Source organism: Streptomyces sp. NPDC052721 (genome assembly GCF_040678315.1).
Lineage (GTDB): Bacteria > Actinomycetota > Actinomycetes > Streptomycetales > Streptomycetaceae > Streptomyces.
Window position 1 is genome coordinate 1 of the sequence record NZ_JBFATL010000019.1, and the last position, 55,607, is coordinate 55,607.

At 72.2% G+C, this 55,607-nt stretch carries 50 protein-coding genes and 1 pseudogene (1 of these 51 running past the window's edge); 24 read left to right on the forward strand and 27 right to left on the reverse strand.

Translation table 11 applies throughout. The features are described 5' to 3' along the window. The 3 genes from AB0L21_RS19425 to AB0L21_RS19435 all read right to left on the reverse strand — a co-directional run. Positions 1–899 (reverse strand): ribonucleotide reductase N-terminal alpha domain-containing protein (locus AB0L21_RS19425; protein WP_365785418.1); only part of this gene is annotated, 899 nt, incomplete at its 3' end. Between the two features lie 421 nt (positions 900–1,320). Next, positions 1,321–1,473 carry a hypothetical protein gene (locus AB0L21_RS19430; protein ID WP_365785289.1) on the reverse strand — a complete coding sequence of 51 codons (153 nt, stop codon included), beginning with the start codon at positions 1,471–1,473 and terminating at the stop codon, positions 1,321–1,323. A 206-nt stretch (positions 1,474–1,679) separates the two neighbouring features. Beyond that, positions 1,680–2,225 (reverse strand): DoxX family protein, encoded by a 546-nt coding sequence (locus tag AB0L21_RS19435; protein WP_365698474.1) that lies wholly within the window; start codon positions 2,223–2,225, stop codon positions 1,680–1,682. 119 nt (positions 2,226–2,344) lie between these two features. Here AB0L21_RS19435 and AB0L21_RS19440 point away from each other — a divergent pair. The 3 genes and pseudogenes from AB0L21_RS19440 to AB0L21_RS19450 form a co-directional block, all read left to right on the forward strand. Further along, positions 2,345–2,566, forward strand: a pseudogene (locus AB0L21_RS19440) (nuclear transport factor 2 family protein); the annotation flags it as partial. A gap of 104 nt (positions 2,567–2,670) precedes the next feature. Next, on the forward strand, positions 2,671–3,651 hold the full coding sequence (locus tag AB0L21_RS19445; protein ID WP_365785291.1) for an aldo/keto reductase: 981 nt from the start codon (positions 2,671–2,673) through the stop codon (positions 3,649–3,651). A 135-nt stretch (positions 3,652–3,786) separates the two neighbouring features. Continuing rightward, entirely contained in the window at positions 3,787–4,974 is a 1,188-nt protein-coding gene (locus AB0L21_RS19450; protein WP_365698476.1) for a serine hydrolase, read from the forward strand. A 274-nt stretch (positions 4,975–5,248) separates the two neighbouring features. Here the strand turns inward: AB0L21_RS19450 and AB0L21_RS19455 are convergent, their stop codons facing one another. After that, positions 5,249–6,007 (reverse strand): SDR family oxidoreductase, encoded by a 759-nt coding sequence (locus AB0L21_RS19455; protein WP_365785293.1) that lies wholly within the window; start codon positions 6,005–6,007, stop codon positions 5,249–5,251. A 56-nt stretch (positions 6,008–6,063) separates the two neighbouring features. Beyond that, positions 6,064–7,095, reverse strand: a complete 1,032-nt coding sequence (locus AB0L21_RS19460) for a Gfo/Idh/MocA family oxidoreductase (RefSeq protein WP_365698478.1) — start codon at positions 7,093–7,095, stop codon at positions 6,064–6,066. 104 nt (positions 7,096–7,199) lie between these two features. Here AB0L21_RS19460 and AB0L21_RS19465 point away from each other — a divergent pair, with 104 nt between their 5' ends. From AB0L21_RS19465 to AB0L21_RS19485, 5 genes are all read left to right on the forward strand, one after another. Then, positions 7,200–8,507: a multidrug effflux MFS transporter gene (locus AB0L21_RS19465; RefSeq protein ID WP_365785295.1), complete on the forward strand. Its 1,308-nt coding sequence runs from the start codon at positions 7,200–7,202 to the stop codon at positions 8,505–8,507. Beyond that, positions 8,447–9,628 (forward strand): serine hydrolase domain-containing protein, encoded by a 1,182-nt coding sequence (locus AB0L21_RS19470; protein WP_365698480.1) that lies wholly within the window; start codon positions 8,447–8,449, stop codon positions 9,626–9,628. Before AB0L21_RS19465 ends, AB0L21_RS19470 begins: the two co-directional genes overlap by 61 nt. A 57-nt stretch (positions 9,629–9,685) precedes the next feature. After that, positions 9,686–10,663: a small ribosomal subunit Rsm22 family protein gene (locus AB0L21_RS19475; protein WP_365698481.1), complete on the forward strand. Its 978-nt coding sequence runs from the start codon at positions 9,686–9,688 to the stop codon at positions 10,661–10,663. Between the two features lie 43 nt (positions 10,664–10,706). Next, the gene (locus AB0L21_RS19480; RefSeq protein ID WP_365698482.1) at positions 10,707–11,321 is read left to right on the forward strand and encodes a TetR/AcrR family transcriptional regulator; all 615 of its coding nucleotides are present in this window, start codon (positions 10,707–10,709) and stop codon (positions 11,319–11,321) included. 128 nt (positions 11,322–11,449) lie between these two features. Continuing rightward, positions 11,450–12,190 (forward strand): bifunctional DNA primase/polymerase, encoded by a 741-nt coding sequence (locus AB0L21_RS19485; RefSeq protein ID WP_365785297.1) that lies wholly within the window; start codon positions 11,450–11,452, stop codon positions 12,188–12,190. A 22-nt stretch (positions 12,191–12,212) separates the two neighbouring features. On the opposite strand, the gene AB0L21_RS19490 is transcribed toward AB0L21_RS19485, so the two are convergent. Genes AB0L21_RS19490 through efeO form a run of 4 tightly spaced genes read right to left on the reverse strand, consistent with a single transcriptional unit; the run spans position 12,213 to position 16,446 of the window. Then, positions 12,213–13,205, reverse strand: coding sequence for a hypothetical protein (locus AB0L21_RS19490; RefSeq protein ID WP_365698484.1), 993 nt, complete (start codon positions 13,203–13,205; stop codon positions 12,213–12,215). Continuing rightward, positions 13,165–14,037: an iron uptake transporter permease EfeU gene (gene efeU / locus AB0L21_RS19495; protein WP_365698485.1), complete on the reverse strand. Its 873-nt coding sequence runs from the start codon at positions 14,035–14,037 to the stop codon at positions 13,165–13,167. The genes AB0L21_RS19490 and efeU overlap by 41 nt, the downstream gene beginning before the upstream one ends. A gap of 3 nt (positions 14,038–14,040) precedes the next feature. After that, the gene (gene efeB / locus AB0L21_RS19500) at positions 14,041–15,291 is read right to left on the reverse strand and encodes an iron uptake transporter deferrochelatase/peroxidase subunit (RefSeq protein WP_365698486.1); all 1,251 of its coding nucleotides are present in this window, start codon (positions 15,289–15,291) and stop codon (positions 14,041–14,043) included. A gap of 18 nt (positions 15,292–15,309) precedes the next feature. Beyond that, positions 15,310–16,446, reverse strand: coding sequence for an iron uptake system protein EfeO (efeO, locus tag AB0L21_RS19505; protein ID WP_365785299.1), 1,137 nt, complete (start codon positions 16,444–16,446; stop codon positions 15,310–15,312). 141 nt (positions 16,447–16,587) lie between these two features. Here efeO and AB0L21_RS19510 point away from each other — a divergent pair, with 141 nt between their 5' ends. Further along, on the forward strand, positions 16,588–17,277 hold the full coding sequence (locus tag AB0L21_RS19510) for a PhzF family phenazine biosynthesis protein (RefSeq protein ID WP_365785301.1): 690 nt from the start codon (positions 16,588–16,590) through the stop codon (positions 17,275–17,277). A gap of 84 nt (positions 17,278–17,361) precedes the next feature. Here AB0L21_RS19510 and AB0L21_RS19515 read toward each other — a convergent pair whose 3' ends face one another. Next, complete coding sequence (locus AB0L21_RS19515; RefSeq protein WP_365785303.1) at positions 17,362–18,009, reverse strand: biliverdin-producing heme oxygenase; 648 nt, start codon at positions 18,007–18,009, stop codon at positions 17,362–17,364. A gap of 95 nt (positions 18,010–18,104) precedes the next feature. Next, positions 18,105–18,962: a type I methionyl aminopeptidase gene (gene map / locus AB0L21_RS19520; RefSeq protein ID WP_365785305.1), complete on the reverse strand. Its 858-nt coding sequence runs from the start codon at positions 18,960–18,962 to the stop codon at positions 18,105–18,107. A 58-nt stretch (positions 18,963–19,020) separates the two neighbouring features. On the opposite strand from map, the gene AB0L21_RS19525 reads away from it, so the two are divergent. Further along, positions 19,021–19,254, forward strand: a complete 234-nt coding sequence (locus AB0L21_RS19525) for a hypothetical protein (RefSeq protein WP_365785307.1) — start codon at positions 19,021–19,023, stop codon at positions 19,252–19,254. Here AB0L21_RS19525 and AB0L21_RS19530 read toward each other — a convergent pair whose 3' ends face one another. The 3 genes from AB0L21_RS19530 to AB0L21_RS19540 form a co-directional block, all read right to left on the reverse strand. Further along, positions 19,255–20,523: an MFS transporter gene (locus tag AB0L21_RS19530; protein WP_365785308.1), complete on the reverse strand. Its 1,269-nt coding sequence runs from the start codon at positions 20,521–20,523 to the stop codon at positions 19,255–19,257. It abuts the gene before it with no gap. Positions 20,524–20,625: 102 nt separating this feature from the next. Beyond that, positions 20,626–21,228: a hypothetical protein gene (locus AB0L21_RS19535; RefSeq protein ID WP_365785310.1), complete on the reverse strand. Its 603-nt coding sequence runs from the start codon at positions 21,226–21,228 to the stop codon at positions 20,626–20,628. A gap of 101 nt (positions 21,229–21,329) precedes the next feature. Then, positions 21,330–21,650 carry a hypothetical protein gene (locus tag AB0L21_RS19540; protein ID WP_365698969.1) on the reverse strand — a complete coding sequence of 107 codons (321 nt, stop codon included), beginning with the start codon at positions 21,648–21,650 and terminating at the stop codon, positions 21,330–21,332. On the opposite strand from AB0L21_RS19540, the gene npdG reads away from it, so the two are divergent. Both npdG and AB0L21_RS19550 read left to right on the forward strand, forming a co-directional pair. Further along, positions 21,649–22,362 (forward strand): NADPH-dependent F420 reductase, encoded by a 714-nt coding sequence (gene npdG / locus AB0L21_RS19545; protein WP_365785312.1) that lies wholly within the window; start codon positions 21,649–21,651, stop codon positions 22,360–22,362. The two genes, AB0L21_RS19540 and npdG, sit on opposite strands and share 2 nt — an antisense overlap. A gap of 72 nt (positions 22,363–22,434) precedes the next feature. Then, complete coding sequence (locus tag AB0L21_RS19550; protein WP_365698495.1) at positions 22,435–22,620, forward strand: hypothetical protein; 186 nt, start codon at positions 22,435–22,437, stop codon at positions 22,618–22,620. Here AB0L21_RS19550 and AB0L21_RS19555 read toward each other — a convergent pair. Further along, positions 22,610–23,413, reverse strand: coding sequence for a site-2 protease family protein (locus tag AB0L21_RS19555; RefSeq protein ID WP_365698496.1), 804 nt, complete (start codon positions 23,411–23,413; stop codon positions 22,610–22,612). The two genes, AB0L21_RS19550 and AB0L21_RS19555, sit on opposite strands and share 11 nt — an antisense overlap. 215 nt (positions 23,414–23,628) lie before the next feature. Between AB0L21_RS19555 and AB0L21_RS19560 the strand changes: the two genes are divergently transcribed. Further along, on the forward strand, positions 23,629–26,886 hold the full coding sequence (locus tag AB0L21_RS19560) for a BTAD domain-containing putative transcriptional regulator (protein ID WP_365785314.1): 3,258 nt from the start codon (positions 23,629–23,631) through the stop codon (positions 26,884–26,886). A gap of 13 nt (positions 26,887–26,899) precedes the next feature. Here the strand turns inward: AB0L21_RS19560 and AB0L21_RS19565 are convergent, their stop codons facing one another. The 3 genes from AB0L21_RS19565 to panB form a co-directional block, all read right to left on the reverse strand. Continuing rightward, positions 26,900–27,721 carry an ABC transporter permease gene (locus AB0L21_RS19565; RefSeq protein ID WP_365698498.1) on the reverse strand — a complete coding sequence of 274 codons (822 nt, stop codon included), beginning with the start codon at positions 27,719–27,721 and terminating at the stop codon, positions 26,900–26,902. Further along, positions 27,718–28,743 carry an ATP-binding cassette domain-containing protein gene (locus AB0L21_RS19570; RefSeq protein ID WP_365698499.1) on the reverse strand — a complete coding sequence of 342 codons (1,026 nt, stop codon included), beginning with the start codon at positions 28,741–28,743 and terminating at the stop codon, positions 27,718–27,720. The genes AB0L21_RS19565 and AB0L21_RS19570 overlap by 4 nt, the downstream gene beginning before the upstream one ends. Positions 28,744–28,969: 226 nt before the next feature. Next, on the reverse strand, positions 28,970–29,836 hold the full coding sequence (gene panB, locus AB0L21_RS19575; RefSeq protein WP_365785316.1) for a 3-methyl-2-oxobutanoate hydroxymethyltransferase: 867 nt from the start codon (positions 29,834–29,836) through the stop codon (positions 28,970–28,972). A 180-nt stretch (positions 29,837–30,016) separates the two neighbouring features. On the opposite strand from panB, the gene AB0L21_RS19580 reads away from it, so the two are divergent. The 4 genes from AB0L21_RS19580 (at position 30,017) to AB0L21_RS19595 (ending at position 34,865) form a co-directional block, all read left to right on the forward strand. Next, positions 30,017–31,603, forward strand: coding sequence for an MFS transporter (locus AB0L21_RS19580; RefSeq protein ID WP_365785318.1), 1,587 nt, complete (start codon positions 30,017–30,019; stop codon positions 31,601–31,603). A 76-nt stretch (positions 31,604–31,679) separates the two neighbouring features. After that, positions 31,680–32,309 (forward strand): TetR/AcrR family transcriptional regulator, encoded by a 630-nt coding sequence (locus AB0L21_RS19585; protein ID WP_365698502.1) that lies wholly within the window; start codon positions 31,680–31,682, stop codon positions 32,307–32,309. 186 nt (positions 32,310–32,495) lie between these two features. Continuing rightward, positions 32,496–33,545, forward strand: a complete 1,050-nt coding sequence (locus AB0L21_RS19590; RefSeq protein WP_365785319.1) for an endonuclease/exonuclease/phosphatase family protein — start codon at positions 32,496–32,498, stop codon at positions 33,543–33,545. A gap of 96 nt (positions 33,546–33,641) precedes the next feature. Continuing rightward, positions 33,642–34,865: an MFS transporter gene (locus AB0L21_RS19595; RefSeq protein WP_365785321.1), complete on the forward strand. Its 1,224-nt coding sequence runs from the start codon at positions 33,642–33,644 to the stop codon at positions 34,863–34,865. Positions 34,866–35,912: 1,047 nt separating this feature from the next. Here AB0L21_RS19595 and AB0L21_RS19600 read toward each other — a convergent pair. Further along, the gene (locus tag AB0L21_RS19600; protein WP_365785323.1) at positions 35,913–36,272 is read right to left on the reverse strand and encodes an ATP-binding protein; all 360 of its coding nucleotides are present in this window, start codon (positions 36,270–36,272) and stop codon (positions 35,913–35,915) included. Continuing rightward, entirely contained in the window at positions 36,269–36,490 is a 222-nt protein-coding gene (locus AB0L21_RS19605; RefSeq protein ID WP_189894229.1) for a hypothetical protein, read from the reverse strand. Before AB0L21_RS19605 ends, AB0L21_RS19600 begins: the two co-directional genes overlap by 4 nt. A gap of 115 nt (positions 36,491–36,605) precedes the next feature. On the opposite strand from AB0L21_RS19605, the gene AB0L21_RS19610 reads away from it, so the two are divergent. Next, positions 36,606–37,469, forward strand: coding sequence for a helix-turn-helix transcriptional regulator (locus tag AB0L21_RS19610; protein ID WP_365785325.1), 864 nt, complete (start codon positions 36,606–36,608; stop codon positions 37,467–37,469). Next, positions 37,441–37,644: a DUF397 domain-containing protein gene (locus AB0L21_RS19615; RefSeq protein WP_365785327.1), complete on the forward strand. Its 204-nt coding sequence runs from the start codon at positions 37,441–37,443 to the stop codon at positions 37,642–37,644. The genes AB0L21_RS19610 and AB0L21_RS19615 overlap by 29 nt, the downstream gene beginning before the upstream one ends. Before the next feature lie 71 nt (positions 37,645–37,715). Here the strand turns inward: AB0L21_RS19615 and AB0L21_RS19620 are convergent, their stop codons facing one another. The 3 genes from AB0L21_RS19620 to AB0L21_RS19630 all read right to left on the reverse strand — a co-directional run bounded on the left by AB0L21_RS19620 (position 37,716) and on the right by AB0L21_RS19630 (position 41,182). Continuing rightward, positions 37,716–39,659 carry a S53 family peptidase gene (locus tag AB0L21_RS19620; protein WP_365785329.1) on the reverse strand — a complete coding sequence of 648 codons (1,944 nt, stop codon included), beginning with the start codon at positions 39,657–39,659 and terminating at the stop codon, positions 37,716–37,718. 210 nt (positions 39,660–39,869) lie between these two features. Continuing rightward, positions 39,870–40,502, reverse strand: coding sequence for a DUF305 domain-containing protein (locus AB0L21_RS19625; protein WP_365698510.1), 633 nt, complete (start codon positions 40,500–40,502; stop codon positions 39,870–39,872). After that, positions 40,499–41,182 carry a DUF3105 domain-containing protein gene (locus tag AB0L21_RS19630; RefSeq protein ID WP_365785331.1) on the reverse strand — a complete coding sequence of 228 codons (684 nt, stop codon included), beginning with the start codon at positions 41,180–41,182 and terminating at the stop codon, positions 40,499–40,501. Before AB0L21_RS19630 ends, AB0L21_RS19625 begins: the two co-directional genes overlap by 4 nt. A gap of 136 nt (positions 41,183–41,318) precedes the next feature. Here AB0L21_RS19630 and AB0L21_RS19635 point away from each other — a divergent pair, with 136 nt between their 5' ends. Next, entirely contained in the window at positions 41,319–41,771 is a 453-nt protein-coding gene (locus AB0L21_RS19635; RefSeq protein WP_365785333.1) for an Rrf2 family transcriptional regulator, read from the forward strand. A 95-nt stretch (positions 41,772–41,866) separates the two neighbouring features. Here the strand turns inward: AB0L21_RS19635 and AB0L21_RS19640 are convergent, their stop codons facing one another. Then, positions 41,867–43,051 carry a globin domain-containing protein gene (locus AB0L21_RS19640; protein ID WP_365785335.1) on the reverse strand — a complete coding sequence of 395 codons (1,185 nt, stop codon included), beginning with the start codon at positions 43,049–43,051 and terminating at the stop codon, positions 41,867–41,869. Between the two features lie 308 nt (positions 43,052–43,359). Between AB0L21_RS19640 and glnA the strand changes: the two genes are divergently transcribed. Next, a complete protein-coding gene (gene glnA / locus AB0L21_RS19645; protein WP_356343105.1) occupies positions 43,360–44,721 on the forward strand; it encodes a type I glutamate--ammonia ligase in 1,362 nt (453 codons plus the stop codon). Positions 44,722–44,907: 186 nt separating this feature from the next. On the opposite strand, the gene AB0L21_RS19650 is transcribed toward glnA, so the two are convergent. Beyond that, on the reverse strand, positions 44,908–47,271 hold the full coding sequence (locus AB0L21_RS19650) for an Orn/Lys/Arg decarboxylase N-terminal domain-containing protein (protein ID WP_365785337.1): 2,364 nt from the start codon (positions 47,269–47,271) through the stop codon (positions 44,908–44,910). A gap of 275 nt (positions 47,272–47,546) precedes the next feature. On the opposite strand from AB0L21_RS19650, the gene AB0L21_RS19655 reads away from it, so the two are divergent. Both AB0L21_RS19655 and AB0L21_RS19660 read left to right on the forward strand, forming a co-directional pair. Continuing rightward, entirely contained in the window at positions 47,547–48,500 is a 954-nt protein-coding gene (locus AB0L21_RS19655) for a DUF72 domain-containing protein (RefSeq protein WP_365785339.1), read from the forward strand. Between the two features lie 596 nt (positions 48,501–49,096). Continuing rightward, positions 49,097–52,117: a bifunctional [glutamine synthetase] adenylyltransferase/[glutamine synthetase]-adenylyl-L-tyrosine phosphorylase gene (locus AB0L21_RS19660; protein ID WP_365785341.1), complete on the forward strand. Its 3,021-nt coding sequence runs from the start codon at positions 49,097–49,099 to the stop codon at positions 52,115–52,117. Here AB0L21_RS19660 and AB0L21_RS19665 read toward each other — a convergent pair. Both AB0L21_RS19665 and AB0L21_RS19670 read right to left on the reverse strand, forming a co-directional pair. Further along, complete coding sequence (locus tag AB0L21_RS19665; RefSeq protein ID WP_365698535.1) at positions 52,099–52,959, reverse strand: phosphatase PAP2 family protein; 861 nt, start codon at positions 52,957–52,959, stop codon at positions 52,099–52,101. The genes AB0L21_RS19660 and AB0L21_RS19665 overlap by 19 nt on opposite strands. A gap of 68 nt (positions 52,960–53,027) precedes the next feature. Beyond that, on the reverse strand, positions 53,028–54,062 hold the full coding sequence (locus tag AB0L21_RS19670; protein ID WP_365785343.1) for a LacI family DNA-binding transcriptional regulator: 1,035 nt from the start codon (positions 54,060–54,062) through the stop codon (positions 53,028–53,030). A gap of 377 nt (positions 54,063–54,439) precedes the next feature. Between AB0L21_RS19670 and AB0L21_RS19675 the strand changes: the two genes are divergently transcribed. Next, positions 54,440–55,607 carry the 5' portion of an extracellular solute-binding protein gene (locus AB0L21_RS19675; RefSeq protein WP_365785345.1) on the forward strand. The gene runs 101 nt beyond the window's last position, so 1,168 of the gene's 1,269 nt are visible here — the first part of the coding sequence; the start codon lies at positions 54,440–54,442; the stop codon falls past the right edge of the window.

Sequence of the window (55,607 nt, forward strand, 5' to 3'; positions counted from 1 at the left end):
TTGCGCCGGCCGCCCTGGTTGACCGCCGCCACCGAGGCGTCCAGGGTCTTCAGGAACGGCACGATCCCGTTGGAGTGCCCGTTCGTCCCCCGGATGAAGGAGCCCCGGGAGCGGATGCGCGAGTAGGACAGGCCGATGCCGCCGGCGTGCTTGGAGAGGCGGGCGACCTGGTGGTAACGGTCGTAGAGGGAGTCCAGCTCGTCCAGCGGGGAGTCCAGCAGGTAGCACGCGGACATCTGCGGATGCGGGGTGCCGGAGTTGAAGAGCGTGGGCGAGGACGGGAGGTAGTCCAGGCGGCTCATCAGGCGGTAGAGCACGGCCACTTGGTCGACCGACCGCTCGGTGTCGTCCTCCGCCAGGCCGCTCGCGACCCGCAGCATGAACTGCTGGGGCGTCTCGATCACCTTGCGGGTGACCGGGTGGCGCAGCAGGTAGCGGCTGTGCAGGGTGCGCAGGCCGAAGTAGCCGAAGCGGTCGTCGGCGCCCTCCGCCACGGCGGACTCGACCAGGGCGTCGAGCCGTTCGGCGTGGGTATGGACGAACTCCGCCGTGCCGGCGGCGACAAGGCCCTCGCGCCGGCCGAGCGCGACCGACTCGGTGAAGGACGACACGCCCTGCGCGGCGACCTCACGGCGGATGCCGATCGTCAGCAGCCGGGCGGCCAGCTTCGAGTAGGCGGGGTCCTCGGAGATCAGGCCGGCGGCGGCCTCCGTGGCCAGCTCCCGCAGCTCCGCCTCGTCGGCCCGAGCGGACCGGCCGCGCAGCGCGGCGGCGGCGACCCGGCCCGGGTCGGCGTCGGGCAGGTCGGCGGTCAGCTCGGACAGCGTCCGCAGCAGCGCGGGCTCCAGGTCCCGCTGCAAGTGCTCCTCGGTGCGCGAGGCCGGAAGGCTCGGAGCCATGGTCACGTGGTGCTCCCTCGTTGGGTGGAGGACGGGGCCCGGGACACAGGGGTGGCAAGGCGTGGAAAGGCAGACGCCAGCGCCCGAGGGGCCCGCTGTGCCGTGGGCGTCTCAGGTGTCGCCGAAATCAGGTGGGAGCATACATCTTGTGTCTCGCGCCGCAACGGACCCCAGATGTAGTGTCCCGTGGCGTGTTCGCTGTTCGGACAGCAAGCGAAAACGGGGCTCTGTGCCCAGGCCTGACAAGGGCTCCGCGGACTCTCCCGCGGCGCGCGTGGAGGGTGCGCGGCCGGGTCGTGGCCGGACGGGAAGCGGGCTGTGCCGCACGGGGTGAAAGTGGCGGAAGCTCAAAGATGGCTGAAAGCCATCAGTGCGTTCGGCGTCCTCGCGAAGCCCCTTCACGCATCGAGGGGGCCGCGCGTCAGGTCAGTACGGGGCAGCCGCGCAGGTCCAGGTGGCGCAGCCGGCGCAGCTCGCCGATGCTCAGTGGCAGTGCCGTCACCTCGTTGTCCATCAGCCGCACATCCCGCAGGCCGCCGAGCGTGTCCGGCAGTGAGCGCAGCCGGTTGCCCATCAGGTGGGCCTCCCGTGGTGAGCGCAACTGGCCGAAACCGGCAGGAAGTTCGATGAACTCGTTGTGCCTGGCACAGCCACACGCAGCCGCACCCACCTCAAGCGCCGCCCGCCGCCCGCCACCGCCCGTGCCCGGCGCCGCCGCCCGCCGCCCTCACCCGCCCACAGCCCACGCGCCGACCGCCGCCCCCCAGCACAACCGTCGGCTCACTCCTCGAACAGTGGCTCCTGTTCGCCCTCCGCCTGTTGCCGTACCCGGCGGTTGCGGGCGCCCACCATCACGGCCGTCGCCGCCGCGGTCACCCCGAGGGCGACCGGGACCATCCAGCCGCGGTCGAAGACGTGGCCGAGGGCGTGGTCGAGGGAGAGCCGGCCCGGGCCGGTGACGGCGAGGCCGGCCGCGGCCAGGCCGAGGGTCGCCGCGTACTCGTAGCCGCCCTCCTGCGCGAAGAAGCCGTGGGGCAGGTGCACGGCCGCCGCCCCGGCCATGCCGCCGGCCGCCGCCGCGCCGGCCGCCGGGGTCGCGAGGCCCAGCGCCAGCAGTGTGCCGCCGCCCGCCTCCGCCAGGCCCGACGCCGTCGCGCTCAGCTTGCCGGGCGCGTAGCCGATGGACTCCATGTACTGGCCGGTGCCCTCCAGCCCGTGCCCGCCGAACCAGCCGAACAGCTTCTGCGCGCCGTGGGCCGCCAGCACCCCGCCGGTGCTCAGCCGGAGCAGCAGCAGGCCCAGATCACGTCGGTCGTAACAGGTCACGGTGACTCCCCAGCAGACAGGCGGACAGGTCCCCTCCCGCGTTCCCACCCTCGCACCGCCGACGCCGCCCGGCCCGTCCTGGCTGCCGTTCGGGTGGCGGGACCGCCGGCGCGGTGTGAGCGACCATGGCCGACGACGGCTCCGACCGGGACCTCGCCGACTGGATCGACCGGGAGGTCTTCTCCTCCCACGGCCACATGGAGGTCGACAACGAGTCCGACGGCGGGCGGACCCTGCTCGCCCGCTACCGCAACGACACCTGGGGCGAGATGCGCACCCGGTGGAGCTTCACCGTCGAGGACGACGGGCGGATCTCGCGGTTCGAGACCGGGCAGGCGTAAGAGAGGCCCAGCCCCAAGAGAGGCCCAGGCGTCAGAAGGCCCAGGTGGAAGAACGCCTCCAGGGGCTTGTGTTCGCGTGCACTCCAGCTCCTAGCGTCCCACCCATGACGACACGGACGCTGGGACGCAGTGGCATCGAGGTGAGCGCGCTCGGTTTCGGGTGCTGGGCCATCGGGGGTGAGCACCAGACCGCCGACGGGCAGCCCGTCGGCTGGGGGAAGGTGGACGACGACGAGTCGGTACGGGCCGTCCGCCGGGCGCTCGACCTGGGCGTCACCTTCTTCGACACCGCCGACTCCTACGGCACCGGGCACAGCGAGGAGATCCTCGGCAAGGCCCTCGGCAAGCGGCGGGACGACGTCGTCGTCGCCACCAAGTGGGGCAACGTCTTCGACGCGGACACCCGCACCCTCACCGGCACCGACGCGACTCCGGAGTACGCCCGCCGGGCCCTCACCGCCTCCCTGCGCCGTCTCGGCACCGACCGCGTCGAGCTGTACCAGCTCCACATCTCCGACGCCGACCCGGCACGGGCCGCCGAACTGCGCGACGCCTGTGAGGAGTTCGTCGCCGAGGGGCTCGTCCGTGCCTACGGCTGGAGCACCGACGACCCCGCGCGGGCCGCCGTCTTCGCCGAGGGCCCGCACTGCACGGCCGTACAGCACAGGCTCAACGTCCTGCAGGACGCACCGGAACTCGTGGCGTTGTGCGAGCGGCTGGAGCTGGCGAGCGTCGACCGCAGCCCGCTCGCCATGGGACTGCTCGCCGGGCGGCGCGGCGGGTCGTTGGAGGCCGGGGACATCCGGAGCCGGCCGCCCGCCTGGCTCCCGGGGTACGCGGACGACGGCTCCGGCGCCGATCCCGCGTGGCTGGCCCGGATCGACGCGGTCCGCGACATCCTCAACGCCGACGGCCGCAGCCTCGCCCAGGGCGCCCTCGCCTGGCTGTGGGCCCGTAGCCCGCGCACCGTGCCCGTCCCCGGCTTCCGGACCGTCGCGCAGGCCGAGGAGAACGCCGGGGCGCTCGCGAAGGGACCGCTCACCGCGGCACAGCTTGCCGAGATCGACCGCTTGCTCGGCAGGTGAGCGGCCCTGGGTGAAAGGTGTGCAAGGGGCTGAGAAACTGGGGTAGCTCATCGGATTTTCATAACGCGGCAAATTCCGTGCCGTCTCGGCCCTCGGGGCGGGAAGTCCCTGCTCGACGCGGTGTACGGTCCCCGGGTGCGTGAATGTTCCCGGCTCAGCCGGCGTGCCGTCCTCGGGCTGACGGCCGCCGCCCTTCCCCTGTCCACGGCCACCTCCGCCGCCGCGACGACCGTCATCGGCGGCGAGCGGCTGGCCCGCCCCGGTGTCCAGGTGCGCGGCGCCACCGGACTGCCCAGGAAGCTCACCGCCCGCTCCTGGCTGGTCGCCGACTGCGAGAGCGGGGAGGTGCTCGCCGCGTTCCACGCGCACCGGCGGCTCGCGCCCGCGTCCACGCTGAAGATGCTGTTCGCGGACACCGTGCTGAAGAAGTTCGACCGCACCGAGCGGTACAAGGTCACCGACGCCGACCTCGCCGACGTCCCGGCCGGCTCCAGCCTCGTCGGCATCAGGCCCGGCATCACCTACACCGTCGAGCAGCTGTGGCAGGGGGTGTTCCTGCGCTCGGGCAACGACGCCGTGCACGTGCTGTCCCACATGAACGGCGGCATCGCCAGGACGGTCGCCGAGATGCAGGCCAAGGCGGCGGACCTGCAGGCCCTGGACACCCATGTGGTCAGCCCCGACGGCTTCGACCACAAGGGGCAGCTCTCCTCGGCGTACGACCTCACGCTCTTCGCCCGCCACGGCCTGAAGGACCCCGACTTCCGTGCCTACTGCGGCACGCGGACCGCGGACTTCCCGGCGGGTGGGAAGAAGACCTTCCAGATCCAGAACACCGACCGTCTGCTGACCGGCGCATGGGGTCTGAAGACCTACGACGGCCTGATCGGTGTCAAGAACGGCTACACCAGCCATGCCGGCAACACCTTCACCGGTGCGGCCACCCGGGGCGGACGTACCCTGCTGGTCACCGTGATGCACCCCGACGCGGGCGGCAACGCCGTCTACGAGCACACCGCCGCGCTGCTCGACTGGGGCTTCACCCACGGGCGTTCGGCCCAGCCGGTGGGCACGCTGGTCGAACCGCTCAGCGCGGGCGGGGCGAGCGCGACCCCGGCACCCGCGCGGAAGACGGTGCAGGCGGCGGCCGGCGCACCCGGCCCGGCGTCCGGGGACGGCTCGGCGTGGCGGATCGCGGAGGGTGCCGCCGGGGCGCTCGCGCTGCTGGGAGCGGGTGCCTGGACCCTGCGCAGGCGCCGGGCACGGACGACGGGGACACCGGCGGGCGGGGAAGCGGAGACGGGGAGCGGGCACCGGCGCTGAGCGGTCGTACCGTCCGCCCCGCCGCCGGGCCGGCCGTACGGCGGTATGTGGCGGCGGCCGTTCCAGCGGCCGGCGTGTACCCCGCGGTGCGCCGCGAGGTCCACCCCCAACTCCGGTCCGGTGGAACGGCCGCCGCCTCCCCCCTCGCAGTGGCCGCGGAACCTGTGTGCTCCATGTGTGAAGCTCTGGTGGAGAAAAGTTGAGCACATGTCACCGACTGGCCGCAATGGCACGGATGTTCAAATTCCGCTTGCGGCGGCGGGGAAAGCGCGCCTCAGCCCCGCCCGATGTACGGCATCGCCGTCGCCAGCACCGTCGCGAACTGCACGTTCGCCTCCAGCGGCAGCTCCGCCATGTGCCGCACCGTACGCGCCGCATCGGCCACGTCCATCACCGGTTCCGGGGTCACCTCCCCGTTGGCCTGGAGCGCGCCCGTCCGCATCCGGGCCGTCATGTCCGTCGCCGCGTTGCCGATGTCGATCTGCCCGACCGCGATGCGGTACGGCCGCCCGTCCAGGGACAGCGACTTGGTCAGGCCGGTCAGCGCGTGCTTGGTCGCGGTGTAGGCGACCGAGTGCGGGCGGGGCGTGTGGGCCGAGACGGAGCCGTTGTTGATGATCCGGCCGCCCTGCGGGTGCTGCTCCTTCATCCGCCGGTAGGCCGCCTGGGCGCACAGGAACGCGCCGTTGAGGTTGGTGTCCACCACGTGCCGCCAGGCGTCGTACGGCAGTTCCTCGACCGGGACCCCGCCGGGCCCGAAGGTCCCCGCGTTGTTGAACAGCAGGTCCACCCGGCCGAAACGGTCCACGGTCGCCGTGAACAGCGCCTCGACGTCGTCGGGCCGTGACACGTCGGTGGGTACGGTGAGCGAGGCCGCCCCCGGCGCCAGCGCCGCCGTCCCGGCCAGCGGCTCCGCGCGCCGGCCGGCCAGCGTCACCGACCAGCCGGCGCGCAGCAGTTCCACGGCGACGGCCCGCCCGATGCCGGAGCCGGCCCCGGTCACCACCGCGATGTTCGATTGCCTGTCAGTCATGGTTCCGCAGCGTAGGCGGGAAGTCCGCCATGCGGAATCCACTGTCCGCCATACGGTTATCCGGCGAGGACGGCCACCTCGTCACCCGCCGTCTCCTCCCCGGGGTAGCGCACCCCGATCCGCTCCCGCACCGCGTCCAGCGTCCGCATCACCGCGAGCGTGCCCTCCAGCGGCACCAGCGGCGACTCCTTCTCGCCCGCCCGCAGCGCCCGCATGACCTCCGCCGCCTCGTGCCGCAGGCTGGTGCGCGGACCATCGGCCGGATCGGCGGCGAACTCCTCGGGGTCACGGCCGTCCCGGTGCAGAACGAACCGATCGGGATGGAAGAAACCGGACGGGATGTCGATCCGGCCGCGCGAACCGGTGACCGACGCGGTGACCGCCGTACCCCCGACGATCGAGCAGTGCAGCGAGGCCAGCGCGCCGCTCTCCCAGGACAGCACCGCGCCCGTCTGGAGATCGACGCCCTCGGGCGACAGCACCGCGCTCGCCGCGACCCCGTCCGGCTCGCCCAGCAGCAGCTGCGCGAACGACACCGGGTACACGCCCAGGTCCAGCAGCGCCCCGCCGCCCAGCGCCGGATCCCGCAGCCGGTGCGCCGCCGGGAAGGGACCGGCCAGGCCGAAGTCGGCGTGCACGGTCCGCACCTCGCCGATCGCCCCGTCCTCCACCAGCGCCTTCAGCCGCCGGACCAGCGGGTTGCAGTACATCCACATCGCCTCCATCAGGAAGCGGTCGTGCTCCCGCGCCAGCGCGACGAGTTCCTCCGCCTCCCGCAGGTTCAGCGTGAACGGCTTCTCGCACAGCACGTTCCGGCCCGCCTCCAGGCACAGCCCGGCCGCCGCCCGGTGCGCCGCGTGCGGAGTGGCGACGTACACGACGTCGACGTCCGGGTCCGCCGCCAGCGACTCCCAGTCGCCGTACGCCCGCTCCACCCCGAACCGCTCGGCGAACGCCTCCGCCGACTCCCGCCGGCGCGACGCCACCGCCACGATCTCCGCCCCTCGCAGATCGACCAGATCCGCCGCGAACGCCGCCGCGATCCCGCCCGTCGCCAGGATCCCCCACCGCACGCTCTCTCCCGCCATCCCCGCCGCCCTCGCTCATCCGTTCCCCGGCATGGTGTACGAGCTGAGAGCATAGGTGCCGGTCGTGTCAGCGACACCGATGTCAGAGAAGCAGGGAGGGACACATGCCGGACCACGCCGCGGCACCGACACCGGAACAGGACCAGCAGTCCATCTCCGCACCGTCACCGGCCCGCGCGCCGCGCGGCACCGGCCCGCTCGTCACCTTCCTCCTCGGCGGCCTCACCGCGACCACCCCGCTCGCGATGGACATGTACCTGCCGTCGCTGCCGGAGGTCACCCGCTCCCTGCGTGCCCCCGCCGTCACCGTCCAGCTCACCCTCACCGCCTGCATGGCCGGACTCGCCCTCGGCCAGCTGGTCGTCGGCCCCCTCAGCGACCGCTGGGGCAGGCGCCGCCCGCTGCTCGTCGGACTCGCCGTCTACCTGGCCGCCACCGCCCTGTGCGCCCTCGCGCCCACCGTCGAGACGCTGATCGCCTTCCGGCTGGTGCAGGGCCTCGCCGGCGCTGCCGGGGTGGTCATCGCCCGGGCCGTCGTACGCGACCTGTACGACGGCGTCGCCATGGCCCGCTTCTTCTCCACCCTCATGCTGATCTCCGGGGCCGCCCCCATCGTCGCGCCGCTCGTCGGCGGACAGATCCTCCGGGTGACGGACTGGCGGGGCGTCTTCGTGGTGCTCACGGTGGTCGGCGCCGCGCTCACCGCGCTGGTCTGGGTGCGGCTGCCGGAGACCCTGCCGCCGGGGCAACGGCACAGCGGCGGAACGGGCGAGGCCCTGCGGGCGATGCGCGGCCTCCTCGCCGACCTGCCCTTCACCGGCTACATGCTCGCCGGCGGCTTCGCCTTCGCCGCGCTGTTCGCCTACGTGAGCGCGTCCCCCTTCGTCGTCCAGGAGATCTACGGCGCCTCCCCGCAGACCTTCAGCCTGCTGTTCGGCCTCAACTCCGTCGGCCTGGTGGCCGCCGGCCAGTTCAACGGCAAGGTGCTGGTCGGCCGGGTCAGCCTGGACAAGGTGCTCGCCGGCGGCCTGGCGGTCATCGTGCTCGCCGCCACCGCCCTGCTGCTGATGGCCACCGGCGTCTTCGGCGACACCGGCCTCGTCCCCGTCGCCGCCGCCCTCTTCGTCCTGATGTCCGCGATGGGCGTCACCCTGCCCAACGCCCAGACCCTCGCCCTGCTGCGCACCCGGCACGCCGCCGGCTCCGCCTCCGCGCTGCTCGGCACCTCCTCCTTCCTCGTCGGCGCGGTCGCCTCCCCCCTCGTCGGCGTCGCCGGGGAGCACACCGCCGTCCCGATGGCCGTCGTCCAGCTGGCCGGAGCACTGGTCGCCGTGGCCTGCTTCGTGGGAATGTGCCGTCCCTGGGCGACACGGGGGACCACCCGTGCCGGGTCGGAGGGAGACGAGAGCTGAGCGCACCGAGACTGCGCGCCGGCACAGCGGAACGGGCCGGGCTCGACCCCGTCGAACTCGGGCACCTGGTCGACGAGGTGCACGCCCTCACCGCCGGCGAGCGCCCCTGGGCGTCCGGCGCCGTCGTGCTGGCCGGCCGCGGACCCGTGATCGCCGTGGCCGAGGCCGCGGGCTGGGCCGTGCGGTACGCCGCCCACGACCCCGAGACCGGCACCGCAGTGGAACTGCCGCCGGCCGCCCGGGTCCCGGCCACCGTCGGCACGCCCTTCGACCTGGCGTCCCTCACCAAACTGTTCACGTCCGTCGCCGCCGTGCAGCAGATCGAGCGCGGCACCCTCGGCATGGACGCCCGCGTCGGCGACTACCTGCCCGACTTCCACGGCGCCGCCGCGCACGGCATCACGGTGCGGCAGCTGCTCACCCACACCTCCGGCCTGCGCCCCGAACTGCCCCTGTACGACTGCCCCGACGACGCCACCCGTCTCGACCTGCTGCGCGCCGAGGCCCCGTCCGGCGAGCCGGACCGGTACCTGTACTCGGACCTGAACATGCTCCTGCTCCAGTTCCTGCTGGAGCGCGTCACCGGGCGCACCCTCGACGTCCTCGTGCGGGACTGCATCACCCGGCCGCTCGGCATGACCGCCACCGCGTTCGGGCCCTGCCCCGGCGCCGCGGCCACCGAGGACCAGCGACGGCCGTGGGCCAAGGCCGACCGGGGGATGCTGCGGGGCGTGGTCCACGACGAGAACGCCTGGGCGCTCGGCGGGGTCGCCGGCCACGCGGGCCTCTTCTCCACCGCACCGGACCTGGCCGTCTTCTGCCGCGCCCTGCTCGCGGGCGGCTCCTACGGCCCCGCGCGCATCCTCGGCCCCGATTTCGTGGAGCTGCTGTTCACCCCGCCCGGCCTGGGCTTCCACCTGGACCAGCCGTGGTTCATGGGCGAACTGGCGGGCCGCGGCGCGGCGGGCCACACGGGCTTCACCGGCACGGCCCTGATCCTGGACCGGGCGACCGACACCTTCCTGGTCATCCTGGCCAACACGGTCCACCCGAAACGCCGCACACCGGACAGCGGCCCCCGGGCGAGGCTGGCGACCCACTTGGCGAGAGCGGTGATCTGAAGCCCACCGCGCCGGGCGGTGGGTGGGCGCCGGCGCCCGGCGCCGTAGAATCGCCAGGTGAACGACCCCCTCCGCACAGCCCTGGCCGAGCTGCTCGACGGCCTGCCCCCCACGGAGGTCACCGCCGCCGTGGACCGGCTGATCGCCAACTACCGCGGCGACACCCCGACCCACGCGCCGATCCTCCGCGACCGAGCCGACGTGGCCGCGTACGCCGCCTACCGGATGCCCGCCACCTTCGAGGCCGTCCACTCCGCGCTGGAGGCGTTCGCGGCGACCGTCCCCGACTGGACCCCCGGCAGCCATGTCGACGTCGGCGGCGGCACCGGCGCCGCCACCTGGGCCGTCACCGCCACCTGGCCCGGCGAGCGCAGCGTCACCGTGCTGGACTGGGCCGAACCCGCCCTCGCCCTCGGCCGGCGGATCGCCGCCGCCAACCCGGCCCTGAAGGACGCCCGCTGGCAGCGCGCCCGGATCGGCGAGGACCTCACCCTGGACGCCACCGACCTGGTCACGGTGTCGTACGTCCTCAACGAACTCGCCGAGGCCGACCGCGCCGCCCTCGTCGACGCCGCCGCCGGCGCCGCGCGGACCGTCGTGATCGTCGAGGCCGGCACCCCGGCCGGCTACGCGCGCGTCATCGAGGCCCGCGACCGGCTGATCCGGGCCGGCTTCCGCGTCGCCGCCCCCTGCCCGCACAGCGCCGCCTGCCCCATCGCGCCCGGCACGGACTGGTGCCACTTCTCCGCCCGCGTCGGCCGTTCCTCCCTGCACCGCCAGGTCAAGGGCGGCTCACTGGCGTACGAGGACGAGAAGTTCTCCTACGTCGCCGCCACCCGGCTGCCCGCCGAGCCGGCCCCCGCCCGGGTGGTCCGGCGCCCGCAGATCCGCAAGGGCCAGGTGCTGCTCGACCTGTGCGAGGCCGAGGAGCGGCTGCGCCGGACGACGGTCACCAAGCGCCACGGCGACCTGTACAAGGCGGCCCGGGACGCGGACTGGGGCGACGCCTGGCCGCCGTACGACTCCGCGCCCTGACGCGTGTGGTAGCCCGCCCTCGCCGCTTGTTACTTTCGACCCCATGGTCAGCAAGCCCGCCCCCGACGCCACCCGCCGCAGCGAGAAGTCCCGCCGGGCCATCTACGCCGCCGCGCTCTCCCTGGTCGGGGAGGTCGGGTACCCGAAGACCACCGTCGAGGCCATCGCCGCGCGGGCCGGGGTCGGCAAGCAGACCATCTACCGCTGGTGGTCGTCCAAGGCGGACGTCCTGCTGGAGGCCTTCCTGGACCTCGCCGAGCAGGCGGCCCGGGCGGCGGGGCAGGAGGTCGACGCCGTCCCGGACACCGGTGACCTGGCCGCCGACCTCAAGGCGGTGCTGCGGGCCACGGTGGACGAGCTGCTCGACCCGCGCTTCGAGGCGCCGGCGCGGGCGCTGGCCGCGGAGGGGGTGGTCAACGAGCAGCTCGGCCGCGAGGTCGTGACCAAGCTGCTGGAACCGCAGCTCCAGCTGTACGTCGCCCGGTTGCGCTCGGCCCAGGACGCGGGGGCCGTACGAGCCGGCGTCGACCCCCGGATCGCGCTGGAGCTGTTCGTCTCCCCGCTCGCGCAGCGCTGGCTGCAACGCAGCGGGCCGATCTCGTACGCGTACACGGACACCCTCGTCGAGTACGCCCTGCACGGAATCGCCCCGCACTGAATTCGCCCACCCGCCCACCGGTGACGGTCGGCCACTCGCCCGCGGCGACCCCCCGAAGCACGCGAAGATGGGACGATGAGGCATGCTGTCCGCACACCAGCGAGGCGACCACCAGACCGAGGGGATAGATGAGCGCGACGTTCGGCGGCCGGAACGGCCGGCAGGGCAAACTCTCCCAGTGGCTGCTCGGACGCCGCCCGAAGGAGGCCGCCGCCGACGACAGCGGCCGTGAGACCCTGCTGCTCGCCGCCGCCGCCGCGGGCCTGCCCCTCGCCCCCGCCGCGCACCCCGCCGACGGCTTCCGCTGCTCCTGCGACCGCGTGGGCTGTCCCACCCCCGCCCGGCACCCGGTGTCGTTCGCCTGGCAGACCCAGTCCACCACCGACCGCGCCCAGATCGAGCGCTGGGCCCGGCACCAGCCGGCGGCGAACTTCATCACCGCCACCGGCATGGTGCACGACGTGCTCGACGTGCCCCTGGAGGCCGGCCGCGAGGCGCTGGACCGGCTGCTCGGCTCCGGCGTCGAGGTCGGCCCGGTCGCCGAGAGCGACGACGGCCGCATGCTGTTCTTCACCCTCACCCGCGGCACCCCCGAGGACGAGGACGAGTGGTGGCCCTGTGAGCTGGACTGCCACCCCGAGACGATGGACGAGCACCCCGGGCTGCGCTGGCACTGCCGGGGCTCCTACGTCCTCGTACCGCCCGCCCGGCTGCCCGGCGACGCCGACCAGCGGGTGCGCTGGGTGCGCGGCCCGGAACATCCGCTGCCGGACCCGCTGAGCCTGCTGGAGGCGCTCACCGACGCCTGTGCCCGGCACGCGGGTACCGAGACCGGCCACCAGGGCGCGGCCTGGCCCCTGCGCCACTGACCGCCCGGCGGGACTCGTCGCCTCACGCGCCCTGCGCGGACGTCAGCCCCTGCACCCGCCCCAGCATCCGCACCGGGCCGCTGCCCGCCGGGTCCAGCACGGCCTGGTTGGCGATCGACTCCAGCGTCAGGGACTGCTTCACCTCGCCCTTGATCAGGGCCTGCACGTCCTTGTTCGGGACCGGCACGGTGGCGCCCGTGTAGGCGGTCTGCTTCTCGTAGTGGTGCGTGGTGAAGAACACCAGCGCCCCGCCGTCCGCCGTGCGCAGCGCGAGTGGCGCGTAGTCGCCGTGGGTGAGCGGTTCGTCGATGAACTGCCGGACCAGGCCGGGCTTCTTGGCCTCCTGCGCGCGGTCCGCGCGCAGCCCGCTGGTGTCGCGGCCGTCCGCGAAGGCCGTCCCGCCGTTCTTCAGGTAGTCCGCGTACGTCTTGCTCAACTCGTCCGGGCGGACGGCCAGTTGCGTGGTGTCGGCCGGGACGGCCTCGGCCCAGCCGTCCTTGTCCGTCTTGAACGCGGGGACGGTGCCGGGGGCCATGAGCGTCAGATAGCTCACCTGCCAGCGCTCGCCGAGGTCACCCCGGGTGAAGACCAGCACCCAGCGGAAGTTCCCGCCCTTGTTGCCGTGGGCGTCGGCGACGAACCAGCGGGGCCAGCCGGCCTTCTCCGGGATGGTGATCTTCACGTCCGTCAGGGTCAGCGGGGTGTGGTTCGCGTTCCCCGACGGGCTGTTGACGTGCCCCGCCCTCAGCCGCGCGGAGTCGATGTCGGAGAGGGGACCGGTGACGTAGGGCGCGTCCAGGGAGCTGTCGTAGGCCTTGTCGGCCTTGTTGTACGCGTCCGTGAACGCGGTGAGCGCCTTGGCGGCCTCGGCGCGGGTGGCCGCGGGCAGCACCACCCGCTCTCCGTGCACCACCACGCATCCGCTCGCGGTCACCGACAAAGCGGTCAGCGAGGCCGCTATGAGTGCGTTCCGGTCACGCCTGCGAAGCCGTCGACGGCTGCGTTCCCTGGTCATCGGGCTCCTTCACCTTCCCCTTCCCGGAGGCGAACCCTACCGGGGAGAGGAACAGCGCGAGCACCGGGACCAGGTACAGCGCCCACACCGTGACCTGAAGGACCGTCGGGTCCGGCTGGAAGTTGAACACGCCCTTCAGCAGGGTGCCGTACCAGCTGTCCGGCGGGATGACGCCGCTGATGTCGAAGGCCAGGTCGCCCAGGCCCGGGACCCAGTCGGCCTCCTGCAGGTCGTGGAAGCCGTACGCCAGCACGCCCGCCGCGACCACGACCAGCATCCCGCCGGTCCAGGTGAAGAACTTGGCCAGGTTGATCTTCAGGGCGCCCCGGTAGAAGAGCCAGCCGAGGAGGACGGCCGTGGCGAGGCCGAGGGCGACGCCGATCAGCGGGCGCGGGGTGCCGTCGCTCGCCGCGTGCACCGACGCCCACACGAACAGCGCGGTCTCCAGGCCCTCCCGGCCGACCGCGAGGAACGCGGTGGCGACCAGCGCGCCCGTGCCGAGGGCGAGGGCGGCGTCCAGCTTGCCGTGCAGCTCCGACTTCAGGTGCCGGGCGGTGCGCCGCATCCAGAACACCATCCAGGTCACCAGGCCCACGGCGACGATCGACAGGGAGCCGCCGAGCGCCTCCTGCGCCTGGAACGTCAGCTCCTGCGAGCCGAACTCCAGGGCGCAGCCGAAGCCCATGGCGATGACGATCGCGATGCCGATGCCGATCCAGATCGGCCGCAGGGCGTCCCGGCGGCCGGTCTTGACCAGGTAGGCGATCAGGATGCAGACGACGAGCGACGCCTCAAGGCCCTCGCGCAGGCCGATCAGGTAGTTGGAGAACACGGGCTACGCCCCCTTCGAGAACAGCGTGCGGCCCCACCAGTCGCCGGCGTCCCGGACGCCGGGCGGGACCGCGAAGACCGCCGAACCCACGTGCTGGATGTACTCGTTGAGCGCGTCGTGCGCGGCGAGGTTGCGCTGGAGCGGGATGAAGCCCTTGCGCACGTCCCGCTGGTAGGCGAGGAAGAACAGGCCCGCGTCGAGCCGGCCGAGGCCGTCGGTGCCGTCGGTGAAGGAGTAGCCCCGGCGCAGGATGGTGATCCCGTTGTTGGAGTCGGGGTGCGCGAGCCGCACGTGCGCGTCGGGCTTCATCGCCTTCAGGAACGGCTCGTCGTGCTCCTTGGCCTTGCCGACCGGGGCGCCCTCGCGCTTGTCCCGGCCGAACACGTCCTCCTGCTCCTGGAGCGAGGTGCGGTCCCAGGTCTCGATGTTCATGCGGATGCGCCGGGCGACCAGGTACGACCCGCCGGTCATCCAGTCCGGCCCGTCCTCCTCGCCGACCCACACGAACTTCTTCAGCCGGTCGGTCTCGGTGCCCGCGATGTTGCGGGTGCCGTCCTTGAAGCCCATCAGATTGCGCGGGGTCTGCGCGTCCGGGGTGGTCGAGGAGGTCTTGCCGAAGCCGAGCTGGGACCAGCGGATGGCGACCTTGCCGAAGCCGATGCGGGCGAGGTTGCGGATGGCGTGCACGGCGACCTGCGGGTCGTCGGAGCAGGCCTGGACGCACAGGTCGCCGCCGGTGCGGGACTTGTCCAGGTTGTCGCCGGGGAACTTGGGCAGGTCGACCAGGGCCTCGGGCCGCTGGTCCTTCAGACCGAACTTGTCGAACAGGGAGGGCCCGAACCCGATGGTCAGCGTCAGCCGGGACGGCTTGAGCCCGAGCGCCTCACCGGTGTCGTCCGGCGGGGCCTCGGCGAGCCCGCCGTAGGCGCCCTCGCCGACGGCCTTCCCGGCGGTCATCCGGCGGGCCGCCGCCGTCCAGTCCTTGAGCATCTGGACGAACTCTTCGCGGTCCTCGGTCTTCACGTCGAAGGCGGCGAAGTGCAGCCGGTCCTGCACCGGCGTGGCGATGCCGGCCTGGTGGGCGCCGTGGAACTCCACCGCGCCGCCGGTCTCGGCGGCGGCCGGGTCCATGTCGTTGCCCGTCCTGGCCATCGCCACGGCGCCGCCGGCCGCGGCGGCCCCGAGCGCGAGCCCGGCACCGCCCCAGCCGATCAGCGCGCGGCGCGACGGATTGGTCCCCTGGGTCTCGGTCATCGCCCTTGCCCCCCTTGCTTACTTCACGACCGCGGCGGCGAGCTTGGACAGCGGCTCGGCGAGCGCGTTGACCGCGTCCGACAGCTCCTTGCGCTGGTCCTTGGTGACCTTGTCGTAGGAGACGAAGTCGTAGGACGTCTTGTCCGTCCGGTACTTGTCGAGCAGCGTGTTCAGCGCGGCGAACTGCTTGTCGAGTTCCTTGGTGAGCGCCGGGTCGTTCTTCGCGGCGACCGGCTTCAGCAGCTCGTACGCCTTCTGGGCGCCCTCGACGTTGCCCTTGAAGTCGACCAGGTCGGTGTGGGCGTAGCGGTCCTCCTCGCCGGTGACCTTGCCGGTGGCGACCTCGTCCAGCAGCTCCTTGGCGCCGTTGGCCATGGAGGTCGGGGTGATCTCGGCCTTGCCGACCCGGCCCTGCCAGTCCTTGAGGTCCGTCAGCAGCTGGTCGGCGAGGGTCTTCTCCTCGGCGCCGATCTTCTTGTCCTGCCAGAGGGCCTTCTCCAGCCGGTGCCAGCCGGTCCACTTCTGGCCGGCCTCCAGGCCGTCCTCGCGGACGTCGACCTTCGGGTCGATGTCGCCGAAGGACTCGGCGACCGGCTCGGTGCGCTCCCAGCCGAGGCGGGAGAGACCGTAGGCCTTCTTCGCGGCCTCCAGGTCGCCGTCCTTGACCGCCTTCACGAAGGTCTCGGCCTTCGGCAGCGTCTCGTCGGCCTGGTCCTGGGCGTACTGACGGTAGTCGGCGACGGCCGTGTCCAGCTTCGGGTCGCGCTTGGCGGTGCTGCCGCCGCCGGTCACGGTCAGCTTCTGCCGGACGCCGTGGCCCTTCATGCCGGGCCGGCAGGCGATCTCGTACGAGCCGGCCTTCACCTCGGCGGTGAGGGTGTACTTGGTGCCCGGACCGATGTTCTCCTTCTCGGAGACGATCCGGTCGTCCGGGAACAGGATCTCGACCTCGGTCGCCTTCGAGCCCTTGTTCTCGATCTTCAGCGTGACCTGGCCGGCCGGCACGGACGTGCTGGAGGTCTCGCACTTCGAGTCGGCGGCCGTGACCTGGATGGCGTCACCGTCCTTGGCATCGCTTTTCGCGGTGCAGGCCGAGAGGGCGGTCAGAGCCGCCGCGGTGGCGGCGGCGGTGACGGTCAGTCGGACGGCGCGCATGCAGGCTCCAAGCGATCTGGTCTGGTGAGGCTGCCCTAACTTACATGAGGCTATCCTCACCCATACCCCTCCCTCCCGTGATTCAGCTCTCACAGAAAGATCACAAAGCGGTCGCCGGGGTCGCGGTGTTTCAATTCCCCGGTGACTGACTACGACGTACTCCGCGTCTTCTGCGGGCCGAACGGCGGCTACGGCAACGAGCTGGGTGTCGTCCGTGACGGCTCGGTGCTGCCCGAGCGGAGCGACCGGCAGGCGCTGGCGGCCAAACTCGGCTTCAGCGAGACCGTGTTCGTGGACGACCCCGAGCGCGGAGTGATCGACATCTACACCCCCACCCTGCGCCTGCCCTTCGCCGGTCACCCCTGCGTGGGCACGGCCTGGCTGCTCGACGTGCCCGAACTGGTCACCCCCGCCGGGGTCGTCGGGACCCGCCTGGACGGCGAGTTCACCTGGATCGAGGCCCGCCCGGAGTGGGTGCCCCCGCGCACCCTGCGCCAGTACGCGAGCGCCGCCGAGGTCGACGCGCTGGAGGTCCCGCCGCCCGGGGAGTGGCTGTACGCCTGGGCCTGGGAGGACGAGGCGGCCGGGCGCGTCCGGGCCCGCGCCTTCCCCGGCCGCATCGATGAGCGCGGCGACAGCCGCTTTGGTGGAGCCGGTGCTCGCACCGGGGGCATCGAGGAGGACGAGGCCACCGGCGCGGCGGCGCTGCTGCTGACCGACCGGCTGGGCCGGGCGCTGAACATCACCCAGGGCAAGGGCTCGCAGCTCCTGACCGCCCCCCAGCCGCACGGATGGATCGAGGTCGGCGGACGGGTCCACCTGGAGCGCTGACGCGTGTGCGCGCAGGGCGACCACCTGCGCCGATCCGGCCCCGGTCCCCTCCCGCGCGCGGCGGGGGACCCGGGCGTGCAGGGCTCAGGCGGACCGCCGGAACTCCTCGCCCAGGGCCCGGAAGACGGCCGTGTTGAGCGTGAACGCCCGCTCGCACTCGGCCACGACCCGCTGCCTCTCCAGGTCGTCCACCGCGATGCCGTCCAGCAGTTCGCGGTAGCCCCGCTTGAACGCGGCCGGGTTGGCGATCCGCTCGAAGACGTAGAAGCGGACTCCGTCGCCCATCCTCGCGAAGCCCCACGTCCGCTCCGCCGTGTCCCGGATGATCTGCCCGCCGGAGAGATCGCCCAGGTACCGGGTGTAGTGGTGGGCGACGTAACCGCCCGGCCAGCGCTCGGCGCACTCCCGCACCCGGTCCGCGTACGCCCTGGTCGCGGGCAGCGCGCTCAGGCCCGCCCGCCAGCTGGGGCCGCGCAGATGGGCCAGGTCCCGCTCCAGCGCGGGCAGCCGGAAGAGTTCGGGCCGGATGAAGGGGCCCGCCACCGGATCCGCCGTCAGCCGCCCGGCCGTGGTCTCCAACGCCTCGTAGACGAACCAGAGTTGTTCGGTGTACCGCGCGTAGGCCGCCACGCCGAGCCGGCCGCCCAGGAGGTCGCTCATGAACGGCGAGGTCCTCACCGCCGCGTGCTGTTCGTGCGAGGCGGTGCGGATGAGGGACGAGAAGGAGTCCATGAGCACGTCCTCTTTTTCCGACATCCTGTCGGTAAAAGCGTACAAGAGAAAGCCCGCCCCGGCAGGGAGCGGGCTCGCCGCAGGTCGGGCGGCGCTCAGGGGAGGGTCAGGATCTCCGCGCCGGTCTCCGTCACCACCAGCGTGTGCTCGAACTGCGCGGTCCGCTTGCGGTCCTTCGTCACGACCGTCCAGCCGTCGTCCCACATGTCGTACTCATGCGTGCCCAGCGTCAGCATCGGCTCGATCGTGAACGTCATCCCCGGCTGCATCACGGTCGTCGCGTGCGGGCTGTCGTAGTGCGGGATGATCAGCCCGGAGTGGAACGACGTGTTGATGCCGTGCCCGGTGAAGTCCCGCACCACGCCGTAGCCGAACCGCTTGGCGTACGACTCGATGACCCGGCCGATGACATTGATCTGCCGGCCGGGCTTCACGGCCTTGATCGCCCGGTTCAGCGCCTCGCGGGTGCGCTCCACCAGCAGCCGCGACTCCTCGTCCACGTCACCGACCAGGTAGGTGGCGTTGTTGTCGCCGTGCACCCCGCCGACGTACGCCGTCACGTCCAGGTTGACGATGTCGCCGTCCCTGAGGACCGTCGAGTCCGGGATGCCGTGGCAGATGACCTCGTTGACCGAGGTGCACAGCGACTTCGGGAAACCCCGGTAGCCGAGCGTCGACGGGTAGGCGCCGTGGTCGCACATGTAGTCGTGGGCGACCTTGTCCAGCTGGTCCGTGGTGACCCCCGGCGCGATGAGCTTCGCGGCCTCCGCCATCGCCCGCGCGGCGATACGGCCGGCGATCCGCATCGCCTCGATGGTCTCGGGGGTCTGCACCTCCGGCCCGGTGTACGGCGCCGGCGCGGGCTTGCCGACGTACTCGGGGCGGCGGATGTTTCCGGGAACCGGACGGGTGGGGGACAGCTCCCCTGGTACGAGCAGCGACTGGCCAGACATGCAAGCGAGTCTAACCAGCGGGCATGGGGGAACATGTCGGTGGCGAGAGGAGCTGTTCATGGCCCTGTTCAAGAAGCGCACCGTCGGCAAGCCGGGCGAGTGGTACTACTGCCTGGAGCACAAGAAGGTCGAGGAGGGCCCGGACTGCCCGGGCAAGGACCGCTTCGGACCGTACGCCTCCCGGGAGGAGGCCCAGCGCGCGATGGAGACCGCCGCCGAGCGCAACCTCCAGTGGGAGAACGACCCGCGCTGGCACGATGCGCCCGCGGGGGGCGGCACCGACGAGGACTGATCACACCGATGCGGTTGCGCGCCGCTCGCGCATCCGTACCGCGTGCTCGTTCGTCCGGGCGTCGTACGTCATCAGCCCCGGCAGGCACAGCGCCAGCAGCCCCACCGCGCCCGCGCACGCCAGGCCACCGGACCAGACCGAGGCCCGTACGCCCGCCCACGCGGCCATGCCGCCCGCCCGGACCTGACCGAGCTGCGGGCCGACCGAGTACGACAGCAGTTCGATCCCGGCGAGCCGGCCGCGCAGCTCGTCCGGGATCGTCTGGTTCCACAGGGCCGCCCGGAAGATCCCGCTGACCATGTCGAAGCCGCCGCCGACGGCGAGGAACAGCAGCACCAGCCAGACGTTCCCGCAGACCCCGGCCGCCGCCACCGCCAGGCCCCACCCGGCGGCCGACAGCACCACCAGCAGCCCGTGCCGGTGCACCCGCGAGGTCCAGCCGCTGGTCAGGCTCACCAGCAGCGCCCCCGCCGGGATCGTCGCGTACATCAGTCCGAGCGCCCACGGCGCGTGCAGGTCGTCGGCGAGGAACGGCAGCACGGCCAGTGGCATGGCCAGGAACATCGCCGCGAGGTCGACGGCGTAGGTGCCGAGGAGCTCCTTACGGCTCCACGCGTACCGGGCGCCCTCCGCGACGGCCTTCAGATCCGGCTTCGCGGCCTCCTCGGCGGCGGGGGAGGGGGCGATCCGCGTGATGTACGCCACCGAGACCGCGAAGGTCAGCAGATCGGCCGCGTAGGCCCAGCCGAGGCCCGCGTAGGCGACGACCACGCCCGCCACCGCCGGGCCCGCGACTCCGCCGACGGTCCAGCGCAGCGAGTTCAGCGAGGCCGCCGCCGGCATGTCGTCGTGGGCGACGATCCGGGGCCACAGGGAGTCCAGGGCCGGGCGCTGCACGGAGACCAGGGCGGAGGAGAGCGCGGCGACGACGTACAGCGGCCAGACCGCGGGGCGCGGGAGCAGGGCGTTCAGCAGCAGGGCCGCGCTGAGCAGGCCCTGGCCGGCCTCCGTCCACACGATGAGTTTCCGCTTGTCCAGGGCGTCGGCGAGGGCGCCGCCGTAGAGGCCGCACACGATGAGCGGCAGCAGCTCCACGGCGCCGATCGCGCCGACCGCCGCGGCGGACTCCGTCAGGTCCTTGAGCTGGACCGGCAGCGCGACGAAGGTCAGGAAGCTGCCGAAGTTGCTGATCAGACCGGACTTCCACAGGCGCCGGAAGTCGGCGGAGGCTTTCCAGGGGGCGAGGTCGGGGAGGAGGGCTCGGCTCACTGAGGCATGCTCGACGCCCCGGCGACCCCGGGCAACCGTATTTCTCCTCAACAGGCCTGCCGCAGGCGGTGAGCCGAGCGAGCCGGGTGGGTGGTGGGCGAGTCACCAAGGGGCCGGGGGCGGAGCCGTCAACGCTTCCGTCAGCCGTGAGAGGCGGTCCCGGAAGCCCCGTCGCCTCCTCGGAGGGCCCCCGTTCTCGCCCGCCGCCGCGCTGACCAGGTGCTGCACGCTGTCCAGGTCCAGCTCCGCCCCCTGGGGCACGGCCAGCGTGTCATGTGCCAGCGCGGCCAGCTCGCCCTCGCCCTCGCCCGCGCCGAGCGCCAGCACCGTCACCCCGGCCCGCCGGGCGTCGTGCACCCGCTCCAGCAGCGGCGCCGGCTCCTCCGGAGCCACCACCAGCAGGGTCTCCCCGCGCCGCGCCGCCGCGATCCGCCCCGGCCCCACCGCCAGATGCGCGGGATCGGAGGGGCGCGCGTGATGCCGTACCAGCGTCGGCGCCAGCTCGGGCGTGCCCGACCACGCGGCCTCGTCCACCAGGTGCGCGGCCAGGTGCCACGGCTCGTACTCCGGCGTGCCCACCAGCAGCAGCCCGCCCCCGTGCGCCACCACCGATCCGCGCAGCACCCCCGCGAACCTCCGGGTGGCTCCCAGCCACTCGGTCCCGGCGAGCACTTCCCGCAGCAACGCGACCCGTACGGCGTCCATGCGACCGCATCCTGCCGCACCACGGCACTCGTCACGCGCAGTTCACCGCGAATTCGCCCGACCCGGGGATGGCGGCGAGCCACCGACGAGAACACCGACGGCTACGTCGGTGTCAGCGAGACCACCGCCGCCGGACTCGGCTCGGCGAGGGTCTTCCCGCCGTCGTCGGAGCAGGCGTCGGCGCGGTTGCCGGGCGACGGCGAGTCGTCGCGGGTGTTGAGGCGGACGCGGCCGTCGGGTTCGCCGTCGACGGACTGCCCGCCGCCTGCTCCGATCCGGTCCGCGCCGGCCCGCACACCGTCGGGCTCCTGGGCGAGACGGGCGGCTTCAGTGCCTACCGGACGATCACCTTCCGCCGGGTGTCCGTACACCGGCTGACCCGAGCCGGTACGGACCCGGCGGCGGACGTAGAGTCGGCCCATGACCTCTACCGACAGCGCACAGACCCCTGCCAAGGCCCCGGCCAAGGACCCCTGGGACCTGCCCGACGTCTCCGGCTACGTCGTCGGCGTGCTCGGCGGCACCGGACCGCAGGGCAAGGGCCTCGCCTACCGGCTCGCCCGGGCCGGCCAGAAGGTGATCATCGGCTCCCGCGCCGCCGAGCGGGCCCGGGCCGCCGCCGGGGAACTCGGCCACGGCGTCGAGGGCGCCGACAACACCGAGACCGCGCGCCGCAGCGACATCGTGATCGTCGCCGTACCGTGGGAGGGCCACGGCGACACCCTGAAGTCGCTGCGCGATGAGCTGGCCGGAAAGCTCGTCGTCGACTGCGTCAACCCGCTCGGCTTCGACAAGAAGGGCGCCTACGCGCTCAAGCCGGAGGAGGGCAGCGCCGCCGAACAGGCCGCCGCCCTGCTGCCGGACTCCCGGGTCGCCGCCGCCTTCCACCACCTGTCGGCCGTCCTGCTCCAGGACCCGGAGATCGAGCAGATCGACACCGACGTCATGGTGCTCGGCGAGGAGCGCGCCGACGTGGAGATCGTGCAGGCGCTGGCCGGACGCATCCCCGGCATGCGCGGCATCTTCGCGGGCCGGCTGCGCAACGCCCACCAGGTCGAGTCGCTGGTCGCGAACCTGATCTCCGTCAACCGCCGGTACAAGGCACACGCCGGGCTCCGCGTCACCGACGTGTGAGCCGGGTCCGGCCATGGGGGACACTGGTGACCTCAAGCAGTGTCCCCCCGACAGGATCCGGAGCCGACCCCCATGCCCCGCATCGCCCTCTACACCCTCGTCGTCTGCGTCCTCGCCGTGGCCGCCGCCGTCGTCTCCTTCGTCCAGGGCAGCTGGCTGGGGATCGTCTGGGTGCTGCTGGCGGGCCTGTCCTCCAACATGACCTGGTACTACGCGAAGCGCGGGAAGACGGCCCGCAACGGGTCCGTCACGAGCTGACCGCAGAGCAGTACTCGTTGGTGTCCTGCCAGAACCGGTACAGGTCCTGGCCGCAGTAGCGGGAGAAGTCGTCGACGTTCATCGCCCGCATGACCGAGTCGATCACGTCGAAGAACGCGCTGTTGACCGACGGCAGCCACAGCAGCGCGAACACGAACAGCAGGCCGAACGGCGCGAACGGCTCCACCTGCCGCTTCACGGTGTACGACAGCCACGGCTCGATCACGCCGTAGCCGTCCAGGCCCGGCACCGGCAGGAAGTTCAGCAGCGCCGCCGTCACCTGGAGCAGCGCCAGGAACGCCAGCGCGAACCGGAAGTCCGCGGGCACGCCGTCCAGGGCGTGCAGCCAGAACGGGGCCGTGCACACCGCCGCGAACAGCACGTTCGTCAGCGGGCCCGCCGCCGAGATCAGGCTGTGCCGCCAGCGACCCCGGATGCGGCCCCGCTCGATGAACACCGCGCCGCCGGGCAGACCGATCCCGCCCATGATCACGAACAGCACCGGCAGCACGATGCTCAGCAGCGCGTGCGTGTACTTCAGCGGGTTCAGCGTGAGATAGCCCTTCGCGCCGACCGTGATGTCCCCGCTGTGCAGGGCGGTGCGGGCGTGCGCGTACTCGTGCAGGCACAGGGAGACGACCCAGGCCGCCGTCACGAACAGGAACACCGCGATGCCCGGCTGCGCGGCGAACCCGCTCCAGGTGGCCCAGCCGGTCACCGCCGTCACGGCCAGGATGCCGACGAACACGGGACTGACCTGCCGGTCGCCGTGCCGGGTGGTGGCGGTGGTCATAGGGAAGAACTCCTCGGGTCGCGTCGGGCGGGCCGGGGTCGACCGTACCGGTGATGCGGGGGAAACGTCCCGCGGGCGGCCTGTGGTTCCTGCCAAGCCGAGCGAGGAGCGGCTGCCGGGCCGGACGCCCGTGGCCGCGCTCCCTGCGCGGCATCCCCGCCCATGTTCATCCGCATCTGAAACCCGCGAGCGGCGCCCGGTGGTCCCCGGGGACAATGGACCCCGTGCGTTATCGGCTGCTCGGCCCCACCCAGGCGATCCGTCCCGACGGTACGGCCGTTCCGGTCGGCGGGGCGCGGTTGCGTGCCCTGCTGTGCGTGCTCGCGCTCAGGGCAGGGCGGACCGTGCCCGCCGGCGTGCTGGTGGACGAGGTGTGGGGCGCCGGCCCGCCCGCCGACGCCACCGGCGCCCTCCAGGCGCTCGTCGGCCGGCTGCGCCGGGCCCTCGGTGCCGACGCCGTCGTCTCCGCCGACGGCGGCTACCGGCTCACCGCCGCGCCCGACGACGTCGACCTCGGCCGCTTCGACCGGCTGACCGGCGACGGCCTCGCCGCCCTCGCCGACGGCGACCCGGCCAAGGCCGCCGCCGTCCTCGACGACGCCCTCGCCCTGTGGCGCGGCCCCGCCCTCGCCGACCTGCCCGACCGCACCGCCGAGGCGGTCCGCTGGGAGACCCGCCGGCTCGACGCCCTGCGCGCCCGGCACACCGCCGCCCTCGCCCTCGGCGAGGCCGAGCGGGCGCTGCCCGAGCTGACCGCCCTGTGCGACAGCCACCCGCTGGACGAACCGCTCCAGGCGCTGCGCCTGCGCGCCCTGCGCGACACCGGCCGCCCCGCCCAGGCGCTCGCCGCCTACGAGGACGTACGACGCCTCCTCGCGGACCAGCTCGGCTCCGATCCCGGCCCCGAACTGCGCGCCCTGCACGCCGAGTTGCTGCGCGAGGATCCGGCCGAGCGGCCTGCCGCGGCCCGCCCGGGCAACCTGCCCGCCCGGCTCACCTCCTTCGTCGGCCGGGAAGCCGACCTCCGGGCCATCGGCGCCGACCTGGCCACGGCCCGCCTGGTCACGCTCCTCGGGCCCGGCGGCGCCGGCAAGACCCGGCTGTCCCAGGAGGCCGCCGAGGCGGTACGGCACACCGTCCGGGACGGGGTCTGGCTCGCCGAGCTGGCCCCCGTGGACGCCCCGGACGCCGTACCGCAGGCCGTGCTCACCGCGATCGGCGCCCGCGAGACCGTGCTGCACGGCGCCGGCGTGGACGGCATGCGCGCGGTCTCCGACCGGCACGGCGACCCCGTCGAACGGCTCGTGGAGCACTGCGCCCGGCGCCGCATGCTGATCATCCTGGACAACTGCGAGCACGTCGTGGACGCCGCCGCCCGGCTCACCGAGCACCTGCTGGCCCGCTGCCCGGAGCTGACCGTCCTCGCCACCAGCCGCGAACCCCTCGGCGTGCCGGGGGAGCTGGTGCGGCCCGTGGAACCGCTGCCCGAGCCGGTCGCGCTGCGGCTGCTCGCCGACCGGGGCGCGGCGGCCCGCCCCGGCTTCCGGGTGGAGGACGACCCGGAGGCGTGCGCCGAGATCTGCCGCCGCCTGGACGGACTGCCCCTCGCGATCGAGCTGGCGGCGGCCCGCCTGCGCATGCTGACCCCCCGCCAGATAGCGGACCGGCTGGACGACCGCTTCCGGCTGCTCACCTCCGGCAGCCGCACCGTGCTGCCCCGCCAGCAGACCCTCAGAGCCGTCGTCGACTGGTCCTGGGACCTGCTGGACGCCGGCGAACGGGACGTCCTCGCCCGGCTGTCGGTGTTCGCCGGCGGCTGCGACCTGGCCGCCGCCGAGGCGGTGTGCGGGCCGGCCGCCCTGGACGCCCTCGGCTCCCTGGTCGACAAGTCCCTGGTGGTAGCCGCCCCCGCGGCCGACGGCGGCATGCGCTACCGGCTGCTGGAGACCGTCGCCGAGTACGCCGCCGCACGTCTCGCCGAGACCGGCCACCGCTCGGAGGCTCAGCGCGTCCACCTGACCTACTACCGGGAACTCGCCCGCGCCACCGACCCGTTGCTGCGCGGACACGAGCAGCGCGCCGCCATCGACCGGTTCCAGCTGGAGTACGAGAACCTGCGCACCGCGTTCCGGCACGCCGTCGCCGAACGCGACGAACAGGAGGGCCTGTGCCTGGTCCTGTCCCTGCTCTGGTTCTGGCAGATACGCGACCAGCGCGTCGAGACCCGCACCTGGTGCCGAGAGGTCATGGCGCTCGGCCCCGACCCGTTCACCGAACCGGTCCGCCGCGCCGAACCGGTGTGGCAGCGCTGCACCGACAGCCCGCCGCCGTACACCGGCGAGATCCTCGCCGAGGCCCGCCGCGGGGTCCACCTGGCCCATCTGGCCTGCATGGACACCGAGATCGACGTCTGGCAGACCCCCGAGGCGCAGGCGAAGCTCCGCGTCGTCGCCCAGGTCTACGAGCCCGGCCTGCCGCAGACCTGCCGGCCACCGGGCATGCTGTGGTTCTTCGCCGAGCTGCTGACCGGCGGCGCCGACCGGCTGCGTGCCATCGTGGACGCCAGCGTGCGGACCTGCCGACAGACCCCCGGCTACGAGTGGGAACTGGCCGGCGCCCTCCACCTGCGCGCCAACCTCCTCGCCAACCGCACCGCCTGGGCCGGCGACGCCACCCGCGACGCCGACGAGTCCCTGGAGATCTTCCACCGCCTCGGCGACGCCTTCGGCACCACCGAGGCCCTGTCCGCCCGCGGCGAGGCCCACGAACGCAAGGGCGCCCACCGCGAGGCCGCCGCCGACTACCGCGCCGCCATCGAACACGCCGAACGCCTCGGCGCCCGCGCCCAGGTGGCCGTCCTCCGGGCCCGGCTCGGCAACATGCTCATGGAGGCGGGCGAGGCCGAACGCGGCGAGCGGATGCTCCGCGACGTCATCGCCAGCCAGGACGGCGTCCACAACGAGGCACTGCCCGCCGCCCGCATCTTCCTCTCCTGCTGGCTCGGCCTGACCGACCGCACCGCGGAGGCGCGCGAGCAACTGCGGCTGCTCCGCGAAGAGGTCAGGATCGCGCACTTCATCGTCTTCGACACCATCATCCTCTGCCAGGAGGCCTGGCTGGACGCCCTGGACGAGCACACCGAGGAGGCCCTGACCGGGGCCCGCACGGCGATGCGCCTCGCCTCCGACCCGCTGTCCGAGGCCGTCACCCCGCACCTGCGCTCCGTCGTCCTCACCGCCGCCGCGATGGCCCTCGCCCGCGCCGACGGCGGCAGCCGCGCCGCCGACGCGGCCCGCTGCCTGGGCGCCGCCGACGCGCTGCTGCCGCCGGGCCACGTCCCCTCCGGCGTGGAGCGGCGGTGCCATGCCATGGCCGAGGCGCGGATCCGGGAAGCGCTCGGCCCACGGTCGTACGAGACCGCGTACGCCGAGGGCGGTGGCCTCTCCCTCGCGGAGGCCACCGCCCTGATCTGAGCGCCGGGAAGCGTCAGCTCTTCGTGCGGAACTTGTGGATGGCGACCGGAGCCATGACCGCGGTCAGGCCCACCGACCAGATCAGCGTCACCCACAGGTCGTGCGCGACCGGGCCGCCCTCCATCAGGCCGCGCGCGGTGTCGGCCAGCGAGGACAGCGGGTTGTAGTCGGTGAACGCCCGGAGCCAGCCCGGCATCGAGGCGGTCGGCGCGAAGATCGACGAGCCGAACTGCAGCGGCATCAGCACCAGGAAGCCCATCGCCTGCACCGACTGGGCGCTCTTCATCACCACGCCGAGGGTCAGGAACACCCACATCAGCGCCGAGCCGAACACCGCGGACAGCCCCACGGAGGCCAGCAGACCGCTCCAGCTGTTGATGTCGTAGCCCACGAGGAGGGCGACCACCATCAGCACGACGGTCGCGAACAGCATCCGCATCAGCTCCACCGCGATCTTCGCGAAGAGCACGGAGCCGCGTCCGATCGGCAGGGACCGGAAGCGGTCCATGACACCGGAGTTGAAGTCCTGGTTGAAGCCGGTGCCCACGCCCTGGGCCATGTTCATGCCCATCATGGCCATGAGGCCGGGGATGACGTACTGGACGTACTGGTCCTGTCCGCCGCCCAGCGACTTCCCGATGGAGCCGCCGAAGACGTACACGAACAGCAGGGTGAAGACGACCGGGAACAGGACGGCGTCGAACATCGACTCCGGGTCCTGGCGGATCCACAGCAGGTTGCGGCGGATCAGCGCGCCGGTGTGGCGCAGATGGGCCCGCAGCGGGATCGGCGTGTCGGTCTTCGGGGCGGCCGGGGACAAGGTGGCGGCGGTCATACGGCGACCTCCTGACGGTCGTCGGCGGGCATGGCGTCCTGCGGGGCACTGGCGCGGTGGCCGGTGAGCGACAGGAACACCTCGTCCAGGCTGGGCAGTTCGGTGGTGATGGAGGAGACCGTGATGCCGCGCGCGGTGACCGCGCCGACCACGGCGGTCAGCTGCTCGTCGCTCAGGATCGGCACCAGCAGGGTGCCGGTCTCGGCGTCCACGGTGGTCGCGGCGAGCCCGGTGATGCCCAGCTCGTCCAGCATCGTGGCGAGCGGACGCAGCTCCAGCCGGTCCACCGGACGCACCCGCAGGGTGCGTCCGCCGACGCGGGCCTTCAGCTCCTCGATCCCGCCGTTCGCGATGACCTTGCCCCGGTCCACCACGGTCAGCTCGGAGGCGAGCTGCTCGGCCTCCTCCATGTACTGGGTGGTGAGCAGCACGGTGACGCCGTCCCCGACCATCGCCTTCACCTCGTCCCACACCTCGTTGCGGGTGCGCGGGTCGAGGCCGGTGGTCGGCTCGTCCAGGTACAGCACGGCGGGCCGTCCGATCATGGACGCGGCCAGGTCCAGCCGCCGCCGCATACCGCCGGAGTACGTGCTCGCCGGGCGCCGGGCGGCCTCCGTCAGCGAGAACCGCTCCAGCAGCTCGTCGGCGCGGGCGCGGGCGTCCTTGCGGGACAGGTCCAGCAGCCGGCCGATCAGGTACAGGTTCTCCCAGCCCGGGAGCTTCTCGTCCACCGAGGCGTACTGGCCGGTGAGTCCGATGACCCGGCGCAGCTGGCGGGGCTGCCGTACGACGTCGTAGCCGGCCACGGTGGCCTGCCCGGCGTCGGGGGTGATGAGGGTGGACAGGATCCGTACGAGGGTGGTCTTGCCGGCGCCGTTCGGCCCGAGCACACCCATCACGGTGCCCTCGCGCACGTCCAGGTCGACCCCGTCCAGCGCCTTGGTCTCGCCGTAGTGCTTGACCAGTCCCCGTACGGTCACGGCGGAGCGTCCGCCGACGGGGTTGTCGTCGATGCGTGTCATGCCGACGACAGTGCCAGGGCCCACCGACAAACCACCGACAGCCGGCCGACATCCGCCGACGGACGGCCGACACCACCGACACATCCCCGATAAGCACCGCAACCATCGATTGAGGAACCACGACGGCGAGCAACCACGTCCGCGAGAGCGGCGCCGGCTCAGGCGCAAAGGGGGCAGCCCGCCGACGGGGGACGATCGGCGGGCTGCCCGGTGGTGCCGCGATGGCCTAGTGGACGGAGTGTTCCTCCAGCGGGAAGTTCCCGCCGACGACGTCCTCCGCGAACGCCTTCGCCGCGTTGCCCATGACCTCACGCAGATTCGCGTACTTCTTGACGAACTTCGGGACCCGGCCGGAGGTCAGCCCCAGCATGTCCGTCCAGACCAGGACCTGCGCGTCCGTCTCCGGGCCCGCGCCGATACCGATCGTCGGGATGTGCAGCACCCGCGTCACCTCGGCCGCCAGCTCCGCCGGAACCAGCTCCAGCACCACCGCGAACGCCCCCGCGTCCTGCACGGCCTTGGCGTCGCGCAGCAGCTGCTGCGCCGCCTCCTCGCCGCGCCCCTGCACGCGGTAGCCCATCGCGTTGACGGACTGCGGGGTCAGCCCGATGTGGGCCACGACCGGGATGCCGGACTCCACCAGCAGACGGATCTGCTCGTGCGACCGCTCGCCGCCCTCCAGCTTGACCGCGCCGACCCCGGCGTCCTTCACCAGCCGGGTCGCCGAGCGCAGCGCCTGCACCGGGCCCTCCTGGTAGGAGCCGAAGGGCAGGTCGCCGACGATCAGGGAGCGGGTGGTGCCGCGTACGACGGCCGCCGACAGCATGGTCATCTCGTCGAGGGTGACGGGGACGGTGGTGTCGTACCCGAGGTGGCAGTTGCCCGCCGAGTCGCCGACCAGGATGACCGGGATCCCGGCCTCGTCGAAGACGGACGCGGTCATCGCGTCGTAGGCGGTGAGCATGGGCCACTTCTCGCCCCGCTCCTTGGCGAGGGCGATGTCGCGGACGGTGATGCGGCGGGTGCCCTTCCCCCCGTACAGCGCCTTGCTGCCGTCGGAAGGCTTGTTCTGGGCAGCCGAAAGCTGCGTCATGGCAACGGCTCCTTCAGTCATCTCGAGGCGCCCTGACGGCGTCCCCGGATCGACTCCATGGTGGCACCTCGTGCCATTCGGGGCCAGAGGTACCCCCCTGTGAGTCGAGCCGCGTAAGGCCTTGGTAAAGAAATAAGATACGAGACGGTTCCGTATCGAAATGATCGTAGGCTCGAACACATGACAAGTCCCGTCCCTGCCTCCCGAATACCGGAAGCGGTGCACCGGCGCCGCTGGGCGATCCTCGGCGTGCTCATGCTCAGCCTGCTGATCGTGGTGCTCGACAACTCGATCCTGAACGTCGCCATCAAGACCATCGCCACCCCGGCACCCACCGGCCTCGGCGCCACGCAGAGCGAGATCGAGTGGGCGATCAACGCCTACACCCTCGTCTTCGCCGGCCTGCTGTTCACCGCCGGACTCGTCGGCGACCGGCTCGGCCGCAAGAAGGTACTGCTCGGCGGCATCCTCGTGTTCGGCATCGGCTCCGCGCTCGCCGCCGAGTCCGGCTCGCCCGGCCAGCTGATCGCCTACCGCGCGCTGATGGCCCTCGGTGCCGCCTTCGTCATGCCCTCCACCCTCGCCGTCCTCATGAACGTCTTCGAGCGCGAGGAGCAGCCCAAGGCCATCGGCATCTGGGCCGGCGGCGTCGGCCTCGCCATCGCCATCGGCCCGATCACCGGCGGCGCGCTCCTCGACCACTTCTGGTGGGGCTCGGTCTTCCTCATCAACGTGCCCATCGTGATCGTCGCGCTCGTCCTGATGACCTGGCTGGTGCCCGACTCCCGCGACCCCCGGCCCGGACGCCTCGACCCCATCGGCGTGGTCCTGTCCGTCGTCGGCCTCGTGCTGCTCGTCTACGGCATCATCAAGGGCGGCGAACTGGCCGACTTCACCGACACCAAGGTGCTGGCCACCATCGCCGCCGGACTCGTCGTCCTGACCGCCTTCGTCGTCTTCGAGAAGCGCAGCGACCACCCGTCGCTGGACGTCACCTACTTCCGCAACAAGGTCTTCTCGGCCGCCATGAGCGCCATCGCGCTGGTCTTCTTCGCGCTGATGGGCGTCACGTTCTTCGGCGTCTTCTACACCCAGAGCGTGCGCGGCTACTCCCCGCTGGAGTCGGGCGTGCTGATGCTGCCCCTCGCCGCCGCCCAGCTGATCTTCGCGCCCCGCGCCCGCCTGCTGGTCGACCGGTTCGGCAACAAGGCCACCACCACCGGCGGTCTGGTGCTGATCGCGGCGACGCTGGCCGCGTTCGCCACGTTCGAGGCCGACACGCCGATCTGGCTGCTGGAGGTCGTCTTCTTCCTCATGGGCACCGGCATGGCGCACATCATGACGCCGACCTCGGTCGTCATCATGCAGGCCCTGCCCCGCGAGAAGGCCGGCTCCGCCTCGGCGCTCAGCAACACCTTCCGCCAGGTCGGCGGCGCCCTCGGCATCGCCGTCCTCGGCTCGGTGCTCGCCACCTCGTACCGCAACGGCATCGAGGACAAGCTCGGCCTGCTGCCGCCCGGCCTGCGCGACGCCGCCGGCGAGTCCATCGAGGCCACCCTCGGCGTCGCCGAGAAGCTCGGCCCGCAGGGCAAGTCCCTCGTCACCCCCGCCAACGACGCGTTCCTGCACGCCATGCACGTCACCGCCCTGTGCGGCACGGGCGTCGCGCTGATCGGCGCCGTGGTGACCTTCCTGTTCCTGCCGGGCAAGCCGCCGGCCGGTCAGCGGCAGGACAACGAACCGGAGTTGGTCGCCGCCGGGGAGTGAGCTCCGCGCGCGGTTCCACGGGGGAAGGAGGCGGCTGCGGGACAATCTCCGCAGCACAGTGAGAGGACGGATCGTCGTGAGCCTTGCCGAGAGCCGGCCGCGCCCGGACGGACCCGCGCGGGGCCGGCCGCGCAGCGAAGCGGTGGAACGCGCCATCCTGGAAGGCGTGATGAAGCTCCTGGAGGAGGGCGTGCCCCTCGCCGAGCTGTCCATCGAGCGGGTCGCCCGCACCGCCGGGGTCGGCAAGGCCACCATCTACCGCCGCTGGAGCGGCAAGGAGGAACTGTTCGTCGACGTCGTACGCGCCGCCGAACCCCCCGACCCCGAGCTGCCCGGCACCTCCCTGCGCGACGACCTCGTCGTGCTGCTGGAGTCCCTGCGCCGGCGTGGCCTCGTCAGCCGCTCCTCGGCGATCCTGCACAACGTGTACGCGCAGATGAAGAGCAGCCCGCGGATCTGGGCGGCGTACCACGCCAGCGTCATAGCGCCCCGCCGCGACCTGGCCCTGGAGCTGCTGCGCCGCGCGCAGGCGAACGGCGAGATCCGGGCGGACATCGACCTGGACCTGGCCAACGACATGTTCGTCGGCCCCATGCTCGTCCGTTCCGTCATGCGCCCCGACGCCGATCTGCCCGAGGGCCTGGCGGAGCAGATCGTCGACGCGGTCCTGGAGGGCCTACGCCCCGTCAGGTCCACAGTGTCGTAGCACCCGTGTGCGCGTTTCGTCACAGACCCCCCGCATCCCGGGCAGGACCGGAACTCGTGGCCCCGGCCCGTTCGTCCTCGTCTTCCGTACGGCCGTCATGGGACGGCGGAACGGAACCGATCATCCCCTAGGGTCGGAAGAGCACGGGGGCGAACGGTGTGCACGGCAGGCAGTGAGGCAGACGGTATGGCGCAGCAGGCGTACATGACGGAGACGGTGGGCGACGGCTCGGGGCCCGAGCGGCCGGGATCCCGGCTCCGGCGCCTGACGCACCGCCTGTTCGCCGGGTGGCGGAACGATCCGCGTGTCTGGCGGCGCGGCGCCGTCCTCGCCGTACTGGCCCTGCTGCTCGCCCTGGTGATGCTGCTGCACGCGCACATCCCCAACGCGGTGGGCAACCTCGGCTCGCTCACCGAGACGTTTCTGCCCTGGCTGGGCCTGGCCGTCCCGGTCCTGCTCGTCCTCGCCCTGATCCGCCGGTCGGCGACCGCGCTGATCGCGATCCTGCTCCCGGCGACCGTCTGGCTGAACCTCTTCGGCGGGCTGCTGTCCGACAAGTCGGGCGGTGGCGGCGACCTCATGGTGGCCACCCACAACGTCAACGCCGGCAACCCCGACCCGGCCGCCACCGCCACCGACGTGGCCGCGTCCGGCGCCGACGTCCTGGCCCTGGAGGAGCTGCCCGCCTCCGCCGTACCCGTCTACGAGAAGGCGCTGGCGTCGACGTACCAGCACCACGCGGTCGTCGGCACGGTCGGGCTGTGGAGCAAGTACCCGATGACCGGCGTCCACGCCGTCGACATCAAGCTCGGCTGGACGCGGGCGATGCGCGCCACCGTGGCGACGCCCAAGGGCCCGGTCGCGGTCTACGTCGCCCACCTGCCCTCGGTGCGGGTGAAGATGGAGGCCGGGTTCACCGCCCGGCAGCGGGACAAGAGCGCCGACGCGCTCGGCGAGGCCATCGCCGCCGAGCCCCTGAAGCAGGTCGTGCTGCTCGGCGACCTGAACGGCACCATGAACGACCGCGCGCTCAACGCCGTCACCTCCCAGATGCGCTCCACGCAGGGCGCGGCGGGCAGCGGCTTCGGCTTCAGCTGGCCGGCGTCGTTCCCGATGGCCCGCATCGACCAGATCATGGTCAAGGGCGTGGAGCCGGAGAGCAGCTGGACGCTGCCGCGCACGAACAGCGATCACCTGCCCGTAGCGGCCCGTGTGAAGCTCGACACAGGCTCTTAACCTGCCGGAATACTGGACCTGAGAGAGTTTGTTCCGTCCAGGAACATACTGCGAGACTCGAACCTGTACGGCACTCCGCTCTCTGAAAGGTCCCTCATGCCCCTGGCCCTGCTCGCCCTCGCCGTGGGCGCCTTCGGCATCGGTACGACCGAGTTCGTGATGATGGGCCTCCTGCCCGACGTCGCGGACGACCTGCACATCTCGATCCCCACCGCCGGGCACCTGGTCTCGGCGTACGCACTGGGCGTCGTCATCGGCGCCCCGCTGCTCGCCGCGCTGACCGCGCGGATGTCCCGCCGCACCGTCCTGATCTCCCTCATGGCCCTGTTCGTCGCGGGCAACGCCCTGTCGGCGTTCGCCCCCGGCAACGGTTCCCTGCTGGCCGCCCGCTTCCTCAGCGGCCTGCCGCACGGCGCCTTCTTCGGCGTGGGCGCGGTCGTCGCCACGGCGATGGTCCCACCGGAGCGCAAGGCCCGTTCGGTGTCCCTGATGTTCCTCGGCCTGACCGTCGCCAACATCGCGGGCGTCCCCGTCGCCACCCTAATGGGCCAGCACCTGGGCTGGCGGGCGACCTTCCTCGGAGTGAGCGTGATCGGCATCGCGGCGATCGCCTCCCTGGCACTCCTGATCCCCCACGACCGGAACCACGCGGCCACGTCGACGGGCCTGCGCGGCGAACTCGCGGCCCTGAGGTCGGTGCCGGTCTGGCTGGCCCTCGGTACGACCGTGGCGGGCTTCGGCGCGCTCTTCGCGGCCTACAGCTACGTCACCCCCATGCTGACCGACGCGGCGGGCTACGCCGACACCAGCGTGACCCTGCTCCTGGCCCTCTTCGGCGTCGGCGCCACGGCGGGCAACCTGCTGGGCGGCCGGCTCGCCGACCACTCGCTGCGCGGCACGCTCTTCGGCGGCCTGGCGTCCCTGGGCGCGGTGCTCCTGCTCTTCCCCCTGCTGATGCGGGCGGAGTGGAGCGCGGCCCTGGCGGTGACCCTGCTGGGCATGGCGGCGTTCATCACCGGCTCCCCGCTCCAGCTGATGGTGATGGAGAAGGCGTCGGCGGCCCCCTCCCTCGCCTCCTCGGCCAACCAGGCGGCGTTCAACCTGGCCAACGCGGGCGGCGCCTGGATCGGCGGCCTGGCCCTGGCGGCCGGCTTCGGTACGACGTCCCCGGCACTCGCGGGAGCGGCCCTGGCCGTCCTGGGCCTGGGCGTGGCGAGCGTGGCGTACGCGGTGGACCGCCGCCGGGAGACTCCGTCGGCGGGCCGGGTGATCACGAGCCACGTGCCGGACGTGGAGGGCTCGGGGGCGCTGCACCGCTGAACCCCACGGAACTCCCCGGCGTGGCGCGCAGACCTCAAGCGTCTCGGCGAGGTCGAGGAGGGCACCCCCGTACGGCTTGCTTCACCTGCCCCAGCTGCCAAGGCACCCGTTGGTCCGCTCGCTTCCCGGCCAGTGTCGGGCTTCCGCGAGGTGAGTCAAGGGCGCTGCGCGTCGCCTTCGGCGATGGCCCTCCGGGCCACCCTTGACACACCTCACTCCAGCCCGGGGAAGAAGCGAGCGAGCGGCCCGAAACAGCAGTGGCCCACCCCGGCACCGGTCCCTCAGCCCAATACCGTGCGAACCGTCGGGAGGGTTGCGCGCTCGCGCCTCGCCTGCACGCCGGGTGGGCTTAGCGGCGAGCGGTGGGTGGGGGTGGGGGCGCGGTCGCGTCGCGCTTGCACGCCGGGTCGGCTCGACGGCTCTCCCCCGGGGCACGGGAGGCGTGGGAGGGGCACAGTCGCGGGGAGGCTGGGGCCCACTGACCACCGCAGGGCCGTGATTGGCGTACTTGGGCCAAAGGGCGCAGCCGTGGTGCAAGTCAGCGGAGCGGCTAGGCGACAGGAGTGGCCCAAATCCGCCAATCACTGGCTTCCGCGTGGCCTGAGGGGCTGAGGGGCCGCAAGTAGCCAACCCCTCCGGCGTCCATGTGAGAGGGGATCGCGCCCCGCCCTCTCGCCGTTCGCCGCCGAACTCACCCGGCGTCCATGTGAGGTGCCGGGGCGCACCACCCACTGGCCGTTCGCCGCCGAACTCACCCGGCGTGCTGGCGAGGCGCGGTCGCGTGCCCTTTCCGACGGTGTGGACGTAGCTGGCGTCAGGGCCCGGTGCCGGTGTGGGGCCACTTTCCTCCGGCTGCCCGCTCGCTTCTTCCCCGGGCTGGAGTGAGGTGTGTCAAGGGTGGCCCGGAGGGCCATCGCCGAAGGCGACGCGCAGCGCCCTTGACTCACCTCGCGGAAGCCCGACACTGGCCAAGAAGCGGGCGGCCCTACGCCCACTTCTCCGCATCCGCTCACATCAGTTCCCCGTAGTGCCCCGCTTTCCCCGGCCTCAGTTCCTCAGCTCGCACCACACCGTCTTCCGGTCCGGCCCCTGTTCCACGCCCCACCGCTCGGCCAGCGCGTCCACGAGAGCCAACCCCCGCCCCGACTCCGCCGTTTCCGTGGCGGACAGCAGGACAGGCCACGCGCGCGGATCGGGATCGGTCACCTCGATGCGGGTACGGCCCCGCACCGCCGTACCCGCGACCCGAACGGTCACCGGTGTTCCCTCACCGAGGTGGTCGATGACGTTCGTCAGCAGCTCCGTCGCGCACAGGCGGACGTCGAAGCCGTGCCCCCGGAGGTGGTGGCGCAGTTCCGGTGCGGCCTTCGGCGTGGCCAGCAGGTGCAGTTCCAGCAACGTCGTCACTCCGCCGCCGCCTTCCTCAGCGCGGCGGCGAGGGCCCGTGCCGTAGCCGTGTTGCAGTTCCCGAGCGTGACGAGTCCGGCGGGCGGGGCGTACGTACCCGCGAAGCTCGGCAGGTCGACGCGGAGGGAGGGGAGCGTGATGCCGTGCAGGGCGAGCGCGGCACGGAGGTCCTCGACGCAGAGGGTGACGTCGTAGGCGGTGGGGGAGCGGTCGGACATGAGAGGCGGCAACCTTCTGTGCTGTGTGTGACGAACGCCTCACAGGCTGTCGCCGATCTCGCTACCGTGGAAGAGGTTTCGCGTTCGCGACCAGGGCAGCGGAGGAGAGTGAGCGGTGGCTCGGGGCAAGGACATTGACGGCTCGATGAGCGTCCCGACCTTCTACGGCAAGGAGTTGCGGTGGAAGCGGGAGGCGGCCGGCCTGTCGTTGGAGGCTTTCCTTGAGGGCAGCTTCTACGGCAAGACCTACCTCAGCGACATCGAGCACGGGGAGCGACGGATGCCGCTCGACCTTGCCCGGCATGCGGATCGAGTTCTCAACACCGACGGCTTCTTCGAGCGCCGTTGCGAGGATGTGCGGAGGGCGAGGAGGGCTGGGCACGCCGAGTACTTCGAAAAGGTCCTTGAGGCGGAGAAGCGTGCTACGACCATTGAGGCATGGTGTCCGATGCTCTTCCCCGGGCTGCTGCAAACTCCAGCCTATGCGCGGGCCGTCATCCTGGCAGGTCTCCCGCTGTCTCTCGACGCCGAGGTGGAAGAGAAGGTCAGTGCCCGAATGGCGCGTGCCGACCTCTTCGAGTCGGACCACCGCACTCCGGAGTACTGGGTGATCCTGCATGAGTCGCTGATCACCGAACCGCTCCTGGACGCCGAGGACATGACCACACAGCTGGACCGCATCGCAAAGTTAGCGGACCGACGCCGGATCACTCCGCAGATCGTTCCGCGGAAGCAGAAGGCGTACCCCCTGATGGCCGCCTCCATCATGACCATGACGTTTCCGGATGCGCCGCCGCTGGTGTACACCGAGGCGTCCTACAGCGGAGGCACCATCGATGATCCGGCCCTCGTGGAGCAGTACCGCAAGGCATACGATCGGCTCAGGGCCGTCGCGCTGTCACCAGACACGTCCCTCGCCATGATCAAGGCAGCGGCAGAGGATTATCGAAATGGCAAGCAACCGGATCGACTTGAGTGACGCTCTCTGGTTCAAGAGTAGCTACAGCAACGAAAGCGGCGGCGACTGCGTCGAAGTCGCGGACGGCATCCCCGGCACCATCCCCGTCCGAGACTCCAAAACCCCCCACGGCCCCACCCTCCTCCTCCCCCCCACCGCCTGGACCCCCTTCATCACCGCGCTCAAGTCCGAGTGACCAGGAATGCGAACGGGGCGTGAGGTGCCCGGCACCCCACGCCCCGTCAGCGCTACAGCGAGCCCGGCGCCTTACGGCTGCCGGAACGACTGCACGTACCCGCCGGCCGGCGAGCCGACCCCCGTCACGTCGTCGTAGCCCTTCACCGCGGTCAGCGAGCTGTCCTTGCCCAGGCTGCGCACCGAGGTCAGCAAGCCACCGGCCGCGTCGTACCCGTTCGCGAAGTCGACGCGGGCGACCGCCAGCCCCGACCCCGTGGGGTTGTCCGTGACGTCGTGGAAGACGCCCTTCTTGCCGTACTTGGCGTAGATCGCCGGGTTGGCGAAGCCGAGGGGCTTGCCGCCGCGGGCCTCCTGGGCCAGGGCCTGGACCGCGGCGATGACCGGCGCGGCCAGCGAGGTGCCGCCGATGCGGTACTCGCTGTACTGCTCCGTGCCGTCCGGGAAGGTCTGGGTCTGGCCGACGAGGAAGCCGGTGTTCGGGTCGGCGATGGCCGCGATGTCCGGGACGACGCGGTTGCCGGAGGCGTTGTTGGCCTTGGCGAGCGACTCCGGCACGACACCCTTCTGGTAGTACGGCGCGGCGACCGTCTTGCTGGTGCCGCCGCCCGCGCCCGAGGTGAACGCGCCGGGGAAGCCGACCCAGCTCTTGCCGTCGGCCGACAGGGAGGCCTTCTCGGTGCCCCAGCCGGTCTCCCAGAGGTACTTGTCGCCCTTGCCGACGGCCAGCGAGGTGCCGCCGACCGCGGTCACCCAGGCGGAGTTGGCCGGGGTGTCGACCTGCTTCACACCGGTGTTGGCGACCTGGTCGCCGTCGTCGCCGGAGGAGAAGTAGAAGCCGATGCCCTGCACCGCGCCCAGCTGGAAGACCTGGTCGTAGGCGGCGGCGAGGTCCGGCGTCTGGTTGGCCTCGACGTCGCCCCAGGAGTTGGAGACGATGTCGGCCAGGTGGTTGTCGACGATCTTGCTGAGGGAGTCCAGCAGGTCGTCGTCGTAGCAGGAGGACGCGCCGACGTAGGTGACGTCGGCGTTCGGCGCGACCGCGTGGACGGCTTCGACGTCCAGGGTCTCCTCGCCGTACCAGCCGGCGGCCCCGCACTCCTCGGTCTTCGTGTAGTTCTTCGGCAGCACCTGGTGCAGCTGGCCGGTCTTCCAGGCCGTGTCACCGTTCTTCAGCGCGTACGTGCCGGCGTCGTAGGCGATCGTCGGGGAGGCGTACGCGTCCGTGATCGCGATGCGGACTCCGTGGCCGGTGTACGTGCCCGCGCCGTACGCGGCGCGCAGCTGCTTGCCGGTGTAGCCCTTGACGGCGTACGGGATCTTCTGGCCGTAGGCGTCCGGGAGCGTCGTCGCGACGTTCGAGCCGTAGTACGAGGAGAAGGGGCCCGCGTTCTTGAACACCGCGTCCGGGGGCGGCAGCTGGTCGTCGTGGTTCGCCTTGTGCGGGGCGGTGTCCAGGCCGGTGACGGTGAGGACCGCGCCCTTCAGGGCGGCCGGGGCGGAGGCTGTCCGCGCCGGGGCGCGGTAGGTCTTGGTGCCCTTGGCGTAGTTGTGCAGCTGGGTGCCGAACGCCTTCTCGGCGGCGGCCACGTCACCGGAGACGGCGACGTAGTGCGGGGTGACCGCGGTGACCGTCAGACCGGCCGACTTCAGCCAGGACGTGACGGCGGCCACCTGGGCCTTGGTGGCCCCGAAGCGGGCCTGCGCCTTCTTGGCGCTGAGGTATTTGCCGTACAGCGGCGAGCTGGGGTCGGACACCGCCTTGGCGTAGGCGGCGAGTCCGGCCGCGTCCCGGCCCGCCAGGTAGACGCGGGCCTTGACCTGGGCTTTGTCCGAGGTCGCGCCCTTGTCCGCCTTGGCCGTGGCCCAGAGCGGCTTGGTGCCCTTCAGTACGTCACGAGCGGGGCTGTCCGCGGCGTGTGCCGCGGGTATGCCCAGCGCCAGCGCACCGGCGATCATGGGCAGTGTCGCTGCCATGCTCACGCCGGCGCGCACGGTGGCGCGGTTGGATCTCATAGAACCCCCTGCGATGCGGTTCGCATGCATGTAGTGGTCGGAACCTCGCGGCTCCGCGCGCCGGCCCGCGGCGGTGTCGGCCGACGAGTGGATCACACGATCGGGGCCACTCTTGCGATGAACCGTTCATGTCAGGGGAACGTAAAAGTCAAGAGAAGTTCAAGTAACCGCCTCGTAGGGCGATTTGATGCTTTCGTCCTTACGGCGGTGTTACGAACGGGCTTGCGCGCCCCGTTCCTTGAGCATTCCGGCCATCAGTTCGATCTCCGACTGCTGCGCGTCGACCATGCCCTGCGCGAGCCGCTTCTCCACGCCGACCGTGCACGTGGCGGCACAGCCCTCGGCCATGTGGATGCCGCCCTTGTGATGGTCCGTCATCAGCTGGAGGTAGAGGACCTCGGCCTGCTTGCCGCTGAGCGACCGGAGCTTCTTCAGCTCGGTGTTCGTGGCCATCCCCGGCATCAGCGCGCCGTCCTTGCCGGAGGCCATGCCGCCCATGCCCATCCAGGTCATCGGCGGGTCGGCCGACACCTTGGGCAGCTCCCACAGGTCCAGCCAGCCCAGCAGCATCCCGCGCTGGTTGGCCTGCGTCTGCGCGATGTCGTAGGCGAGCCGCCGTACCTCCTCGTCCTTCGTGCGGTCGCGCACGATGTACGACATCTCGACGGCCTGCTGGTGGTGGACGGCCATGTCCCGGGCGAACCCGGCGTCGGCCGACTCCGCGCTCGGCGTCTCCGGATCCGGTCCGCCGGTCTCCTCGGCGACCGCGTAGGTGATCGCACCGGCCGCGACGAGCACCGCCGCCGCGGCCCCGGCGATCCAGCCGACGTGCTGCCGCCTCACTTCATGACCCCGCCGGTGCACGAGGCGCCCGGCTCGGGCGTCTGCTTCCCCTGCACGTACGTGGCGAAGAACTTGTCCACTTCCGGATCCTTCGCGCTCTTCACCGCCACCTGGTGGCCCCAGGCCGACAGGATCAGCGGGGCGTCCTGGTTCTCGTACGGGCTCATCAGCGAGTAAGGCGTCTTCTTCACCTTCGCCGCGAGCGCGTCGACGTCGGCCTTGTCCGCCTTGTCGGTGTACGTCACCCAGACCGCGCCGTGCTCCAGCGAGTGCACGGCGTTCTCGTCCGGCACCGCCTTGGTGTAGACGTCGCCGTTGCAGTTCAGCCAGACCGGGTTGTGGTTGCCGCCGACCGGCGGGTGCATCGGGTACGACACCTTGGTCGTCACGTGCGTCCGGGACAGCTTGCCCGACCAGGTCTTCACCCCGTCCTCGCCGGTGGTGAACTTCCCGGAGTCCCCGGAGCCCTTGGGGTCACCGCTCGGCGTCGCCTGGTCCTTGCCGGAGTCGCCCTGCGACTTCACCAGGACCACACCGCCCACGACGAGACCGACGACGACCACCGCGCTGGCGGCGACGGTGAGCACCCGGTTGCGGCGCTCGCGGGCACGCTCGGCCCGTCGCATCTCCTCTATGCGCGCCTTGCGCGCCGCGGTGCTGCTGTTCTTGCCGGAACCCATGAGGCGTGTCCTTGTGGAGAAGGGGACGTGGACGGTGGGGCCCGCTGATCGTAATGCGCGGGGGCCGCCCTTCCGTAGGGGAGGGCACACAACCCGATAATTTGAAGACGGGATGCGCATTACCTACGCTCGCGGTATGCGGCTGCTGCGCTCCACCGACCTCGCCCTGCGCGTCCTGATGCGACTCGCGGTGGTCGCCGACGCCACGCCCACGACCCGCCAGGTCGCCGCCGACATGGAGGTGCCCTACACGCACGCCGCGAAGGTCGTCGCCGAACTCCAGCGCCTGGGCCTGGTCGACGCCCGGCGCGGGCGGGGCGGGGGACTGGCGCTCACGGAGCGGGGCCGTACGGCGTCGGTGGGCGCGGTCGTGCGGACCTTCGAGGGCGACGGCGACGTGGTCGACTGCGAGGGGAGCCAGGGGACGCCGGCCTGCCCCCTGCGCTCCGGCTGCCGCCTGCGGGGCGCTCTGCGCGGGGCTCAGGAGGCGTTCTTCGCCGCGCTGGACTCCGTCACGATCGGTGACATCGTCGCTGAGCCGACGGGGCCTTTGCTGCTCGGGATCTCCCGGGGGCCGGGGTCGGGCTGAGCGCATGACGAAGTGCCACGAGGGGCCGCCTGGCGTGTGCGGCGCCGTCGTGGCACTTCGGACGCGGTCCCGTGCCCCTTAGGGGGCGCTGACGCTCAGCCCTGGGCCAGCCACAGGTCCGGGCCGAAGACCTCGTAGTGGATGTCGGCCGGGGACACGCCCTTCTCGATCAGCTGGGTGCGGATCGCGCGCATGAAGGGCAGGGGGCCGCACAGGTACGCGCGCGTGCCGGGGTGTACGGCGATGTCGGTCAGGTCGACCCGGCCGGTCCGGGTGTCCGGCTCGGCGTCGCGCTCGTAGAAGAAGTGCGCGCAGGCGTCGGGCAGCTTCGCCGCGTACGCCGTGTGGTCGGTGCGCAGGGCGTGGTCGGCGGGGGAGCGGTCGCCGTGGACGACGGTGACCGGGGCGCGGTGGCCGCCGCCCGCGAGGTCGGCCAGCATCGCGATCATCGGGGTCACGCCGATGCCCGCCGAGGCGAGCAGCAGGGGCGTGTCCGTGTCGCCGGCCAGGACGAGGTCGCCGTACGGCTCGGACAGTTCCAGGGCGTCGCCGGGCCGCACGCGCGCGTGGAGGTGGTTCGAGACCTCGCCGTCGGGCGTCGCGTCGCCCCGCACGCGCTTGACGCTGATCTGGCGCACCGCCTCGCCCGGCGCCCCGGTCAGGCTGTACTGCCGTATCTGCCGGGCGCCGTCGGGCAGGGTGACGCCGACGGAGACGTACTGCCCGGCGCGGAAGCCGGGCACCGGGCCGCCGTCGGCCGGACGCAGCCGGAAGGTGACGACGTCCGGGGTCTCCTCGATCCGCTCGACGACCTCCCAGGCGCGCAGGCCGGGGCCGCCGCTCTCCTCGTACAGCCGCTTCTCGATCGCGATGAGGGCGTTCGCCATGAGCCAGTACACCTCGTCCCAGGCGGCGGCCACCTCGGGGGTGACGGCCTCGCCGAGGACCTCGGCGATGGCGGCGAAGAGGTGCTCGTGGACGACGTCGTACTGCGCGGGGGCCACGCCCAGGGAGGCGTGCTTGTGCGCGATGCGGGCGAGCATCGCGTCGGGTCGCTGGTCGGGGTGGTCCAGCAGGTGCGTGGCGAAGGCGGCGATCGAACCGGCGAGGGCCTGCTTCTGGGCGCCGGAGGCCTGGTTGCCGCGGTTGAAGAGGTTGCGCAGCAGGTCGGGGTGGGCGTCGAAGAGGCGGGCGTAGAAGCGCTCGGTGATCTCGCCGATCGCCGCGCCGACGGCGGGCAGGGTGGCGCGGACGGTGGCTGCGGACTGCTCGGTCAGCATCGGGGCTCCTCGGAGAACTCGGCTGGCCGCCACGCTATGAAAACTTGCATCTGAGATGCAAATTTAACGGGCGTGGTGTCGGTCACGAGGGAAACGGACCGGCCATTACGGATGTAGCTCCGAGCAGGCAAGATGGGGCGAGAGCGCAGTACACCTGCCGTACGAGAGGCGTTCAGGGCGAGGACGCTCGGGCGATCAAGGTCCGCAACGCGCGTGAAATGGTGTTGTGGTGGGATGCTCAGGTGCCCGACCGCCTCCCGTGATACGGGGGACAGGCGGCCTGACCAGCAAGGATGGGGAAGCGGAAGATGGACAAGCAGCAGGAGTTCGTGCTCCGGACCTTGGAGGAGCGCGACATCCGGTTCGTACGCCTGTGGTTCACGGACGTGCTGGGCTTCCTCAAGTCCGTCGCCGTGGCCCCCGCCGAACTGGAACAGGCCTTCGACGAGGGCATCGGCTTCGACGGCTCCGCCATCGAGGGCTTCGCCCGGGTCTACGAGTCCGACATGATCGCCAAGCCGGACCCGTCCACCTTCCAGGTCCTGCCGTGGCGCGCGGAGACCCCCGGCACGGCCCGCATGTTCTGCGACATCCTCATGCCGGACGGCTCACCGTCCTTCGCCGACCCGCGGTACGTCCTCAAGCGCGCCCTCGCCCGTACCTCCGACCTGGGCTTCACCTTCTACACCCACCCGGAGATCGAGTTCTTCCTGCTGAAGGACCGCCCGCTGGACGGCTCCCGCCCGACCCCCGCCGACAACTCGGGGTACTTCGACCACACCCCCACCAACGTGGGCATGGACTTCCGCCGCCAGGCGATCACCATGCTGGAGTCGATGGGCATCTCGGTCGAGTTCTCCCACCACGAGGGCGCGCCGGGCCAGCAGGAGATCGACCTGCGGTACGCCGACGCCCTCTCCACGGCCGACAACATCATGACGTTCCGGCTGGTCATGAAGCAGGTGGCGCTGGAGCAGGGCGTGCAGGCGACGTTCATGCCGAAGCCTTTCTCCGAGCACCCCGGCTCCGGCATGCACACCCACCTTTCCCTCTTCGAGGGTGACCGGAACGCCTTCTACGAGTCCGGCGCGGAGTACCAGCTCTCCAAGGTCGGCCGCTCCTTCATCGCGGGCCTGCTGCGGCACGCGGCGGAGATCTCCGCGGTCACCAACCAGTGGGTGAACTCCTACAAGCGCATCTGGGGCGGCTCCGAGCGCACCGCCGGCGCCGGCGGCGAGGCCCCCTCCTACATCTGCTGGGGCCACAACAACCGCAGCGCCCTGGTCCGTGTCCCGATGTACAAGCCCGGCAAGACCGGCTCCGCGCGCGTCGAGGTCCGCTCCCTCGACTCCGGCGCCAACCCGTACCTGGCCTACGCCGTCCTCCTCGCCGCCGGCCTGAAGGGCATCGAGGAGGGCTACGAGCTCCCGCCTGGCGCCGAGGACGACGTCTGGGCCCTGTCCAACGCCGAACGCCGCGCCATGGGCATCGAGCCCCTCCCGCAGAACCTCGGCGAGGCCCTGACCCTGATGGAGGGCAGCGACCTGGTCGCCGAAACCCTCGGCGAACACGTCTTCGACTTCTTCCTGCGCAACAAGCGGCAGGAGTGGGAGGAGTACCGGTCCGAGGTCACCGCGTTCGAGCTGCGGAAGAACCTGCCGGTGCTGTGAACGTGGGGGGCCGGCGGTCGTGGACCGTCGGCCCTCCAGGGCGCGGCCCTGGTGGACACCTGCTCCGTGCTCGACGCGGGCGCTCGTCCGCCGCGGCCACCTGGCAGAAGGAAACATGTAGTCCAAGGTGCGGCGCCTGACCGGGCCGGGCCAGCCGCAGGCGGCCAGGAGAGTGCCGGACCCGTGTCACTCCCGGCGCAGGCACTCGATCTCGTAGTCCCCGCTGTCCTCGTCGACCGTCACCCCGTGCGTCTCGCTGCGGAAGCCCGGGAAGTGGCGGTCGAAGGTTTCCAGGGCCGTGAGGTAGCGCAGGAGGGGGCCGTCGGGGGTGCCGGTGGATTCGCCCGGCATGAGGACCGGGATGCCGGGCGGGGTGACCGTCACCATCGCCGCCGCCACGCGGTGCGCCGCGTCGGCGACGCGGACGCGTTCCGTGCCGCCCCGCACCAGGCGCTGGTAGCAGTGCTGCGGCGGGTGGACCGGCTCCGGCAGCTGCTGGAACGCGGTGTCCAGCAGCTCCACCAGGCGCGCCGAGCGCAGCTGCTCGTGCATCTGCCGGCACAGCTCGCGCAGGGTCAGGCCCGAGTAGCGGCGAGGGTGCGCGGCGACCGCCGCCGGCAGGACCCGGTCGAGCGGGGCGTCGGCGTCGTACAGGGCCTTGAAGTCCATCAGGGCGTCCAGCAGCGTGCCCCACTTGCCCTTCGTGATGCCCATCGAGAACAGGATCAGCGTGGTGTAGCTGTCGGTCTTCTCGACCACGATGTTCCGGGTGGCCAGATAGGCGGTCAGGACGCGCGCCGGGATGCCCTCCTCGGCCATCTCCCCGGTCGCGGTGATGCCGGGGCAGGTCAGCGTGACCTTGACCGGGTCCAGCATGCAGTGGCCCTCGGTCAGCCCGGTAAAGCCGTGCCAGGCCGCGCCCGGCTCCAGCAGCCAGCAGGACTGCTCCGTGCGCAGCAGCTCGGGCGGGGCGTCCGCGAAGGGCAGCCGTTCGCCCGTCGCCGGGTCGGTGACCTCCTCCGGCTGCCAGACGCCGAAGAACCACGGCGGCCGGTCCCCGGCGCTCTCCACCCGCCGGCGCAGCCGGACCATCTCCTGACGGAAGCGGATCGCCTCCGTCACCGCCTCGTCCACCAGCCACTCGCCCTGCGGGCCGTCCATCATCGCCGTCGCCACGTCCAGCGAGGCGATCATCGGGTACAGGGGCGAGGTGGTGCCGTGCATCATCAGGGCCTCGTTGAACCGGTCGTGCTCCACCGGCGCCCGGGGCGCGGACCGTACGTGCACCATCGCCGACTGGGACAGCGCGGCCAGCAGCTTGTGCGTGGACTGGGTCGCGAAGACCGTCGGCCGGTCCGGGCCCGGGAAGGCGTCCGCGTCCACCGACATCCCGTACCGCCCCCGGTACAGCGGATGGAAGCGGGCGTACGCGAACCACGCCTCGTCGAAGTGCACCCGGGGCGTGCTGGCCGCGAGCGCCCACGCGGCCGGTACGGCGGCGTAACTGAGGCCGTCGTAGGTGGAGTTGGTGAACACCGCGTACTGCGGCTCACGCGACACGGCTCCCTCGGCCAGCGGGTGAGCGGCGATCCGGGCCGCGATCGATTCCGCCGCCAGCTCGGCCGGGGGCAGCGGCCCGGCGAGGCCGTAGCCGTTGCGCGTGGGCACCAGGTAGACGGGCCGGGCCCCGGAGACCACCAGGCCGTGCAGCACCGACTTGTGGCAGTTGCGGTCCACCAGCGCCAGTTCGTCACGGGTGACGCTGAAGTGGCCCACCAGGCGGTTGCAGGTGGAGTCGCCGTGCAGCACGAAGTAGGTGAGGTCGGAGCCGAAGACGCGGGCCGCGTTGCGCTCCGCCTCCCCGATCGGGCCGGTGTGCTCGAACAGCGAGCCCAGCTCCTCCACCGAGATCGACAGGTCGGAGCGGAGCAGCCGCTCGCCGAAGTAGTCGTGGAAGGCGCGCCCCGCGGGCGACTTGAGGAAGGCGACGCCACCGGAGTGGGCCGGGGTGTGCCAGGAGTACTCGTGGGCGTCGTCGAAGCGCCGCAGCGCCCGGAAGAACGGCGGCAGCACGTCCTCCCGGTAGGCGCGGGCCGCGCTGGTGATCCGGCCCGCGATGAACCCCGGGGTGTCCTCCAGCGGCCACACATAACCGACGACCGTCTCCGACACCCACAGCGGCAGCTCCCGCACCCCCTCCTCCGCCATGACCAGGAACACCGGCAGATCCCGGAACCGCCGCCCGATCCGGCGCAGTACGGCGGCCCCGCCCGGCGCCCCGTCGAGGGTGCCGTCCGCCGGGGCGAGCGCGGCGCCGGGGCCGTCACCTCGCCGCCGCACGGCGTCCCCGGGAAGGTCCCAGGCGACCACGGCCGCCGCGAGACCCGCCTCGGTCCGCAGCACCGCCTCGGCGTCCTCGGCGCTGACCGCCCAGCGCACCTCGAAGCCGTCCGCCTCCACGGCGTCCCGGATCTTCCGCAACTGCTCGGCTCCGGCGCCCTCGGCGCGTGCATGCTGCGGTACCGCGACCAGGATCCTGCTGTCGGCCATCCCGTGCCCTCGCCCCCGGCGGCCACCCGGCCACCACGCCGGAAAGTCTCGGGCGCGACCGGACACGACGACGGCGGCCTCGTACGGCAAACCACCCTGACGACGGAAAACCCGGGCTGCCGCGTTGACCCCCGGCGGGGCTATCCGAGGTACGCCGGTGACACCGCCGCCGAGCTGATCCGGTGGGCCCGTCATGCTCACGCCGACATGCCCGTGGCCCGCGCCGGCCAACCCCACGGGTGAAGACCCGGTGAACGCCGGGTACTCACGCCCGCATGGCGGACATCCTCATCGGCACCTGCGGCTGGACCGACCCGGCACTGCTCAGGAGCGGCTGGTACCCACCCGGCCACCGCGACACCGAGAAACGGTTACGCCACTACGCCACCCGCTTCCCCCTGGTCGAGGCGGACTCCCCGTACTACGCCCTGCCGGCCCCGCGCACCACCGCCCTCTGGGCCGAACGCACACCCCCCGGCTTCCGCTTCGACGTCAAGGCGTTCTCCCTCCTCACCGGCCACCGCACCCGCCCCGCCACCCTCCCCCCGGACCTGCGCGACCACCCCCGCGACGAAGCCCTGCGTACGGAGATCTGGACCCGCTACGCCGAAGCGCTGGCACCCCTCCGCGACACCGGCCGCCTGGGCACCCTCCTCTTCCAGTACCCGCCCTCCCTCACCCCCGGCCCGAAGGCCGAATCCTTCATCCGCGCCGCCCGCGAACGCGCCCACGACTGGCCGTTCGCCGTGGAGTTCCGCGACCCCACCTGGTGGCACCCCACCCAGGCCGCCCGCACGACGGCGTTCCTCAGGGACCTGAACGCGACGGCCGTGGCCACCGACACCCCCGACGGCACGCCCCCCACCCCCGTCACCACCCCCCGCCTCCACATGATCCGCTTCCACGGCCGCAGCCCCCACTGGGGAAAGGGCACGAAGGAGGACCGCTTCCGCCACAGCTACACCGAGCAGGAACTCTCCGCCTGGCTGCCCCACATCCGGCAGGCAGCCGCCCAGGCCGAAGAGGTGCACATCCTCTTCAACAACTGCTGCGGAGACGCGGCCCCGAAGGCGGCCCAGACACTGCACGACCTCCTGATACGGGATCGGCGGAGGCCCGGGAGCGCCCGGGAACCCACGACGGCCGGCAGCCGCCCGTGGCGGGAAGGGGACGTGTCGGGCGGTGTCCGCCCGCAACGGCCGGCGAAAACCCCGGCACCGCACGAGTAACAGCCCGCCGGACCGAGGACGGACACCACCCGGCGCGGCCCCGACCGCGACCCAAGCCACGAGCCACCCGCACGGGCCGCCGCAGGCATACGACACGAACCGGCACGCCCGGAGGCCGCACTCGCAGGGGTTGCCGCCCCGCGTCCTGGCACGCCGGGGGGCCGCACTCGCAGGGGTTGCCGCCCCGCGTCCTGGCGCGCCGGCATGCCGCACCCGCAGCGGCTCACCCCAGCCCCGGCGCGCCCGGAAGCCGCACCGGCAAGCAGCCGCCGCACGCCGAGCCGGCAAGCCCCGGAAGCCGCACCCGCACTGGTCGCCGCCCCGCGTCCCGGCGCGCTGGCATGCCGCACCCGCAGCGGCCCGCCCCCAGCCCCGGCGCGCCCGGAAGCCGCACCGGCAAGCAGCCGCCGCACGCCGAGCCGGCAAGCCCCGGAAGCCCCACCCCCAGCTGCCCCGCAAAGCAACCCGGCAAGTCCCGGAAGCCCCAGCCGCCGGACGGCACCCCGCCCCGTCCGCCACAACCGCCGGACGGCACCCCGCCCCCTCCGGTTAGGCTCTGGCCAGGACGACAGAAGATCCGAGGGGAGACCACGGACATGACGCCGGGGCGCAGAAGCAGCACTTTCACCCGTCTGCTGCGGCACGGCTTCACCGACCCGTCCGCCGCCGAGCGTCTCCTCGACGGCCCGGAACTGGCCCCCGTCCGCGACGACCCCGTTCTCCTCGAAGCCCTCGGCGCCACCGCGGACCCCGACCTCGCCCTGCACGGTCTGGTCCGCCTCCTGGAGGCCCAGCCCACCCCCACCGCCCACCGCGAGCTGCTGGACACCCTCATCGCGGCCAAGCCCCTCCGCGACCGCCTGCTCGGCATCCTCGGCGCCTCCGCCGCCCTCGCCGACCACCTCGCCCGCCACCCCGGCGACTGGCAGGCCCTGGTCACCTACGAGCCGCACGACCTCCACCCGGGCGTCGCGGAGTTCGAGCGCGGTCTGGCGGAGGCCACCGACCCGGTCTCGCTGCGCGTCGCCTACCGCCGCTGCCTGCTCTCCATCGCCGCCCGCGACGTCTGCGGCACCACGGACGTCGCCGAGGCCGCCGCGGAACTCGCCGATCTGGCCACCGCCACCCTGCGCGCGGCCCTGTCCCTCGCCGAACGCGCGGCCCCGGAGGACGCCGCCGCCTGCCGCCTCGCGGTGATCGCGATGGGCAAGTGCGGCGGCCACGAGCTGAACTACGTCTCCGACGTGGACGTGATCTTCGTGGCGGAACCGGCCGAGGGCACCCCCGAACCGCAGGCCCTCCGGTCCGCGACGAAGCTCGCCTCCCACCTCATGCGGATCTGCTCGGAGACCACGGTCGAGGGCTCCATCTGGCCGGTGGACGCCAACCTCCGCCCCGAGGGCCGCAACGGCCCCCTCGTGCGCACCCTCAGCAGCCACCTCGCCTACTACCAACGCTGGGCGAAGACCTGGGAGTTCCAGGCCCTGCTCAAGGCCCGCCCGGTGGCCGGTGACACGGCGCTCGGCGAGGCGTACATCGACGCCCTCGAACCCCTCGTCTGGAAGGCGGCGGACCGCGAGAACTTCGTGGCGGACGTCCAGAAGATGCGCCGCCGCGTGGTCGAGAACATTCCCGCGGCCGAGATCGACCGCGAACTCAAGCTGGGCCCCGGGGGCCTGCGTGACGTCGAATTCGCCGTGCAGCTCCTCCAGTTGGTGCACGGCCGCACCGACCCCGCCCTGCGCAGCGGCACCACCCTGGACGCCCTGACGGCCCTCGCCGCCGGCGGCTACGTCGGCCGTGAGGACGCCGCCCGCCTGGACGAGGCGTACCGCTTCCTGCGCTCCATGGAGCACCGCATCCAGCTGTACCGCCTGCGCCGCACCCACCTCGTGCCCGAGGCGGAGCCGGACCTGCGCCGCCTCGGCCGCTCCCTGGGCCTGCGCACCGACCCGGTGGCCGAGCTGAACCGCGAGTGGAAGCGGCACACCGGCGTCGTACGCCGGCTGCACGAGAAGCTCTTCTACCGCCCGCTGCTCGACGCGGTCGCCCAACTCGCCCCCGGCGAGGCCCGGCTGCGTCCGGAGGCGGCCCGTGAACGCCTGGTGGCGCTCGGCTACGCCGACCCGGCCGCCGCCCTGCGCCACCTGGAGGCCCTGGCTTCCGGCGTGACCCGCAAGGCGGCGATCCAGCGCACCCTGCTCCCGGTCCTCCTCGGCTGGTTCGCGGACTCCGCCGACCCGGACGCCGGCCTGCTGAACTTCCGGAAGGTCTCCGACGCGCTCGGCAAGACCCCCTGGTACCTGCGCCTGCTGCGCGACGAGGGCGCGGCGGCCGAGAACCTGGCCCGCGTGCTGTCGGCGGGCCGCCTCGCCCCGGACCTGCTGATGCGCGCCCCCGAGGCGGTGGCCCTGCTGGGCGACGGCAGCGGAACGGGGCCCACGGCGGTCGGCGGCGGCCTCGCGCCCCGGCAGCGGGCCGCGCTGGAGCAGGAGATCCTGGCGGCCGTGGGCCGCGCGGAGAACGCCGCGCAGGGTGTCACCGCGGCCCGTGGCGTCCGCCGCCGCGAGCTGTTCCGCACCGCCGCCGCCGACATCGTCGGCTCCTACGGCACCGAGACCAGCCCCGCCGAGGCCGACCAGGGCGCCCTGGTGGACCGGGTCGGCGCGGCCGTCTCCGACCTGACCGCGGCCACCCTCGCCGGCACCCTGCGCGCGGTGGTCCGGGAGGGCTGGGGCGACACCCTGCCCACCCGGTTCGCGATCATCGGGATGGGCCGTTTCGGCGGGCACGAGCTGGGCTACGGCTCCGACGCGGACGTGCTGTTCGTGCACGAGCCGCAGGACGGCGTGGACGAGCACGAGGCGTCCGCCGCGGCCAACAAGGTCGTGGCCGAGATGCGCCGCCTGCTCCAGCTGCCCAGCGCCGACCCGCCGCTGCTCATCGACGCCGACCTGCGCCCGGAGGGCAAGTCGGGCCCGCTGGTGCGCACCCTGAAGTCGTACGAGGCGTACTACCGCCGCTGGTCCCTGGTCTGGGAGTCACAGGCGCTGCTGCGGGCCGAGCCGGTCGCCGGCGACGCGGAGCTGGGCCGGCGGTTCGTCGAGCTGATCGACCCGCTGCGCTACCCGGCCAAGGGCCTCACCGAGGACGCGGTCCGCGAGATCCGCCGGCTGAAGGCCCGCATGGAGTCCGAGCGGCTGCCGCGCGGCGCCGACCCCAAGCTGCACACCAAGCTCGGCCCCGGCGGCCTGTCCGACGTCGAGTGGACGGTCCAGCTGCTCCAGATGCGCCATGGCCACCACGAGGCGGGCCTGCGCACCACCCGCACCCGCCAGGCCCTGGCCGCTGCCCACGAGGCCGGGCTGCTGTCCGCCGAGGACACGGAGATCCTGGACGAGGCGTGGGTGCTGGCCACCCGGGTGCGCAACGCGGTCATGCTGGTGCGCGGCCGGGCCGGGGACACCTTCCCGACCGAGCCGCGTGAGCTGGCCGCCGTCGGCCGCTACCTGGGCTACGGCGCCGGGCACGCCGGGGACATGCTGGACGCGTACCGCCGTACCACCCGCCGGGCGCGCACGGTGGTGGAGGAACTGTTCTACGGCGACAGGGCCTGAGCCGGCGCGGGGGCCCGGGCCGGGACCAGCCGGGGCAGGGCGTGCGGCAGGCTGCCGTACCACATCCGGGCCACCGCGCAGCCGAAGGTCAGGCAGAGCGCACCGCCCACCGCGTCCAGCCAGAAGTGGTTGGCGGTGGCGACGATCACCAGCAGGGTGGCCGTCGGGTACAGCAGCCCCAGCACCCGCGCCCACGGCACCGACGCCAGCGCGAAGATCGTCAGTCCGCACCACAGTGACCAGCCGATGTGCATCGACGGCATCGCCGCGTACTGGTTCGACATGTGCTTGAGGTCGCCGGAGGCCATCGAGCCCCAGGTGTGGTGCACCATCACGGTGTCCACGAAGTGCCCGCCGCGCATCAGCCGGGGTGGGGCGAGCGGGAACAGGTAGTAGCCGGCCAGGGCCACACCGGTGGTCGCGAACAGCACCAGCCGGGTCGCCGCGTAGCGGCCGGGATGCCGGCGGTAGAGCCACACCAGCACCCCGAGCGTGATGACGAAGTGCAGTGTGGCGTAGTAGTAGTTCATCCCGATGATGAGCCAAGTCACCGAGTTGACGGCGTGGTTGACCGACTGCTCGACGGCGATGCCCAGCGCGTGCTCGGTGCGCCAGATCCAGTCCGCGTTGCGCAGCGCCGCGACCCGCTGCTCCGGCACGGCGTTGCGGATCAGTGAGTACGTCCAGTAACTCACCGCGATCAAAAGGATCTCGAACCACAGCCGGGGCCGCCGTGGCCGCCGCAGCCGGCCCAGCGGACCGCGGGGGACCTCGCCCGTGACGGCCCGCGGAACGGCCACCTCCTCGCGACCTTCCGGCTCTGTCACGGTCGAGTCACTCATAGGCACAGAGTCTGCCAGACAAGGCTTCCTCGGCCGATCATCCCAAGGTTGGGTCCGCGGCGCACTTTCTACGACGTACGGAGGACATTCGGGGCCGAAGCGGTGGAACCGCGCACCACCAGTTCCGGCATGAACACGAACTCGCTGTGCGGCGCCGGTGTCCCGCCGATCTCTTCCAGCAACGTGCGCACCGCCGCCTGCCCCATCGCCGGGACCGGCTTGCGGATGGTGGTCAGCGGCGGGTCGGTGAAGGCGATCAGCGGGGAGTCGTCGAACCCGACCACCGACACGTCCCGGGGCACCTCCAGGCCCCGCTGCCGGGCCGCCCGTATCGCGCCCAGCGCCATCATGTCGCTGGCGCAGACCACCGCCGTGCAGTTCCGCTCGATCAGTGCCGTCGCCGCCGCCTGACCGCCCTCCAGGGTGTACAGCGAGTGCTGGATCAACTCGGTCTCGACGGTCTGGGCGGCCAGCCCCAGCTGGTCCTGCACCGCCCGGACGAATCCCTCGATCTTGCGCTGTACGGGTACGAAGCGCTTCGGTCCGAGCGCGAGCCCGATCCGGGTGTGCCCCAGCGACACCAGGTGCGTCACCGCCAGCGTCATCGCCGCCCGGTCGTCGGGGGAGATGAAGGGCGCCTGCACCTTCGGGGAGAACCCGTCCACCAGCACGTACGGCACGCCCTGCGCGCGCAGCCGCTCGTAGCGCTGCATGTCGGCGGTGGTGTCCGCGTGCAGTCCGGAGACGTAGATGATCCCGGCGACCCCGCGGTCCACCAGCATCTCGGTCAGCTCGTCCTCGGTCGACCCGCCCGGGGTCTGGGTGGCGAGCACCGGGGTGTAGCCCTGACGGGTCAGCGCCTGGCCGATGACCTGGGCCAGGGCCGGGAATATCGGGTTCTCCAGCTCCGGCGTGATCAGGCCCACCAGGCCCTCGCTGCGCTGCCGCAGCCGTACCGGGCGCTCGTAGCCCAGTACGTCCAGTGCGGCGAGCACGGACTGGCGGGTGGTGGCGGCGACGCCCGGTTTCCCGTTGAGGACCCGGCTGACGGTCGCTTCGCTCACCCCCGCCTGCGCAGCGATGTCGGCAAGCCGTGTGGTCACGGCACCGGACTGTACCGGTCGTATCTCCCCTTGCACACCGGCCGGACGCCGGGCGCGGGCGGGCGCACGGCCTGCCGTGGGTTGCTGCGTCATCGCGCTCCCTCGGGATTCTTGGTGGCAAGAGCTTGCAAGTCTTGCACAAGTGTCGTCATCGCCGCTCAGCGCGTGCGCCACTGGGTCGCGCAACGGTCGACGGCTGGTCACGACGGAGTAACCATCGTGTCCCCTTGCACTTTTTTTCTGCAAGGTCTTTCGCAACGCTTACATGGCTGTTACGTTCCCAGTCGCCCGGCCGCGGCAACGGCGCAGTCGGCAAGTCGCAGGGGCGGACGGGACCGTCCTCTGTACCACTCGGGCTTAACCCTCAAGGAGAACTCATGCGGCGTGGCATAGCGGCCTCCGCGCTGGTGGCGTCCCTCGCCCTGACGGCGACGGCGTGCGGCGGGAGCGACAGCGGAAAGTCGGACGGCCCGGTCACCATCACCTGGTGGGACACCTCCAACGCCACCAATGAGGCGCCGACGTACAAGGCCCTGGTCCAGCAGTTCGAGGCTGCCAACAAGGACATCAAGGTCAAGTACGTCAACGTCCCCTTCGACCAGGCGCAGAACAAGTTCGACACCGCGGCCGGCGCCAAGGGCGCCCCGGACGTGCTGCGCTCCGAGGTCGGCTGGACCCCCGCCTTCGCCAAGAAGGGCTTCTTCCTGCCCCTCGACGGCACCGAGGCCCTCGCCGACCAGGGCAAGTTCGAGCCGAACCTGATCAAGCAGGCCCAGTACGAGGGCAAGACCTACGGCGTGCCGTTCGTCACCGACACCCTCGCGCTGGTCTACAACAAGGCCCTGTTCAAGAAGGCCGGCATCACCGAGGCCCCCAAGACCTGGGACGAGCTGAAGGCCGACGCCGCCAAGATCAAGGACAAGGCCAAGGTCGACGGCTACTGGGGCTCCACCCAGGCCTACTACGCCCAGACCTTCCTCTACGGCGAGGGCACCGACACCGTCGACGCCGCCGCCAAGAAGATCACCGTGAACTCGCCGGCCGCCAAGAAGGGCTACGGCACCTGGCTGAGCCTGTTCTCCGGCAAGGGCCTGCACAAGGCCGACGCCACCGCCGACGCCTACGCCCACATCCAGGACGCGTTCGTCAACGGCAAGGTCGCCGCGATCATCCAGGGCCCCTGGGAGATCACGAACTTCTACAAGGGCAGCGCCTTCAAGGACAAGTCCAACCTCGGCATCGCCACCGTCCCGGCCGGCTCCACCGGCAAGGCGGGCGCCCCGACCGGCGGCCACAACCTCTCGGTCTACGCCGGCTCGGACAAGGCCCACCAGGCGGCGGCCCTGAAGTTCGTCAAGTTCATGACCTCGGCGCAGTCCCAGGAGACCATCGCCCTGAAGAACTCCACCCTGCCCACCCGCTCCGACGCCTACACCGACAAGGTCGAGGCCGACCCGGGCATCGCCGGCTACCAGGGCGTCCTCGCCGCCGCCCAGCCCCGCCCGGCGCTGCCCGAGTACAGCTCCCTGTGGGGTCCGCTCGACA

What these genes read in the sequence shown, in the direction of transcription:
- panB (WP_365785316.1), bottom strand. Translation starts at nt 29,836, where the DNA reads ATGACGCAGCTTTCGGCTGCCCAGAACAAGCCTTCCGACGGCAGCAAG.
- AB0L21_RS19620 (WP_365785329.1), bottom strand. Translation starts at nt 39,659, where the DNA reads ATGAGATCCAACCGCGCCACCGTGCGCGCCGGCGTGAGCATGGCAGCG.
- AB0L21_RS19550 (WP_365698495.1), top strand. Translation starts at nt 22,435, where the DNA reads ATGCCCCGCATCGCCCTCTACACCCTCGTCGTCTGCGTCCTCGCCGTG.
- map (WP_365785305.1), bottom strand. Translation starts at nt 18,962, where the DNA reads ATGTCTGGCCAGTCGCTGCTCGTACCAGGGGAGCTGTCCCCCACCCGT.
- AB0L21_RS19640 (WP_365785335.1), bottom strand. Translation starts at nt 43,051, where the DNA reads ATGCTGACCGAGCAGTCCGCAGCCACCGTCCGCGCCACCCTGCCCGCC.
- AB0L21_RS19535 (WP_365785310.1), bottom strand. Translation starts at nt 21,228, where the DNA reads ATGGACGCCGTACGGGTCGCGTTGCTGCGGGAAGTGCTCGCCGGGACC.
- AB0L21_RS19635 (WP_365785333.1), top strand. Translation starts at nt 41,319, where the DNA reads ATGCGGCTGCTGCGCTCCACCGACCTCGCCCTGCGCGTCCTGATGCGA.
- AB0L21_RS19570 (WP_365698499.1), bottom strand. Translation starts at nt 28,743, where the DNA reads ATGACACGCATCGACGACAACCCCGTCGGCGGACGCTCCGCCGTGACC.
- AB0L21_RS19485 (WP_365785297.1), top strand. Translation starts at nt 11,450, where the DNA reads ATGAGCGCGACGTTCGGCGGCCGGAACGGCCGGCAGGGCAAACTCTCC.
- AB0L21_RS19655 (WP_365785339.1), top strand. Translation starts at nt 47,547, where the DNA reads ATGGCGGACATCCTCATCGGCACCTGCGGCTGGACCGACCCGGCACTG.
- efeB (WP_365698486.1), bottom strand. Translation starts at nt 15,291, where the DNA reads ATGACCGAGACCCAGGGGACCAATCCGTCGCGCCGCGCGCTGATCGGC.
- AB0L21_RS19455 (WP_365785293.1), bottom strand. Translation starts at nt 6,007, where the DNA reads ATGACTGACAGGCAATCGAACATCGCGGTGGTGACCGGGGCCGGCTCC.
- AB0L21_RS19430 (WP_365785289.1), bottom strand. Translation starts at nt 1,473, where the DNA reads ATGGGCAACCGGCTGCGCTCACTGCCGGACACGCTCGGCGGCCTGCGG.
- glnA (WP_356343105.1), top strand. Translation starts at nt 43,360, where the DNA reads ATGGACAAGCAGCAGGAGTTCGTGCTCCGGACCTTGGAGGAGCGCGAC.
- AB0L21_RS19595 (WP_365785321.1), top strand. Translation starts at nt 33,642, where the DNA reads ATGCCCCTGGCCCTGCTCGCCCTCGCCGTGGGCGCCTTCGGCATCGGT.
- npdG (WP_365785312.1), top strand. Translation starts at nt 21,649, where the DNA reads ATGACCTCTACCGACAGCGCACAGACCCCTGCCAAGGCCCCGGCCAAG.
- AB0L21_RS19665 (WP_365698535.1), bottom strand. Translation starts at nt 52,959, where the DNA reads ATGAGTGACTCGACCGTGACAGAGCCGGAAGGTCGCGAGGAGGTGGCC.
- AB0L21_RS19630 (WP_365785331.1), bottom strand. Translation starts at nt 41,182, where the DNA reads ATGGGTTCCGGCAAGAACAGCAGCACCGCGGCGCGCAAGGCGCGCATA.
- AB0L21_RS19580 (WP_365785318.1), top strand. Translation starts at nt 30,017, where the DNA reads ATGACAAGTCCCGTCCCTGCCTCCCGAATACCGGAAGCGGTGCACCGG.
- AB0L21_RS19555 (WP_365698496.1), bottom strand. Translation starts at nt 23,413, where the DNA reads ATGACCACCGCCACCACCCGGCACGGCGACCGGCAGGTCAGTCCCGTG.
- AB0L21_RS19480 (WP_365698482.1), top strand. Translation starts at nt 10,707, where the DNA reads ATGGTCAGCAAGCCCGCCCCCGACGCCACCCGCCGCAGCGAGAAGTCC.
- AB0L21_RS19465 (WP_365785295.1), top strand. Translation starts at nt 7,200, where the DNA reads ATGCCGGACCACGCCGCGGCACCGACACCGGAACAGGACCAGCAGTCC.
- AB0L21_RS19515 (WP_365785303.1), bottom strand. Translation starts at nt 18,009, where the DNA reads ATGGACTCCTTCTCGTCCCTCATCCGCACCGCCTCGCACGAACAGCAC.
- AB0L21_RS19460 (WP_365698478.1), bottom strand. Translation starts at nt 7,095, where the DNA reads ATGGCGGGAGAGAGCGTGCGGTGGGGGATCCTGGCGACGGGCGGGATC.
- AB0L21_RS19560 (WP_365785314.1), top strand. Translation starts at nt 23,629, where the DNA reads ATGGACCCCGTGCGTTATCGGCTGCTCGGCCCCACCCAGGCGATCCGT.
- AB0L21_RS19490 (WP_365698484.1), bottom strand. Translation starts at nt 13,205, where the DNA reads ATGACCAGGGAACGCAGCCGTCGACGGCTTCGCAGGCGTGACCGGAAC.
- AB0L21_RS19445 (WP_365785291.1), top strand. Translation starts at nt 2,671, where the DNA reads ATGACGACACGGACGCTGGGACGCAGTGGCATCGAGGTGAGCGCGCTC.
- AB0L21_RS19565 (WP_365698498.1), bottom strand. Translation starts at nt 27,721, where the DNA reads ATGACCGCCGCCACCTTGTCCCCGGCCGCCCCGAAGACCGACACGCCG.
- AB0L21_RS19525 (WP_365785307.1), top strand. Translation starts at nt 19,021, where the DNA reads ATGGCCCTGTTCAAGAAGCGCACCGTCGGCAAGCCGGGCGAGTGGTAC.
- AB0L21_RS19650 (WP_365785337.1), bottom strand. Translation starts at nt 47,271, where the DNA reads ATGGCCGACAGCAGGATCCTGGTCGCGGTACCGCAGCATGCACGCGCC.
- AB0L21_RS19660 (WP_365785341.1), top strand. Translation starts at nt 49,097, where the DNA reads ATGACGCCGGGGCGCAGAAGCAGCACTTTCACCCGTCTGCTGCGGCAC.
- AB0L21_RS19590 (WP_365785319.1), top strand. Translation starts at nt 32,496, where the DNA reads ATGGCGCAGCAGGCGTACATGACGGAGACGGTGGGCGACGGCTCGGGG.
- efeO (WP_365785299.1), bottom strand. Translation starts at nt 16,446, where the DNA reads ATGCGCGCCGTCCGACTGACCGTCACCGCCGCCGCCACCGCGGCGGCT.
- AB0L21_RS19605 (WP_189894229.1), bottom strand. Translation starts at nt 36,490, where the DNA reads ATGTCCGACCGCTCCCCCACCGCCTACGACGTCACCCTCTGCGTCGAG.
- AB0L21_RS19615 (WP_365785327.1), top strand. Translation starts at nt 37,441, where the DNA reads ATGGCAAGCAACCGGATCGACTTGAGTGACGCTCTCTGGTTCAAGAGT.
- AB0L21_RS19540 (WP_365698969.1), bottom strand. Translation starts at nt 21,650, where the DNA reads ATGGGCCGACTCTACGTCCGCCGCCGGGTCCGTACCGGCTCGGGTCAG.